We start from the raw sequence: 55,554 nt of genomic DNA on the forward strand, positions 1-55,554 counted from the left end.
GCGGGGTCGGCGTCGGAGGCCAGGGCCTGGGTGGCGAGGCGCACGGCCCCGGCGAGGTCGAGCCCGGCCGTGAAGTGCTGGGTGACGTGCTCGTCGACCTGGTCGCTCTGGCCGCCCATCACGGCGTGGCCCTGGACGTCGGCCACGGAGCCGTCGTACATGAGCCGGTAGATGGTGTCGGTCTCGACCGAGTCGCCCACCTCGGCGACGAAGATCTCCACCTCGTAGGGCTTCTCGCCGCCGGAGGAGAAGATGGTGCCGAGGGTCTGGGCGTAGGCGTTGGCCAGGCCACGGCCGGTGACGTCGCGGCGGTCGTAGGCGTAGCCGCGCATGTCGGCGAGACGGACCCCCGCGATGCGCAGGTTCTCGAACTCGTTGTACCGCCCGACCGCGGCGAATCCGATCCGGTCGTAGATCTCGCTGATCTTGTGCAGCGCGCGCGACGGGTTCTCGGCCACGAGCAGGATGCCGTCGGCGTACTGCAGGACGACCACGCTGCGGCCCCGGGCGATGCCCTTGCGCGCGAAGTCGGCCCGATCCTTCATCAGCTGCTCGGGCGAGACGTAGAACGGTGCGGTCATGCTGCTCCTCCGGAGGGGCGTTCAGGTGAGGGGGGCCGAGGGCCCGTCGGGGCGCGTCATGCGGCCCCCGATGACCGCGTCGGCCACGGCGGCGGTCTCGGTCTCGTCCCAGGCGCGGTAGCCGTCGGCGGTGATCACGCTGACCAGCGGGAAGATCCGCCGGGTCAGGTCGGGCCCGCCCGTGGCGGTGTCGTCGTCCGCGGCGTCGTAGAGCGCCTGGATGACGGCGGTGACCGCGGAGCGCTCGTCCATGTCGGGCGAGTACAGCTTCTTGAGCGAGCCGCGGGCGAACGTCGAGCCCGAGCCGACCGAGTGGAAGGTGCGCTCCTCGTTCTTGTTGCCCGTCACGTCGAAGGCGAAGATGCGGCCGCACTGCTGCACCAGGTCGAAGGCGGCGAAGAGCGGCACGACCGCCAGACCCTGCATCGCCATGCCGAGGTTGCCGCGGATGAGGGCGGCGAGCCGGTTGGCCTTGCCGTCGGTGGAGAGCGTGGCGCCCTCGATCTTCTCGTAGTGCTCGAGCTCGACCTGGAACAGGCGGGTCATCTCGATGGCGATGCCCGCCGTGCCCGCGATGCCGACGCACGAGAACTCGTCGGTGGGGAAGACCTTCTGGATGTCGCGCTGCGCGATGACGTTGCCCATCGTCGCGCGGCGGTCGCCGGCCATGACCACACCGCCCGCGAACGTGGCGGCCACGATCGTGGTGCCGTGCGCGACGCCGGCGAGCTCACCGGAGGCGGCGCCGGCCGCACCGGGGAGCATCTCGGGCGACTGCGAGGCCAGGAGGTCGGCGAACGAGGTGCCTCCCACGGACCGGTAGCCGTCGGGAAGCATCACGGGGCCGCTCACTGGCCGCCCTTCTGGACGAAGCTCCGCACGAACTCCTCGGCGTTCTCCTCCAGGACGTCGTCGATGTCGCCGAGGATCGAGTCGACGTCGTCGTCGAGCTTCTCCTTGCGCTCGGTGTCCTGGGCTGCGTCGACGTGCGACGTCTCGACCTGCTCCTCGTCGTCGGAGGACTTCCGCGTGTTCCTGTGCTGCTGCTCGGCCATGCCGTCAGCCTATCCCCCTGCGACCCACACGCCGCTCGAGTTCGGGCCTGTCGCTGGCGGGTGCTTTTCGCGGCCGGACCGATGCGTCGCCTGCGGGCGCGGGACTCAGCGGCCGGTGATCGCCCGGAACAGCGCCGTGGCATCGGCGCTGGACTCGAAGAGCGCACCCACGTGGTCGGCGGTGCCGCGGAGGGGCTCCATGGTCGGGATCCGCTGGAGGGACTCGTAGCCCGGCAGGTCCAGGATCACCGAGTCCCAGGAGGCTGCGGCGACCTCGGAGGCGAAGGTGCTCAGGCAGCGGCCGCGGAAGAAGGCGCGGGTGTCGTGCGGCGGCTCCTCGACGGCGCGCACCACCTCGGCGTCGCTGACGATCCGGTCGATCCGTCCGGAGTGCACGAGCCGGTGGTAGATGCCGCGCTCGGCACGGACGTCGTGGTACTGCAGGTCGACGAGGTGGAGCTTGGCGTGGTCCCAGTCGAGGCCGTCGCGGTCCCGGTAGGACTCCAGCAGCGACAGCTTGGCCACCCAGTCGAGCTCGCGGACGCACTCCATCGGGTCGCGGGCGAGCCGGGTGAGCACGCTCTCCCAGCGCTGCAGCACGTCGTCGGTCTGCTCGTCGGACCCCTCGCGGGCCACGAAGGCCCGTGCCTGCTCCAGGTAGTGCCACTGCAGGTCCAGGGCGGTCGCGGTGGTGCCGTCCTGCAGCTCCACGAGCGTGGTGAGGGTCGTGTCGTGGGAGATGTCGTGCAGGGCCTTGACCGGCTGCGCCAGGGCGGGAGGCGGGGTCAGGAACCCCGCCTCGAGCATGGCGAGGACGATCGAGGTGGTGCCGTGCTTGAGGTAGATCGACGTCTCGGCCAGGTTCGCGTCACCGATGATCACGTGCAGACGTCGGTACTTCTTCGGGTCGGCGTGCGGCTCGTCGCGCGTGTTGACGATCGGTCGCTTGAGCGTGGTCTCCAGACCCACGCCGACCTCCATGTAGTCGGCGCGCTGCGAGAGCTGGTAGGCGTGCACGCTGCCGTCCTGGCGCTGCCCGACCCGGCCGGCGCCGCAGACGACGGGGCGCGAGACGAAGAACGGCGTCAGCTGCGCGACGATCGCGTCGAACGGGACCGCCCGGTCCACGAGGTAGTTCTCGTGCGAGCCGTAGGACGCGCCCTTGTTGTCGATGTTGTTCTTGTAGAGCACGATCGAGCCCGCGCCGGGCACCTGGGCGGCGAGCTCGGCGCCGCGCCGCATCACGAGCTCGCCGGCCTTCTCCCAGACGACGACGTCGCGGGGCGACGTGACCTCCGGCGAGGAGTACTCGGGGTGCGCGTGGTCGACGTACAGGCGGGCGCCGTTGGTCAGGATGATGTTGGCCAGGCCCAGGTCCTCGTCGGTGAGCTGGGTCGGGTCGGCGACCTCCCGGCTCAGGTCGAACCCGCGCGCGTCGCGCAGCGGGCTCTCCTCCTCGAAGTCCCAGCGGGCGCGCCGGGTGAGCCCGTGGGCGGCGGCGTAGCTGTTCACGACGTGCGTCGACGCCACCATCGGGTTGGCGTTCGGCTGTCCCTGGACGGCGATGCCGTACTCGACCTCGCTGCCTTGCACGCGTCTCACCGTCATGGCCCCAGCGTAGGCGTCCCCGCCCCACTCCCCCGACGTCCGGCGCCCGGTGGGTACGACGACCGGACCGTGCGCACGCTCGTCGCCCACCCTTCAACCGTCGGCCACCTCGCGGTGACCGTGGCGTCGTCGGCGCCCGCGAGGCTCGCGGCATGAGGATCGTGATCGTCGCAGAGTCCTTCCTCCCCCAGACCAACGGCGTCGTGCACTCGGTGCTCCGCGTCCTGGACCACCTCGCGGCCCGCGGGGACGACGTGCTGGTCGTCGCACCCGACGCCGGACCGGACGTGCCCGCCACCGTGGCCGGGGCCCGCGTGGTGACCGTGCCGGCCTGGTCGTTCCCGGGGTACGCCGACGTGCGGGTCGCCACCGGACGGGTCTCCCCGCTCACCGCGATCCTGCGGGACTTCGGCCCCGACGTGGTGCACCTCGCGTCGCCGTTCGCCCTGGGCTGGCGAGCGGCCCTGGCCGCAGCGGCGCTGGACCTGCCCGTGGTCGCCGTCTACCAGACCGACGTGCCGACCTACGCCGGTCGCTACGGGGTGCGGGGCGTGGAGACCCTGCTGTGGAAGCGGGTCCGCGACCTGCACGGTCGGGCCGACCTCACCCTCGCCCCGTCGACGGCCACGATCCGGACCCTGGAGGAGCGCGGGGTCGACCGGCTCCGGCTGTGGCGCCGCGGGGTCGACACCGACCGGTTCTCCCCCACCCGGCGGGACGAGACGTGGCGACGGGAGCTCGCTCCCGCGGGCGAACGTCTCGTGGGCTACGTCGGCCGGCTCGCGCCCGAGAAGCAGGTCCAGGACCTGGCTGCCCTGCAGCACCAGGCCGGGATCCGGCTGGTGGTGGTGGGCGACGGACCGGAGCGCACCCGCCTCGAGCGGCTGCTGCCCGGGGCCCACTTCACCGGCATGCTCCACGGCTCGGCGTTGGCCACCGCGGTGGCGAGCCTGGACGTGCTGGTCAGCACGAGCGAGACCGAGACGTTCTGCCAGGTGGTCCAGGAAGGCCTCGCCTCCGGTGTCCCGGTCGTGGCCGCCGGTGTCGGAGGGCCGGTCGACCTCGTCGACCACAGCCGTACCGGCTGGCTCTACGAGCCGGGCGACCTCGCCGACCTCGCCGAGCGGGTGCGTGACCTGACCGGCGACGACGCCAAGCGAGCGGCGTTCGGGAGGGCGGCGCGCCGCTCCGTGGAGGGGAGGAGCTGGCAGGCGGTGTGCTCCGAGCTCGTCGGCCACTACGCCGCAGCGATCGAGCAGCACCGCGGCACCGGACCGCACGACATCGGACGTCTGCACTGGACGACCCGACGCATGGTCAGGAGCTGAGCACCTTCGCCAGGTGGACGCTGTCGTCGTAGGCCGCGTAGAAGCCGAACGCCGGCTCGTCGACGTACCCGGCCGACCGGTACAGGGCGATCGCCTCGGGCTGCTGCGTGCCGGTCTCCAGCACGAGCCGGCGTAGCCCCGCCTCGGCCGCAGTGCGCTCCAGCTCGGTCAGCACCACACGCGCCAGACCCCGCCGGCGGAACGCCTCGCGCACGAACATCCGCTTGATCTCCGCGTCGGACTCCCCCTGCGGTCCGCCGCGACGCCAGCCGCCCATCGCGGCCGCCGCGCCGTCGACCTCCAGCACCAGGAAGAGCCCGTGCGGGGGCAGGAAGTGCTCGTCCTCGATCGGCGAGATGTCGCCGCTGCCGCCGTACAGCCGGCCGTACTCGGCCTGGACCTCGGTGGTCATCGCGACGACGTCGGGGTCGGCGTACCGGGCACGACGCAGCAGCGGCCGGTCCGAGGGACCGGCCGCGCTGCGCTCCCCGGGTCGTGCGCTCAGAGGTACTGCCCCGTGTTCGCGACCGTGTCGATCGAGCGACCCGGCTCGCTGCCACCCTTGCCCGTGATGAGGGTGCGGATGAAGACGATGCGCTCGCCCTTCTTGCCCGAGATGCGTGCCCAGTCGTCGGGGTTCGTCGTGTTCGGGAGGTCCTCGTTCTCCTTGAACTCGTCGAGGCAGGCCTGCAGCATGTGCTGGACGCGCAGGCCCTTCTGGCCGGTCTCGAGCAGGTCCTTGATCGCCATCTTCTTGGCGCGGTCCACGATGTTCTGGATCATCGCCCCTGAGTTGAAGTCCTTGAAGTACAGGACCTCCTTGTCGCCGTTGGCGTACGTGACCTCGAGGAACTGGTTGTCCTCGGACTCGGTGTACATGGCCTCGACGGTGCGCTGGATCATGCCCTGCGTCGTGGCCGTGCGGTCACCGCCCCACTCGGCCAGGTCGTCGGGGTGCAGCGGCAGCGTGGGCGTCAGGTACTTGCTGAAGATGTCGCGGGCGGACTCGGCGTCGGGTCGCTCGATCTTGATCTTCACGTCGAGGCGTCCCGGGCGCAGGATGGCCGGGTCGATCATGTCCTCGCGGTTGGAGGCGCCGATCACGAGCACGTTCTCGAGGCCCTCGACACCGTCGATCTCGCTGAGCAGCTGCGGGACGATCGTGTTCTCGACGTCGGAGGACACGCCCGAGCCGCGGGTGCGGAACAACGAGTCCATCTCGTCGAAGAAGACGATGACCGGCGTGCCCTCGCTGGCCTTCTCGCGGGCACGCTGGAAGACGAGCCGGATGTGCCGCTCGGTCTCGCCGACGTACTTGTTGAGCAGCTCGGGGCCCTTGATGTTGAGGAAGAAGGAACGTCCTTCCTCGCCGGTGCGCTCGGAGACCTTCTTGGCCAGGCTCGCCGCGACCGCCTTGGCGATCATGGTCTTGCCGCAGCCGGGCGGCCCGTACAGCAGCACGCCCTTCGGCGGCTTGAGCTCGTGCTCGATGAAGACCTCGGGGTGCAGGTACGGGAGCTCGACGGCGTCGCGGATCGACTCGATCTGGCTGCGCAGGCCTCCGATCGACTCGTAGTCGATGTCGGGGACCTCCTCGAGGACGAGCTCCTCGACCTCGCTCTTGGGGATCCGCTCGTACACGTACCCGGCGCGGCCGTCGAGCAGCAACGAGTCGCCCGCACGCAGCTTCATCCCCAGCAGCGAGTCGGCGAGCCGGACGATCTTCTCCTCGTCGGCGTTGCCGAGGACCAGGGCGCGCTCGCCGTCGGCCAGGATCTCCTTGAGCATGACGACCTCGCCGGTCGTCTCGAAGTCCAGCGCCGCGACCACGTTCATGGCCTCGTTGAGGATGACCTCCTGGCCCTTGCGGAGCTCGTCCCTGTCCACGGCAGGGCTCACGGTGACGCGCAGCTTGCGGCCACCGGTGAACACGTCGACCGTCTCGTCGGCGTTGAGCTGCAGGAACGTGCCGAAGCCGGTCGGCGGCTGGGCGAGCCGGTCGACCTCCTCCTTGAGCGTGACGATCTGGTCACGTGCCTCGCGCAGCGTGGACGTGAGCCGCTCGTTCTGCGCGTTGGTCGAGGACAGTCGGGCCTCGAGGTCGGACAGCCTGGAGTCGAGGGAACCCTCCGAGCCCAACCGGCGCCGGAGGTGCTCGACCTCCGCGCGCAGGTACGCCAGCTCGTGTTCCGATCCACCGGGGTTCTCGTTCACGATCGCCACCTCCTGCTCGTCGAGTTCGACCCTAGCCGAGATCAGGTTGCACCAAGGGTCGACCGAGCGCGCGCCGGATGACGATCCGGTTTCGCCGTGCCTGCGGTGCCCGAGGTGATCAGTCGGACATGCCCGCCGGTCGGGGCCCGTCGTAGTCGGGTCCGTAGGCCCCCGGGGCGGGGCGACGGGTCTTCTCCAGCGCCGGGTGTCCGGGTGCCATGCGCCGCGCGGTGACCAGGAAGGCGGTGTGCCCGACCATGCGGTGGTCGGGGCGCACGGCGAGTCCCTCGAGGTGCCAGCCGCGCTGCATCGTCTCCCACGCCGTCGGCTCCGTGAAGCCACCGTCGGCACGCAGGGTCTCCACGAAGCGCGACAGCTGCGTGGTGGTGGCCACGTAGGCGCACACGAGACCACCGGGGACCAGGCGCTCGGCCGCGAGCGGGACGCACGACCACGGGTCCACCATGTCGAGCACGAGCCGGTCGATCTCCGGCTCGGCCATGACCTCGCGCACGTCACCGACGGTGAGCGTCCACTGCGGAAGGTCCGGCCCGACGATCTGCTCGACGTTCTGGCGGGCCGTCTCGGCGAACTCCTCACGGATCTCGTACGAGCCCAGGTGCCCGTCGGGTCCGATCGCCCTCAGGAGGTAGGCGGTCAGGCTGCCGGAGCCGGCTCCGGCCTCCACGACCCGCGCGCCCGGGAAGATGTCGGCCATCGTGACGATGTGGGCGGCGTCCTTGGGGTAGATGATCGCGGCGCCGCGGGGCATCGAGACCACGTACTCCGACAGCAGCGGACGGAACACCTGGTACTGCCCGTCGAGCGTGGACGTGACGACGATGCCCTCGGGCTCGCCGATGATGTCGTCGTGGCGGAGCTGGCCCTTCTTGGTCGAGAACTCACGCCCGACCTCGAGCCGGATGTTGTGCTTGCGCCCCTTCGCGTCGGAGAGTCGTACCCACTCCCCCTCGACGAACGGTCCACTGCGCATCCAGGTGGTCATGATTCCCTTCGGTAGGCCGTGTCGACGTCCGCCGCCAGCAGGATCCCCACCGGGCGGTCGTCGTCGTCGACGAGCAGGTACACGTCGGCGGGGTGGGCGGTCATCGCCCGCAGCAGCGTGGTGCCCCGGGCCCGCACGCTGAGGCGCGGCCACTCCGGCGACACGTCGTCGCCCAAGGGGCGGCCGAGCTCGTCGGCGCGCAGCGCGTTCATGCGTGCCCCGCGGTCGGCACCGCGCAGCGCGGCCGTGGCTCCCGTCCAGAGGAAGAAGGCGACGAAGCCGACGAGCAGCACGTCGATCCACCAGCGGGCGCCCCAGGCGGCGCCCTGGACGGCCCGCACGACCACGAGGACGCCCAGGGCGAGGGCCGCCAGACGTCCGATCCACGCGGTCACCACGACACCCCGACGTTCGGACCCGGTGAGCTGCCAGATGATCGCGCGCAGGACCCGGCCACCGTCGAGCGGGAGACCCGGGAGCATGTTGAAGGCGGCGACCAGCAGGTTGACCCAGCCGATCGACCACCACAGGTCACGGGCGACGCCGGTGGAGCCGTCCGCGATCCCGTGGGCGAGCAGACCGATCGCGAGCGAGGCGAGGGGACCGACGACCGACGTGACCAGCTCCTGCCACGGCGTGCGGCTCTCGCCCTCGATGGCGGTCTCGCCGCCGAGGAGGTGCAGCGTGACCGTCGGGACCCGCATGCCGAACGACCGGGCGACGGCGAGGTGCGCGAGCTCGTGCACGAGGACCGAGACGTAGAGCGCCAGGACGAACGACGCGGCGACCACGTAGGCGTTCGTGCTGGCCTCGACGGCGAAGCGGGGCGCGAACAGCACGACGAGCACCACGCCCATGAGCAGCAGCGAGGGCCGGGCGAGCAGGTCAGCACCCGCCAGCCGGCCGAACCGGACGGTGCCTGCAGGACGCGGGCTGGACGGGACGCTCACGACGCCAACCTAGCGGGCGGTCCAGGCGTCACGCGGTGGCCCAGAGCTCCCTCAGCATCGAGACGTCGAGGCCGGCCAGGCTGGGCCGCACCAGGCGGCGCGGACCGTCCGGCACCGTGACCATGTGCGGCACGACGAGGACGACGCAGCCGGCGGCGTCCGCCGAGGCGGCTCCGGTCGCGGAGTCCTCGACGGCCAGGCAGTCGGCCGGGTCCACCCCCAGCATCCGGGCGGCCGCCAGGTAGGGCTCGGGGTGCGGCTTGCCGCGGCTGACCTCGTCGCCGGTGACGACGGCGTCGAAGGGCAGCGCCTCGACGACCGGTGCGGCGATCGAGCGGTACGACATCGTCACGAGGGCCTGGGGAACACCGGCCTCGGCGAGGGCCCGCACCAGCTCGGGAGCGCCCGGACGCCAGGGCTGGTCTCGCCGCATCGCCTCGCCGAGCTCGTTCACGAGGTGGTCGACGATCTGCTCGGGGTGGAGCCCGGAGCCGATGCGGGCCTCGATCCGGTGCGCGGCCTCGAGCAGGTCGCTTCCCACGAGGGCGAGGCCGTCCTCCTCGGTCCAGATGGCCCCGTGCCGGGCCGCCAGGGCGGTCTCGGCGGCCATCCAGAGCGGCTCGGTGTCGACGATGGTGCCGTCGAGGTCCCACAGGACGGCGGCGGGGAAGGTCACCGCACGAGCCTAGAAGACGCTCCGTCGGACTCCACGCCTAGGTTGGACCCGTCATGACCGAGCTCACGCCCCGCCCGCCCGCCCACGGGGCCGACGCCGTGCGCACCTGGGCCCGCGGACCGCTGCGCCCGTTCCGCCATCCGCAGTACCGACCGCTGATCGGTGCGGCGGCCTTCGAGCTGCTCGGCGAGGGCGTCTGGGTCATCGCGGTCGTGTGGCAGGTCATCGCGCTCGGGGGCGGCCCCGGTGCCCTGTCGCTCGCCATCACGGGCTACTCCCTCGGCATGGTGGCCACCGTGCTGGTCGGCGGCGTCGTCGCCGACCGCGTGCCGCAGCGTCGCATCCTCATGGCCACCGCCACGACCCGCATGGTCGTGCTCCTGGGCGTCGCGGCCCTGGCGCTCGGGGGCGGGCTCGAGATCTGGCACCTCACGGTCGGGGGCACCGTGCTGGGCATGGCTGTCGGCTTCTACTTCCCGGCCTACAGCGCCCTGCTCCCCTCGATCGTCGAGTCCGACGACCTGCTCGCCGCCAACGGCGTGGAGGGGTTCCTGCGGCCCACGCTCCAGCACGCGGGCGGCCCCGCGCTCGGCAGCGTCGTGGTCGCGTTCGCCTCGCCGGCGTGGGCCCTGCTGCTCGTGGCCGTCTGCCAGCTCGGCTGCCTGCTCACCCTGCTGCTGCTCCGCCCGGTCCCGCTGCGCCGCGACCCGGCCAGCCTCGGTGGCCATCCCGTGCGGGGTGCTCTCGCCGACCTGCGGATCGGGCTGCGCTACATGGTCACCACGCCGTGGTTCCTGGCCACGCTGCTGTTCGCGTGCCTCATGCTCCTGCTGGTCATCGGACCGATGGACGTCCTCATCCCGTTCGTGGTCAAGGAGGGCGGAGGCGACGCCACGGGGCACGCGTGGATCCTCGCGGCCTACGGCGCCGGCAGCGCGCTCGCGTCGCTCGGCATGAGCATGCTGCGCATGCCGCGTCGCTACCTCACGGTCATGAACCTCATGTGGGGCGTCGGGTGCCTGCCGCTCGTGGTCGTCGGCTTCACGTCGTCGGTGCCGCTCATCGCCGTCGCCCTGTTCGTCGTCGGGGTGCTCATCTCCGCGCCGATGGTGATCTGGGGCACGTTGCTGCAGCGTCGCGTGCCGCCCGAGCTGCTCGGCCGGGCCTCCAGCCTCGACTTCTTCGTCTCGCTGCTGCTGGTGCCCGCATCGGTCGCGATCGCCGGTCCCACGGCGGAGGCGGTGGGTCTGCGCGAGGTGTTCCTGGTCGCCGCCGCCGTGCCGCTCGTCGTGGCCGCGGTCGCGATCGTGTGGGCCCGGATGCCCGCCGACGAGATCGCCCACCCGCTCTGACCGTGACCTCCCACGGACCCTTGCGTTCTCGTGGGAGGATGGGAGCGAATCTCCGCGAAGGTCCACGCGAGCCCGCCGCCGGCTGGGGATTCCCACATCAACCCCGACGAGCCCGAGTCCGTGCCGCGGCGCGGGCGTCTCGCAGTGTCGATCGTGGAGGACAGAGCCGACCGTGGAGCAGCGTGTGACCCGACCCCAGGCGTGGCGCCCCGACGCCACCGCGGACCTGACCGCTCGACTGAGCGAGCGCATCCTGGTGCTCGACGGCGCCATGGGCACCGCGATCCAGCGCGACCGTCCCGACGAGGCCGGGTACCGCGGTGAGCGCTTCAAGGACTGGCCGAGCGACGTGGTCGGCAACAACGACCTCCTGACGCTCACCCAGCCCGACATCGTCGCCGGCATCCACCGCGAGTACCTCGAGGCCGGCGCGGACATCATCGAGACCAACACGTTCAACGCCAACGCGATCTCGTTGCGTGACTACGACATGGTCGAGCTCGCCTACGAGCTCAACTACGAGGCCGCCGCGCTCGCGCGTCGCGAGGCCGACGCCGTCGCCGAGGCCACGGGTCGGCCCCGCTACGTCGCCGGCGCCCTCGGGCCGACCACGCGGACCGCGTCCATCTCGCCCGACGTCAACGACCCCGGCGCCCGCAACGTCTCCTACGCCGAGCTGGTCGACGCCTACGCCGAGGCGACCCGCGCCCTGCTCGACGGCGGCAGCGACCTCGTCTTCATCGAGACCATCTTCGACACGTTGAACGCACGTGCCGCGATCTTCGCGGTCGAGACCGTGTTCGAGGAGTACGACCGCCGGTGGCCCATCGTCATCTCCGGCACCATCACCGATGCCTCGGGACGCACGCTGTCCGGGCAGACCACGGAGGCCTTCTGGTACTCCGTCCGGCACGCGAAGCCGCTCCTGGTCGGCCTCAACTGTGCCCTCGGCGCCGAGGAGATGCGCCCCTACGTGGCCGAGCTCTCGCGCCTGGCCGACTGCTTCGTCTCCTGCTACCCGAACGCCGGGCTGCCCAACGCCTTCGGCGAGTACGACGAGACGCCGGACCAGACGGCCGCCGTCCTGCGCGAGTTCGCCGAGGCCGGTCTCTACAACCTCGTGGGTGGGTGCTGCGGCACGACGCCCGACCACATCGCGCACATCGCGGCGACGGTCGAGGGCCTGCCCCCGCGGGTGCCCACGACGGTCGATCCCGCGCTGCGGCTCTCCGGGCTCGAGCCGCTCGTCGTGACCCCGGAGTCGCTGTTCGTCAACGTCGGCGAGCGCACCAACATCACGGGGTCGGCCCGCTTCCGCAACCTGATCCGCGACGGTGACTACGACACGGCGCTGGCAGTCGCCCTCCAGCAGGTGGAGAACGGCGCGCAGGTCATCGACGTCAACATGGACGAGGGCATGATCGACGGGGTCGCGGCCATGGACCGCTTCCTCAAGCTGGTGGCCGCCGAGCCCGACATCTGTCGCGTCCCGGTCATGGTCGACTCCTCCAAGTGGGAGGTCATCGAGGCCGGGCTGCGGGTCCTGCAGGGCAAGTCGATCGTGAACTCGATCTCGCTCAAGGAGGGCGAGGAACCTTTCCGCGAGCACGCGCGGCTGTGCCGCAAGTACGGCGCGGCCGTGGTCGTGATGGCCTTCGACGAGGACGGTCAGGCCGACAACCTCGAGCGCCGCAAGCAGATCTGCGAGCGGGCGTACCGGATCCTCGTCGACGAGGTCGGCTTCCCGGCCGAGGACATCATCTTCGACCCGAACGTCTTCGCGGTCGCCACGGGCATCGAGGAGCACGCCGAGTACGGGATCGACTTCATCGAGGGCACCCGCTGGATCAAGCAGAACCTGCCCGGGGCCCTGGTCTCCGGTGGCGTGTCCAACGTGTCGTTCTCGTTCCGCGGCAACAACGCGGTGCGCGAGGCCATCCACGCCGTGTTCCTGTTCCACGCCATCCAGGCGGGCATGGACATGGGCATCGTCAACGCCGGTGCCCTGGTGGTCTACGACCAGGTGGACGAGAAGCTCCGCGAGCGGATCGAGGACGTGATCCTCAACCGACGCGACGACGCCACCGAGCGTCTGCTCGAGATCGCGCAGGACTTCGCCGGCACCGGCGAGAAGGCCGAGGCCGCCAGCGAGGAGTGGCGCTCCCTGCCCATCGGCGAGCGGATCACCCACGCCCTCGTCAAGGGCATCGACGCGCACGTCGAGGCCGACACCGAGGAGCTGCGCGCCCTCATCGAGGAGCGCGGCGGCAAGCCCATCGAGGTCATCGAGGGGCCGCTGATGTCCGGCATGAACGTCGTCGGCGACCTGTTCGGGGCCGGCAAGATGTTCCTGCCCCAGGTGGTCAAGTCGGCCCGGGTCATGAAGAAGGCCGTCGCCTACCTGATCCCCTACATCGAGGCGACCAAGGACGCCGCGGACCAGGGTCGCAGCAACGGCACCGTCATCATGGCCACGGTCAAGGGCGACGTCCACGACATCGGCAAGAACATCGTCGGCGTGGTCCTGCAGTGCAACAACTACGACGTGATCGACCTCGGGGTCATGGTGCCCGTCCAGAAGATCCTCGACGCCGCGCGCGAGCACGACGCCGACGCGATCGGCCTGTCCGGCCTCATCACGCCGTCCCTCGACGAGATGGTCACCGTGGCCGGCGAGATGGAGCGGCAGGGCTTCGACGTGCCGTTGCTGATCGGGGGTGCCACGACCTCGCGTGCGCACACCGCCGTCAAGGTCGACGAGCGGTACCACGGCCCGGTCGTGTGGGTGAAGGATGCGTCCCGCTCGGTGCCGGTCGTCGCGTCGCTGCTCTCCGACGAGCAGCGCCCGCCGTTCCTCGAGGCGCTCAAGGACGACTACGACGGCCTGCGCGAGCGCCACGCCGCCCGTCAGGACACCCGCAAGCTCCTGTCGATCGCCGACGCCCGCGCCGCCCGCACGGTCGTCGACTGGTCGGAGTACTCCCCCGCCGAGCCGCAGTGGGAGGTGGGCGTCCCGCACGTGCTCGACGACTACCCGCTCGCGGAGCTGCGCGAGTACATCGACTGGCAGCCGTTCTTCAACGCCTGGGAGATGAAGGGACGCTTCCCCGACATCCTGCACAACCCGGCCACGGGCGAGGTGGCCTCCAAGCTGTACGCGGACGCCCAGGAGATGCTCGACCGGATCATCGAGGAGCGCTGGATCACCGCCCGCGGAGTCGTCGGGATCTTCCCGGCGAACGGGTCGGGCGACGACACCGTCGTGTACGCCGACGAGCAGCGTGAGGAGGTCGCCGCGACCCTGCACCACCTGCGCCAGCAGACCGAGCACCGCGCCGGCGTCTCGCACAAGAGCCTGGCCGACTTCGTGGCACCGGTGGAGACCGGTCTCCCCGACCACGTCGGCGCCTTCGCGGTGACGGCCGGCCACGGGATCGGCGACAAGATCACCGAGTTCAAGGAGGCGCTCGACGACTACAGCGCCATCCTGCTCGAGGCGCTCGCCGACCGGCTCGCGGAGGCCTTCGCCGAGCGCCTGCACGAGCGGGTGCGTCGCGAGATCTGGGGCTACCAGCCGCAGGAGTCGCTCGACAGCGACGCCCTCATCGCCGAGAAGTACGTCGGCATCCGCCCGGCGCCCGGCTACCCGGCCTGCCCCGAGCACACCGAGAAGAGCACCCTGTGGGACCTGCTCGAGGTCGAGAAGCACACCGGCATCGAGCTCACCGAGAGCATGGCCATGTGGCCGGGCGCCTCGGTGAGCGGCTGGTACTTCGCGCACCCGCAGTCGCAGTACTTCGTGGTCGGGCGACTGGGGCGCGACCAGGTGGCCGACTACGCCGAGCGCAAGGGCTGGACCGTCGAGGAGGCCGAGCGCTGGCTCTCACCGAACCTCGGCTACCGCCCCGACAGCGAGTAGGGCACGTGGCGGCCCGGCACCCCCGCCGGTGCTGTTCGCCGCCCCGGGCCCGGCACCCCCGCCGGGCCCGTAGGGTGGTGACGTGCAGTCGATCCCCCCTCTGAACGATCCCTGGATGGTGGCGGCGTTCGAGGGTTGGAACGACGCCGGTGACGCCGCGTCGTCCGTCGTCGACCACCTCGTCGACGAGTGGGACGCGCAGGTCCTGGCCGAGCTCGACCCGGAGGACTACTACGACTTCCAGGTCTCGCGCCCGATCGTCCACCCCGACGAGGACGGCGCCCGGGTGCTGCACTGGCCCACGCCGACGCTGTTCCATGCCCGCCCCCGGTCGTCCGATCGTGACGTCCTGCTCTTCAAGGCGCCCGAGCCGAACTTCCGCTGGAAGGGCTTCTGCTCGACCGTGCTCGGCCTGGCGAGGCTGGCCGGCGTCACCGAGGTGGTCACGCTCGGTGCCCTGCTGGCCGACACCCCGCACACGCGGCCGGTGCCGGTGAGCGGCTCCACCATCGACCCGGTCCTCGCCGAGCGTCTCTCGCTCCGCCCGTCCAGCTACGTCGGACCGGTCGGCATCAACGCGGTCCTGGGCGACGTGGCCTCGGCCGAGGGCCTCCCCGCCATCTCCTTGTGGGCGGCCGTGCCGCACTACGTGGCCGACCCTCCCTGCCCCAAGGCCACCCTGGCCCTGCTCGGCGCCCTGGAGGACGCGGTGGGTGTCGCGCTCCCCCAGGGGTCGCTGGAGGAGATGGCGCAGGCGTGGCAGCACGGCGCCGACGACCTCATGGGCCAGGATCCCGAGATCGCCGAGTACGTCGCGGAGCTGGAGAGCGAGCACACCACCGACGAGCTGCCCGAGGCCAGCGGCGACGCGATCGCGCGCGAGTTCGAGCGGTACCTGCGTCGGCGCAACGTCGACGGCGGGCCATGAGCGGGCCTCGCCTGAGGGTCGTCGAGGCGTGAGCGAGGACGCCAAGCTCCGCAAGATCCGTCAGCTGCTGGTGCTGGCCGAGGACCCCGGGGCGACGCCGGCCGAGGCGCAGACGTGCCGCGACAAGGCCGAGCGGCTCATGGCGCAGTACGGCATCGACGCCGCGCTGCTGGCCAAGGACGGGCATCGCGCCGTCGGGATCGTCGACGCCTTCGTCCGTCTCGACGCGCCGTACGTGCGCGACAAGGCCACCCTCGCCGTGCACGTGGCCCACGCGATGCGCTGCCAGTCGGTGCTGGTGGGTGCCGAGCCCTGCATCTCGGTGCACGTGTTCGGGCTCGAGGCCGACGTCCGGTGCACCGAGATCCTGGTCACCAGCCTGCTGCTCCAGGCCGCCCACGAGCTCGCACGGGTCGAGATCCCGCGCGGCGAGCACGTCGCCGCGTTCAAGCGGTCCTGGTGGCAGGGGTTCTCCCAGGCGGTCTACGTGCGGCTGCGGACCGTCGAGGACGACGCACGAGCGCAGGCACAGGCCGGGCGCGACGACGGCGAGCCGTCGGTCGAGATGGTGCTCGCCGACCGCAGCCACGAGGTCGAGCAGGTCATGCACGACCGTTACGGATCGTTGCGCCGGGCACCCCGACGTCGCCTGAGCGGCACCGGCATCGACCACGGCTACGCCAGCGGTGAGCGGGCCGACCTGGGCCGCGGCACGTCGCTCACCCCCTGACGACGGCCGACTCGATGCGGAGGAACGCGCCGGTGCTCGTGGCGGACCACCAGCCGGGACGTGCCCGCCCCGGCGCACGAGGGTGCTCGGGACGTATCGACCCGATGTCGAGCAGTGCGGTCGGCACGACCGAGCACGGGCTGGTCTCTCCGCCCGCGTCCAGCGCAGCGACCACCCAGGTTCCGGTGCGCAGGGCCGGTCCACCGCCGGCGTGCCGATGGCGGAGCTCGACCTCGGCGGCGACGTCCCTGCCCACCCAGATCTCCTTGACCTCGACGGAGAGGAGCGCGGGATCGCCCGACCCACCTGGCCGGAGATGGCTGACGACCGCGAGGACGAGCGAGGTCGGTCGCTGCTCGGCGAGCCCGATGCAGGAGAGGGCACCCGCAGGCGCAGGTCCGCCCAGCGGTGCGAGCAGCCCCAGCGTCGAGCCGAGGACGACCACACGTCGAGAGGGGCTCACACCCCCTTCTGTCCCGAGCCGGCGGTTCGTCTCGTCGTGAGTGCTAGAGCGCCACGCCGAGCAGGGCGTCGACCGCGGCCCGGACCTCTTGCGACGCCTCGGCGTCGGTGCCGTCGAGTGCGGTCCACGCGTCGACGGCCTCGAGGGCACGGGGCGCGTCGAGGTCGTCCGACAGCGCTGCTGCCAGGTCGGCGACGAGCGCGCCGGCCGGAGCCCCGGTCGGACGCTCGACGGCCGTGCGCCAGCGGCGCAGCCGCTCCTCGGCCTGCGTGAGGTCGGTGTCGAACCACTCCCAGTCGCTGCGGTAGTGGTGGGCCAGCAGGGCGAGCCGGACGGCCATGGGGTCGGTGCCGGCTTCGCGCAGGGCCGAGACGAGCACCAGGTTGCCCTTGCTCTTGGACATCTTCTCGCCGTCGAGGCCGACCATGCCGGCGTGCACGAACGCGCGGGCGAACTCCTCGCCCGTGGCCACGCGAGCCTCCGAGGCCGACATCTCGTGGTGCGGGAAGGCGAGGTCAGAGCCACCGCCCTGCACGTCGAAGTCCGTCCCGAGGTGCTGCAGGGCGATGGCGGCGCACTCGATGTGCCAGCCCGGACGCCCCGGCCCGAGGGGGGACTCCCACGACGGCTCCCCCGGGCGGGGGGCCTGCCACACGAGGCAGTCGAGGGGGTCACGCTTGCCGACGCGGTCGGGGTCTCCCCCGCGCTCGCCGAAGACGGCCCGCATGGACTCCTCGTCGAGGTTCGAGACCGATCCGAAGGCGGCGTCGGCGTGCACGTCGAAGTAGAGGTCGTCGTCGACCCGGTAGACGGACTCGCCGAGGCGGGCGACCAGGTCGGTGACGAGGTCGATGGACTCGACCGCGCCCACGTAGTGCTGCGGGGCCCGCATGCGCAGGGCGGTCATGTCGGTGCGGAACAGCTCGGTCTCCCGCTCGGCCAGCGCCTGCCAGTCCTCGCCGGTTGCCTCGGCCCGCTCGAGCAGCGGGTCGTCGACGTCCGTGACGTTCTGCGTGTAGACGACGTCGAGCCCACGGGCCAGCCACTGGCGCTGCAGCAGGTCGAACGTCAGGTAGGTGGCGGCGTGCCCGAGGTGGGTGGCGTCGTACGGCGTGATGCCGCAGACGTACAGCCGGGCCGTGGCCTCGGGAGCGGAGTCCACGAGCGAGCCCGACCGGGTGTCGTGAAGACGCAGGGTGGGCATCTGGTCCCGGGCCGCTGGATCGATCGTGGGGATCTCGGGACCGGTCCAGGCACGCATGGGTCGAGCGTATCCGTCGGGGCACGACGCTCGCCCGTCGCGTCCTCGAGCGGGACGTCCCCGTTCGAGTTGCCGTCGAGTGTGAGCCTCGTCACCCTGGAGGAACCCGCTTCGAAGGAGCCCCCGATGACCAGCACACCGTCCTCGCCCCGCGACCTCAGTGGCCAGACGTCCGGCCCCCAGCCCGTCACCGACTGGACCGACCTCGGGCGGGAGATGTGGGAGTACCTGACCGGGCGCGGCGCCGCCGTGAGCTACGAGCTCAAGGACCTCGAGGTCGAGGTGCCGCGCGACACCGGCCCGGACGCCCCGCGCGCCCTCTGGAAGTTCAACGGCACCGTCAGGGTGACCACGAGCGACGACGAGATGCCCGGCGCGGACCCGGCGCGGGGCTGACGTGAGCGGCCTGCGCGCTCTCGTCGACGTCGAGGTCGCCACGCCCGGGGGCACGCCGGTGACGGCCCAGGTCACGGCCGTGGGCCGACGCGTCTCGTTCCGCACCGCCGACCTGGGTGCCTTCGCCGCCGGGCGGACCGGAGGTGACTTCCGGACGGTCGCACGTCGCCTGGCCGAGTCCGACGTCGTCCTGGAGATCGCCGACGAGGTCGGCCCGATCCTGCGTCTCGGCGCCGTCCGCGAGCGCTTCTGGCACAGGCTGGCCACCGGCACCTCCCACGTGCAGATCGTGCGCTGGCGCGCCGCGGCCCGGCTCAAGGCACGCGCGGTCACCGGCGCCGGCGACGCTCTCGCGCTCCCGCCCCCGATCGCGTGGCCCGACCTGCCGACGGCGCCGTGGGCGCGGCGACGCGTCACGACCACCCACGACCCGTACGGCGGCGGACACCCTCGTCTGTACCTGTCCGACACCCGCGTCCCGGCCACGGGCCGCGAGGTGCGAGTCCACCACCTGGCCCTGGGCGAGACGACGGTCGGGTCGACCGCGGACGCCGACCTGTGCCTGGACGGTGTCAGCGACCTGCAGGCCGTCATCACGCGCACCGACACCGACGAGTACGTGATCGGTGCCCGCGGACGCCAGACTCCGACCTTCGTCAACGGTCGCGAGCTCCCCGTGCAGACGCTGCGGACGGGGTGTCGCATCGAGATGGGCCCGTGGCGCCTGACCTACGTGCGCGACGAGTTCGCCGACCACGGTCGCCCCTTCGGCGGACGCATCGGCGGGGAGCTCGGTCACCAGCGTCCGCAGGACCCGCCTCGTTACCAGCGCTGAACCCTCCCCGAGGTGATCCGCGGCGGGCCGTGCGGCACGTCGCGAAGCGGATCGGCCTCGTGGGGCCAGAATGAGCACGTGATCGTCGACTGCGCCACCTACCGCGACGGTGCCCGTCAGGACACCTCCCACGACGCGGACGCCCTGCGCGAGACCCTCGCGACCCTCGGTGCGGGCGAGTTCATCTGGATCGGCATGGCCAATCCCCGTGCCGACGAGCTGAGCCGGGTCGCCAGCGCCCTCGACCTGCACCCGCTCGCCGTGGAGGATGCCCTCGAGGCGCACCAGCGCCCGAAGGTCGAGCGGTACTCCGACCACCTGTTCGCGTCGCTGCGCAGCGTCACCTACAGCGACGACGACATCCGTACGCACGAGGTGAACCTGTTCCTCGGCGGGCACTTCCTGCTGACCGTCCGCCACGGTGGCGAGTCGCTGCGCGAGGCGCGCAAGCGTGCCGAGGCCGTCAGCGACGCGATGTCCCACGGGCCGACAGCAGCCTTCCACGCCGTCATCGACACCATCGTCGACCACTACGAGGACGTCGCCCGCGAGCTCGAGCAGGACGTGGAGGAGGTCGAGAGCTCGGTCTTCTCCACCGAGCGGACGAGCGACTCGACGCGCATCTACCGGCTCAAGCGCGAGACGCTCGAGTTCCGTCGCGCGGTGCTGCCGCTGCGCGAGCCGGTGCAGCGGTTCGCGAGCGTGGCCGTCCCGGAGGATGCCCGCCCCTACTTCCGCGACATCGCCGACCACCTCGCGAGGGCGGCCGAGGCGATCGACGCGATCGACCACCTGCTCGACAACGCGCTCAACGCCCACCTGGCGCAGCTCTCGGTCCAGCAGAACGAGGACATGCGCAAGCTCACCGCGGGCGCCACGATCTTCGCCGTCCCCACCGCGATCGCCGGGATCTACGGCATGAACTTCGAGCACATGCCCGAGCTCACGTGGACCTACGGCTATCCGCTCTGCCTCGCCCTCATCGGCGGCCTCTGCCTCTACATCTACCGCCGGTTCAAGAAGTCGGGCTGGCTGTAGCGCTCAGGGACCCTTCGGGTCGAGCGTGGGACGGATCGAGACGGTCTCGAACTGGGCCTCGGGCGGTGCGTCGACGGCGGTGCGGACCGCGGCCGCGATCGTCTCGGGAGCGATCATCCGCTCGGGGCGACCGCCCTCACGACGTTCGAGGACGGCACGACCCATCTGCGTGTCGACGATGCCGGGGTGGATCGACACCACCCGCACGCCGTTCTCCCGCTCCTCCTCGCGCAGGCAGTCGCCGAACGTGCGCAGCGCGAACTTCGAGGCCGAGTACACGCTGTTCCCGGGGGTGGAGAACAGGCCGGCACCGGAGTTGACCAGCACGACCGTGCCGCTCGCGCCACGGAGTGCTGGGAGGGCGCGAGCCGTGAGGTGCGCCACGCCGAAGACGTTGGTCTCGAACACGTGGCGCCAGTCGCCGCGCGAGACCTCCTCGACCGTGCCGTGCTCCGAGATGCCGGCCGCGTGCACGAGGACGTCCAGACGGTCCGGCAGGACGGCGGAGTCCACCGCGTGCTCGTCCGCGACGTCGAGGACGAGGACGGCGGCACCGGCGAGGCGGTCCGCGACCGCGTGCAGGCCGTCGGCGCCGCGGCCGACAAGCACGACGTCGTGCGTGCGGGCGAGGTCCTCGGCGACGGCGAGACCGATGCCGCGGGAGGCGCCGGTGACGAGGGCGGTGGGGCGGCTCACGTCGACCACCTCAGGCCGACGTCGAGACGCCGGCACCGATGACGCCGAAGGCCAGCAGGGCGAGCACGAGGGTGCCGAGCGCGATCCGGTAGACGACGAACGGGGCGTAGGAGTGCTTGCTCACGTACTGCAGCAGCCAGTGGATGACGGCCAGCCCCACCACGAACGAGACGACCGTGCCCACGAGTGTCGGGCCCCACCCGTAGGCGTTCTCGCCGCCGGGCACGTCCTTCAGCTTGTAGACGCCGGCGCCCACGACGGCCGGGATGGCCAGCAGGAAGGCGTAGCGCGTGGCCGCGGCCCGCTCGTAGCCGAGGACCAGGCCCATGCTGATGGTCGCGCCCGAGCGGGAGACCCCGGGGACCACCGCGGCGGCCTGCGCCAGGCCGAGGGCGATGGCGTGGGTCAGGGTCAGGGACTCGATGGGCCGGGTGCGTCGTCCGACCCGTTCGGCGATGCCGAGCACGATGCCGAGGGCGACGAGCATGGTCGCGATGACCCAGAGGTTGCGGAAGTCGCGGTCGATGAGGTCCTCGAGGGCGAGACCGACGAGCACGATCGGCAGGGACCCGATGATGACGAACCAGCCCATGCGCCACTCCGGCAGCGCCCGGGCGTCGGCCGAGACGAGACCCTTGAGCCAGCCCGTGCCGATCGTCCAGATGTCGCGCCAGAAGTAGAGGACCACCGCCAGCTCGGTGCCGATCTGCACGACCGCGGTGTAGGCGGCCCCGGGATCCTCCCACCCGAGGAACCGCGGGATGATCGCCAGGTGGGCACTGCTCGAGATGGGCAGGAACTCCGTCAGCCCCTGGACGAGGCCGAGCACGACAGATCGCAGGACATCCACCCTGCGAGCCTAGACGCCGGGCGCCAGGGGCCCGACTAGGGTGCTGCCATGCAGGAGCGTCACGTCGGCCACTCCGGTCTGCAGGTCTCGCGACTGGGCCTGGGGACCATGACCTTCGGGTCGCAGGTCGACGAGCTCGAGGCCGAGGACCAGCTCACCGCGTTCCTCGAGGCCGGTGGGACCTTCGTCGACACCGCTCCGGTCTACGGCGAGGGTCGGGCCGAGGCGCTCGTGGGCGACCTGCTCGCCAAGCGTGGGGTGCGCGACGACGTGGTGCTCGCCAGCAAGGCCGTCGTGGGCCTGCGCCGCGGCCAGGTCGTCTCGGACGCCTCGCACGGCCACGTGCTCGCCCAGCTCGACGCCTCCCTGCGTGCGCTGCGGACCGACCACCTCGACCTGTGGCAGCTGCACGCCTGGGACCCGCTCACGCCGTGGGAGGAGACCCTCGCGGCACTGGAGCACGCCGTCTCGAGCGGTCGCGTGCGGTACGTCGGCGTGTCGAACTTCTCCGGGTGGCAGGTCGGCGTGGCCCGGACCTCGGCCACGCGTGCGCTCGGTCCGCTGCTCGTCTCACACCAGGTCGAGTACTCGTTGCTCAACCGCACGATCGAGGACGAGGTCGTCCCCGCCGCACAGCACCTCGGGCTCGGCACGATCGCCTGGTCCCCGTTGGCCCGCGGGGTGCTGACCGGCAAGTACCGCTCCGGCGTCCCCTCGGACTCCCGCGCCGCGGTCCCGCAGTGGGAGCACTTCATGGCGCCGTACCTGTCGCCCGAGTGCGCCCCCGTCGTCGAGTCCGTCGTCAGGGCCGCCGAGGGACTCGACGTCTCCCCCGCCCACGTGGCCCTGGCCTGGGTGCGGGAACGGCCGACGGTCGCCACCACGCTGCTCGGCGCCCGGACGACGGCCCAGCTGCGGACGCTGCTCGCGTCCGAGACCCTCGACCTGCCCGCGGAGATCGTCTCGGCCCTCGACGACGTCTCCGCACCCCACGCCTGGGAGGACTGACGTGGCCCTGCGCAACGCGACGGTGGAGTACGAGTTCTGGGACTTCGCGCTGCCGCGGACGCAGTCGCGCTCGGCGGTCTGTCGGCTGCTCACCGACGCGGCCGAGTTCCAGGGCTGGGAGCTCGACCGGCTCCGCAAGGACCCCTCGGGGCGGCGCACCATCAGGCTGCGGCGCAAGATCATCCGCGTGCGCGCCACCATCTAATTGATTTATTGTTGATATTCCAAGATCAGCACATTCTTTTCGTGCTCCGGGAGCGCGTCAGACCAGGTCGAGAAAGCGATCGAAGACCCGGGAGCCGAATTCCAGCGCGTCGACCGGAACTCTTTCGTCGACGCCGTGGAACAAGGCCGTGAAGTCCAGGTCACCCGGCAGGCGAAGCGGCGTGAAGCCGTACGACGTGATGCCGATCTTGTCCCACGCCTTCGCGTCGGTGCCGCCGGACATCAGGTAGGGCGCGATGTGTGCGTCGGGGTCCTCGGCGTGCAGCGCGACCGTCATGGCGTCGACCAGGTCGCCGTGGAACGGGTACTCCAGGGCGCGGTCGAGGATGTAGGGCTCCACGCTGACCCGGTCGCCGACGATCTCCTGCACGGCGGGCATGAAGGACTCCGCGTGGCCGGGCAGGTACCGGCCGTCCACGTAGGCGACAGCCTCCCCCGGGACCACGTTGTGCTTGTAGCCGGCCTGCAGCATCGAGGCGTTGGTGGAGTTGCGCAGCCCGGCGCCCAGCATGCGGATCGCCGGACCGACGTGCGCCAGGAGCGCGTCGGGGTCGTTCGCGTCGTCTCCGGTGAGCTCGGCGATCTTCGCCAGGAGCAGCTCCATGGACGGTCCGGGAGTCGCCGGCCACGCGTGCTCCCCGATGGCCACGAGCGCGTGGGCGAGGTGGGTGATCGCGTTGTCGGGCTGGCGCATGGACCCGTGCCCGGCCGTGCCCCTGGCCGTCAGGCGCATCCAGCTGATGCCCTTCTCCCCGGACTCGATCAGGTAGAGGCGCTGGCCGCCGACCTCGATCGAGAAGCCGCCGACCTCGCCGATGGCCTCGGTGCACCCCTCGAACAGGTCGGGGCGGTGCTCCACGAGCCAGTGGGCCCCTTCGCGCCCGCCCGCCTCCTCGTCGGAGGTGAACACGAGCGTGATGGGACGGTCCGGGACGGCGCCCGCACGCTGACGTGCCCGCACCACCGACAGCAGCATGGCGTCGAAGTCCTTCATGTCGACGGCGCCGCGTCCCCACAGGTAGCCGTCCTTGACCTCTCCGGCGAAGGGATCGACCGACCAGTCGTCGGCCTGCGCGGGCACGACGTCGAGGTGCCCGTGCACGAGGAGTCCGTCGCGGCTCGACGTCTGGTCGCCCCACCGGGCCACGAGGCTGGCGCGACCGGGCGCGGCCTCGATGATCTCGGACTCGATGCCCACCTCGGCGAGCAGCGCGGCGACGTGCTCGGCGGCCTTGCGCTCCCCGGGGCCCTTCCCGTCGCCGTAGTTCGACGTGTCGAGCCGGATCAGGTCGCGGCAGATGTCGAGCACCTCGGTGTCGACGGCGTACGGCGCTTCAGGAGTCCCCATGCGTCGATCCTAGGTGCGCAGCAGATGGTCGACCACGCGGCCGAACAGCGCACGACCGGCGGCCTCCTCGACGCCGGCGGCGAACCGCGGGACGCCGAGCCAGTGCGCCTCCTCGCGCCACCGGACACGCGATCCCGACGTCGTCGGCTCGACCGACAGCTCGGCCCAGCCCTTGACCACCCGGCCACGCTTCTCGATGCGGCAGAAGGTCGGCGGCTCCCACGTCACGATGTCCATGACGTCGTCGAAGCCGACCGGTCCCACGGCCGTGCGCGCCACGAACCCCGTGTCGCTCGGCCTGATCCGTGTGAGCGGGACGACCTCGCCATGACGTTCCCAGTCGGTGAGCCGCGCGAACACGTCGGGCGGTGCCATCGGTACCTCGCGGACGACCTCGAAAGCTCCCACGGCACGATGGTAGGCACCAATGCCGGAAGGGGCACGATGGCCACCACGAACTTCAGCTCGGTCCAGGACGTCACCGAACGTCTGGCCGAGGTCGGCTACCTCGCCTCGGACGCGGTGTCCACGACCGTCTACCTCGCGTCGGTGCTCGGCAAGCCACTGCTGGTCGAGGGTCCGGCGGGCGTCGGGAAGACCGACCTGGCGCGCGCCGTGGCCGAGTCGCAGGGCGCGGAGCTGGTGCGCCTGCAGTGCTACGAGGGCGTCGACGAGGCGCGTGCCCTCTACGAGTGGAACCACGCCAAGCAGCTGCTGCGCATCACGGCCGGGCGCGACGAGTCGTGGGACGAGGCGCGCACGGACGTCTTCAGCGAGGAGTTCCTCCTCCCCCGGCCGCTGCTCACGGCGATCCGACGGACGGAGCCCACGGTCCTGCTCGTGGACGAGACCGACAAGGCCGACGTCGAGATCGAGGGTCTGCTCCTCGAGGTCCTGGGTGACTTCCAGGTCACCGTGCCGGAGCTCGGGACGATCCGTGCCACGCGACGACCGTTCGTGGTGCTCACGTCCAACGCGACCCGGGAGCTGTCCGAGGCGCTGCGCCGACGCTGCCTGTTCCTGCACGTGGACTTCCCCGACGCCGCGCTCGAGCGGCGCATCGTCGCGCTCAAGGCGCCCGGCCTCGACGACGCCGTCTCGGAGTCCCTCGTGCGGGTCGTCATCGCCCTGCGCGCGCTGCCGCTGCGCAAGGCGCCGTCGGTCTCGGAGACGATCGACTGGGCGCAGACGCTGCTGGCGCTCGGTGGCCGGCTCGACGACGAGGCGGTCGACCAGACCCTCGGCGTGGTGCTCAAGCATCGCGAGGACATCGACAAGGCGCGCGACGCGCTCGACGTGCGCGCGGTCCTCGAGGCCTGAGCGGGCCCGGGACAGCCGTGTCGAACGACGAGTCGGGAGCGACCGCCGGTCCGGCCGCCGGGGAGGACCTGGCCGCCCGCCTGGTGGCCTTCGCCGGCGCCCTGCGGTCGAAGGGGCTGCGCATCGGGACCAGCGAGGTGGTGGATGCCGGCCAGGTGGCCACGGTGCTGGGGCTGCAGGACCGGACGCTCCTGCGGGAGGGGCTCGCCGCGGCCCTGATGCGGCGCAGCGGCCAGCGCGAGGTGTTCGACATGACCTTCGACCTGTACTTCCCCGCCGGGGTGGGTGTCTCGGCCGCCGTCGAGGAGCACGAGGGTCCCGTGGACGCCCAGGACCTGCGCGACCTCCTGGCCATGGCCCTGGCCGACGGCGACCTGCGGACGCTGGAGCAGGTGGCCGAGCTGGCGGTGGACGCCCTCGGCGTCGTGGGCAGCGCCGGCACACGGACCGAGGGATGGTCGGCGTTCCAGACCCTCGACCGGCTGGCACCGCAGACGACGATCGCCGCGGCGCTCGGGCTCCGCGGGTCCGGGGGGCCGGGGAGCGGGTCCGCACGTGGGTCCGGGACCGGTCAGGGCTCGGCGGCGCCGCCCCAGGCGCCGGCCGAGGCGCCGTTCACCGACCGGCTCGAGCGCGACGAGGTGCGCCGACTGGTCGAGGCGTTCCGCCAGATGGTGGCCGCGGAGGCACGGCGACGCACGGCCGAGTCGCGGGGGCGTGACGTCGTGACCCGGCACGCGGTGCGCGCCACGAGCGACCACATCGACTTCCTGAGTGCCAACCGTCAGCAGCTGGAGGACCTGCGCTCGGCCGTCGGCCCCCTGGCTCGGCGGCTCGCCACCCGGCTGTCCGCTCGTCGCCGAGCCGCGCGCCGAGGTCGGATCGACGTCCGGCGCACCATGCGGCGCGCCATGGGCACCGGTGGCGTGCCGATCGTCCCCGTGCACGCGCGGCCCCACCCGGGTCGTCCGGAGTTGGTGCTGCTGTGCGACGTCTCCGGGTCGGTGGCCGGATTCTCCGCCTTCACGATGCTGCTGGTCCGCGCACTGAGCGACCAGTTCAGCAAGATCAGGGTGTTCGCCTTCGTGAACGCCACGGCGGAGGTCACCGACATCGTCAAGGACGGCGGAGACCTTGCCGATCGCATCGCGCAGGAGGCACGCGTGACCTCGTGGCACACCTCCAGCGACTACGGCGAGGCGTTCGCCGACTTCGCCACGACCCACCTCGAAGCCGTCGGACCACGGACGAGCGTGCTCATCCTGGGAGACGCCCGCAACAACAACCAGCCCTTGGGACTTCCGGCCCTGGCCGCCGTGGTGGACCGCGCGCGACGCACCTTCTGGCTCAACCCCGAGCACCCGTCCCGCTGGGGCCTCGGCGACTCCGTGGCGCCCGAGTACGCCGAGGTCGTGCCGATGCACGCCTGCAGCACGATCGAGCAGCTCGAGTCCTTCATCGGCCGACTTCTTCCGGCCTGAGTTCTCGACCTCGAGAAACTCGCCCGGGTTTATCCGGGTCCTTTTCCGATCAATTCTGAACTTTGTCGGGACTAAAGTCCCGAAGTGTGGTTGAGTCGGCGCAGCGTGGTGGGCGGATGGGAGACCGCAGCACCGCGTCTGGGAGAGAACAACAACACACACGAGGTGGCATGCCATGGGAGAACGCACCGTCACCGGGATGTCCGCAGCACGACGGGGATGCGTCGTGCTGATCTCGGGGATCGTCACCGTGGGGGTGCTCGGCACCCCCGCGGTGGGCGGTCAGACCAGCGAGGCGCCGACGTCGGCGACCGTCTGGACCCCCACGACGGCGGACGTCGTCCGCAACCACGACTTCCGGCAGGGCCGCGCGTACTGGTACCCCAACGCGGGGGCTCGTCTGAGCGTGGGCTCGTCGGGGTCGGCCAGGTCGCTCGCGGTCACCAACACCTCGCGCCGCACGAAGTCGATCAACGTGCGCAGCGGCGTGAGCCCCACGACCTTCGCCGCCGGCACCCGGGTCACGGTCTCGGCCCAGGTGCGCGCCAGCAGCAGCGCCGGCCGGATCGCCCTCCGCGCCCAGGAGCACGCCGCCGTCGCATCGGCCCCTCGCTGGCGGACCAGCCCGCTCGTGAAGAGCTCGGTGCGCTACCGGACCCTGACGACCACCCTCACGATCGGGCGTGACGACAGCCGCATCACGGTGCGGGCGTTCAATCTGAAGGCCAAGGGCCGCCAGCACCTCTTCGTCCGCTCCCTGAGGGTGACCGTGGTCGAGCCGCCCGCGAAGCCGGGCGAGTGGATCCCCAACCCGGGCTGCACGTCCGGCGCCACGGGGTGGACCCCGTCGGTCAATGCCAGCGTCACCGCGCTCTCAGGCGCCGAGCCCGCGTGCCAGGTGCAGACCCGGTCGTCCGGTGACGACGTGACGGCGACGTCGCGGACCTCGACCGAGTCGGTCAGGTCGGCGGGCTCGCTGGTGCACGTGGCGAGCCAGGTCGACGTCGCCGGGTCCGTGAGACCGGTGCGGATGACGCTGCAGGAGGTCGCCCCGGACGGCTCGATCCTCCAGTCGTTCGCCGGTGTCCGCGACTCCGCCGGTGCGTGGGTGTGGCTCGGCGCGCAGCTGCGCACCGAGCGCGCCGGCAGCCGCATCCGCGTCGTGTACCGGGGCGACGGCCTCGCGGCCGGCGAGGCCCTGCGCTTCCGGCGCGCCACGGTGACGGTCACCGATCCGGCAACGACGCCCACGCCCACCCCGACGCCGTCACCCACCCCGACGCCGTCACCCACCCCGACGCCGTCACCCACCCCGACGCCGTCACCCACYCCGACGCCGACGCCCACTCCGACGCCGTCACCCACTCCGACGCCGTCACCCACTCCGACGCCGACGCCCACCCCGACCCCGACACCCACCCCGACGCCGTCACCCACCCCGACGCCGTCACCCACCCCGACGCCGACGCCCACCCCGACGCCCACCCCGACACCTGAGCCGACGCCTCCGCCGAGCACCTCGACGCAGACGTGCAACGACCTCAACGTCCCGAGCAAGCGGACGCTCGCGTTCTCCGACGAGTTCACCGGCACGAGTCTCGATCCCGGCAAGTGGCGGGTGCGGGACAAGACCCACCTGTCCTTCGACGCCGCGTACCTGACGAAGGACGCGATCGACGTCTCGGACGGCACGATGACGATCGAGGGCCGACGTCGCAGCAGCGCCGCGACGGTGAGCACCGGCATCAGGGAACGCTGGTACGACACCGGCTACATCGACACGATCGGCAAGTTCTCGCAGAAGTACGGCCGCTGGGAGATGCGCGCGAAGCTGCCGACCGCCCACACGATGACGCGCGGTGTCTGGCCGGCCTTCTGGCTCCGCGGTGACAGGACCAACGGAGAGATCGACATCATGGAGGCGTACGGAGGCGAGTCCATCCAGCGCTGGAACCCCGCGGGCTCGTACACGACGACCCTGTGGGAGGACACCAACCTCGGCAAGCAGCGGGGCGAGTGGTACTCCTGGGCCCACACGAACTGGGCGTCGAAGTCGCCCGGCGTGTACTCGGACTTCCACACCTACGGCTTCAACTGGACGCCCGACTGCATGCAGTTCACGTACGACGGCCAGGTGCTGTCGACCATCCCGGTCGAGGAGGTGCCCTGGGCCGAGAGCGCGTTCGACAGCCCGTTCAACATCCGTCTGAACATGCAGGTCGGCTCGTCCTACTGGGGCATGCCCGACCAGCAGTACACCAAGGACACCTTCGACTACGTGGTCGACAGCGTGAAGGTGTACCGCATGAACCCCTGAGCGGCCTCGGCAGCCCAGGTCCCGCCGCCCGGCGGCGTGCGTCGACCCTCTCGGTCCGGGAGGGTCGACGCGCCGCGTCCGGAGCGGACGACGCGCGCCGTGTGGAGCGACCACGCACGATGTCGATGGGCCCGTCCGCCTCCGCGTCGGGTCCTCCCCCACCGAAGGATCTCCGTGACCACTGACGCTCCCGCCCGCCGTGCCCTCGTCGTCGGTGCCTCCGGCATCGTCGGCCAGACCCTCGCCGCGACGCTGGCGGCCGATGGCTGGCAAACCTTCGGCCTCTCGCGCAGTGGCCGTGCGCCCGACGGCGTCACGCCGGTGGCTGCCGACCTCGGCGACCCCGACGGCCTGGTGCGAGCGCTGGAGGGCGTCGACCCGCAGCTCGTCGCCATCACGGCGTGGACGCGACAGGACACCGAGGAGGAGAACATCCGGGTGAACGCGGGTGCCGTGCGACACCTGCTGGCTGCCCTCGCGCCGTCCGGCTCCGTGCAGCACGTGGCCCTCATGACGGGGCTCAAGCACTACCTCGGCCCGTTCGAGGCCTACGGGACGGGCGAGGTCCCGGACACCCCCTTCCGCGAGGAGGAGCCGCGCCTGGACCACCCCAACTTCTACTACGCCCAGGAGGACGAGCTCTTCGCGGCGGCCGAGCGCGACGGCTTCACGTGGAGCGTCCACCGCTCGCACACCGTCCTCGGCTTCGCCACCGGCAACGCCATGAACCTCACGCTCACGGTCGCGGCCTACGCCGCCTTGTGCCGCGAGCTGGGGCTGACCTTCGTCTTCCCCGGGTCGCAGCAGCAGTGGGACGGTCTCACCGACGTGACCGACGCGGACCTGCTCGCGGAGCAGATCGTCTGGGCGGCGACCCACGACGCGGGTCGGGACCAGGCGTTCAACATCGCCAACGGTGACGTCTTCCGGTGGCGGACCCTGTGGCCGCGCATCGCGGAGCACTTCGGCGTCCCGTGGGAGGGCTTCGAGGTCGAGCCGCGCCCGCTGGAGGTGGCCATGGCCGGCATGGAGGACGCATGGCGCGACCTCGCGGAGAAGCACGGCCTGGCGGAGCCCGACCTCGGCCGTGTGGCCTCCTGGTGGCACACCGACGGCGACCTGGGACGCTCGATCGAGTGCGTGACCGACATGAACAAGAGCCGCGCGGCCGGCTTCCTGGGGTTCCGTGACACCCGTGAGAGCTTCTTCCACCACCTCGAGCGCTACCGCGAGGCCCGGATCATCCCCTGAGCCCGTCCCGGCGGCCCTGAGTGCGAGGTCACACGTGAAGGACTGCATGGTTCGGGGCGGGGTGGGCACGTCGTCCCCATGACCCACGACAAGGACGACACAGCAGCCGAGGCCCGCGAGGGCCTGCTGGACAACATCGCCGGCAAGGCCAAGGAGGTCGTCGGTGCGGTGACGGGCCGTGACGACCTCGCCGAGGAGGGCCAGCTCCAGCAGGCCGAGGCCGCCCACCGCAAGGACGCCGTGGCCGAGAAGGCCGTCGCCGACGCCAAGCGCGAGGAGGCCGCTCGCGAGCTCCGGGAGACGAACCACGAGGCTGCGGCGCACCAGGAGGCCGCGAACGACCAGGCCGACGCCGCCCAGCGTGCCGTCGACCGTGAGCGCCAGGAGCAGCACGTCGCCGCCGAGCACGAGGCGGCGCAGCAGGAGGCGGTCGGGCGTCAGGCCGCCGAGCAGCGCGCCGAGGACCTGGCCGAGACGGCCGTGGGCGACGCCGAGGCGCTGGCCGCCGACGCCGCCACCACCGAGCGTCAGGCCGCCGAGGACCGAGCGCGTCTCGAGCGCGAGGCCGACGCCGCCGCACGACAGGCCGCGCAGCTGCGCGACCAGGACCCGAGCCAAGGATGACCATGATCAGCACCCTCATCGCCCTGCCCTACGCAGCAGCACGACTGCCCCTCACCGTGATCGACCGGGGACTGACGTCGCGCCTGCCGGAGTCGTCGGCCGTTCGCCTGACGGTGGACCGCACGATCGGCACCGCTGACCGCGCGGCCGGGACGCTCCTGCACCACGACGCCCTCGCCGCACGCGGGACCGCCCGCATCGAGCGGGTCGACGCCCTCGTCCAGGCCGCCCGCCTCCAGAAGCAGGCCGACGAGCGTCGCGCGGCTGCCGAGCGCGTCGCCGCCGACGGTCGCCGCGAGGCCGAGCGGAAGCGTCAGGCGGCCGCCGAGCGCGTCGCCTCCGGCGCCACCGAGGCGACGAGGGCGGAGGAGCAGGGCAAGCAGCAGGCCGCACGAAAGGCCCAGGCCAAGGCGTCGGAGAAGAAGGTCGCCGCCGACGAGGTCGCCGCGCGCCGCACCGAGACCGTCGAGCAGCGCAAGAAGCGTGTCGCCACCGCCGCAGAGGCCAAGAAGAAGGCGGCTCGCACGAAGGCCAAGGCCGGCCTGGACGAGGCGAAGAAGGCCAAGGAGGCCGCCACCGAGGCGCACGCCGACGCCGAGGTGCTGGACGACCTCGTCGAGGCCAAGAAGGACGAGCGCACGCAGGACTGAGCGCGAGCGCGGCCGCCCCTGACGACCACGGTCGTCAGGGGCGCTCGTTCGTGCGGCGCGCAGCGACGTGCAGGATCTGCTCCGAGCCGTAGGCTCGGAGGCTCGCGCCCGATCGGACGCGCCGCATCCGCGGCGACATCTCGCCGGAGCCGATCACCAGTGAGGGACGCCCATGTGCCGAGTTCTCGCCTACATCGGGCCGGAGGTCCCCGTCGAGAGCCTGCTGCTCACGCCGGAGAACAGCCTGGTCAACCAGTCGCTCGACCCGGAGCGTCACCCGCAGCTCCAGCTGGCCGGCTGGGGGTTCGGCATCTGGAGCGAGCACCTGCTGAAGCCCGACGAGCCCCTGCTCTACCACCGGCCGATGGCGGCGTTCTACGACGACAACGCGCCCGGCATCGTCCCCAGCCTGCAGGCCAGCACGCTGCTGGCCCACGTGCGGGCCGCCGACTACGACGCGAGCTGCGTGCTGGCCGACGAGAACTGCCATCCCTTCTCGTTCCGCGGCGCCCCGTGGATCATCGCCCAGAACGGCGACCTGCCCGGCTGGCAGCTCCTGCAGCGTGAGCTGCTGCAGCACTGCAAGGACGAGTTCCTCAGCCAGATGCGCGGGACCACCGACACGGAGTTCCTGTACGTGCTCCTGCTGTCCCTGCTCGGTGACGACAGCGACGACGGCGTGCAGCTCGCGGTGGAGGAGCTGCTGCGGCTCGTGGCCAAGGCGATGGAGACGCTCGACCTCCCGGCTCTGACGAAGCTGAAGATGGCGCTCGTCGCGCCCGGACGCATCATCGGCGTCAACGCCGGTCTCGGGCACCAGGGCGAGACCGCGCCCGAGGGCGACTGGCGCGAGCTGCGCAAGGCCGGACCGGGTACCGACGACTTCGCCCTGTCGATGCTGCTGGAGCCGATGTACCTGTCGGCGGGACGCGACTTCGAGCACGACGCCGGGACCTACGGGTTCGGGCAGTACTCGCCCGAGGAGGCGACGTCGGCCATCTTCGCCTCCGAGCCCTTGACCGACGAGGAGGACGACTGGTCCCACCTCGAGTTCGGCCACGTCGTGTTCCTGCGCACCACCGACGAGGGGATCAGCCAGGACGTCCGCGCGCTGTCGGTGTAGGCGACGAGGCTCCTGCGATCGGCACCGTGAGTTCCGGTCCTCACCGGGTACGTGCCCGGTGGTGCCCGCGCTCGTGGGCGCCCTCCAGGCGCCGGGCCCGGTGCCCTGGACCCAGCCAGCGGAGGTCGACACCATGGAACTCCAGCAGCTCTTCTCCACGATGGCGGTGGAGCTGAGTCCGCAGACCGACACGGAGGCTCTCGAGAGCATCGGGCAGTACGCCTGTCGGGCCGTGGACGCCGACGACTCGGGCATCCTGCTCCTGCGAGCGCGCGGACGGATCGAGACTCCGGTCAGCACCTCACGCGTCGTGAACGAGGCGCACGCCCGACAGGCCGAGCTGGACGAGGGACCGTGCCTCGACGTGGTGCGCACCGACACCTCCGTCCTCTTCACCGGCGACGCGGCCCACGACCCCCGGTGGCCGCAGTGGGGTGTCTACGCCGAGGACCGCGGCTACTCCAGCTCCCTGAGCGTGCGCCTGGCCGTCGGCGACCGGCGCTACGGCTCCTTGAACGTGTACGCCCGGCGCCGCGACGCCTTCAGCACCAGCGACGTGGACGCCCTCAGCGTCCTCGGGGCCCACGCGTCCGTCGCCCTCGCCGCGGCGCAGGAGCGCGCCCACCTCATGCGCGCCGTCGACAACCGCACCACCATCGGACAGGCCCAGGGAGTCCTGATGACGGTCTTCGACATCGACGCCGAGTCCGCGTTCGCCTACCTCACGCGTCTCTCCCAGGGCCGCAACGTCAAGCTCAGCGAGGTGGCCGCCGAGATCGTCGATCGGCGCAGCGAGATCCGCTCCCGGTCCGAGGGCTGAGCCCGGACCCGCGGCGCCGACGCGACGGTACCGGAGCTCAGCGACCTCGGTGTCCGTTCGAGAACGCGTCGAGGACGGCGCGCTGCTCCTCGACCGGCAGCGGATGCATGAGCAGTCCCTCGACGGCGAAGACCCCCAGACGCGTCATCGCGGGCACTTGGGTCTCGGGAACGCCTGCGTGCCGCAACCCGTCGGCGAGGATGGCGTCCGTCAGCTCGTGGAAAGCGGAGTGCCACGCCTCGACCCTCGGGGACGAGGTGGCCAGCGAGTGCACGGTCGTCACCAGCCGACTCTGCCTGGTGAGGCGCTCGACGACCCACAGGAGCCGATCGGTCAAAGGCTGCTCGACGTGCTCCTCCGCGCCCTGGAGCGCCTGCCCCAGGAGATGGTCGAGGACCGCCACCAGGAGGGCGTCCTTGTCCTCGAAGTACCAGTAGATGGTCGTGGTGGTGACCCCGGCGGCACGGGCGACCTTGGCCATCGACGTGTTCTCGAACCCGTCGTCGGCGAACAGCGTCGCTGCTGCCACGACGATCTCGGTGGACTTCTCCTCGCGATCACGGGGGCGGCGGTTCCGAGGCATGCGTCACTGTATCTTGCACGCCGTTCAAGAACCAAGTACGGTCTTGATCGTTGTTCAAGACACACCGCCGCAGACGAGGAGCCCACCATGGTCGCGTCCAGCGACGCCTTCACGACGTCGGAGGAATGGTTCGACTCCTCTGGCACCCGCTGTGCCGCTCGGGTGTACCGACCGTCCGGCGCGACGCAGGAGCGTCCCGTCGTGGTGATGGCCCACGGGTTCGGGTCGGTGCGTGCGCTCCGGCTCTACGCCTACGCCGAGCGCTTCGTCGCAGCCGGGTACGTCGTCGTGGTCTTCGACTACCGCGGCTTCGGTGAGAGCGACGGCGAGCCACGACAGGTGCTGGACATCGCCATGCAGCACCAGGACTGGCGGGCGGCCCTCGGGCACGCCAGGTCCCTCGACGGAGTCGATCGCAGTCGCATCGTGGCGTGGGGCACCTCCTTCGCCGGTGGCCACGTCATCACCATCGCCGGGCAGGGAGAGCCTCTGGCGGCGATCATCGCCCAGGTCCCCCACGTCAGTGGCCCCGCCGCTGTCAGGTCGACCGGGCTGCGCGCCGCCCTACGTGCCGTCGTGCCGGGCGTCCGCGACGTCGTCGGTGCTCGACTGGGCCGCGACCCCGTCTACATCGCGAGCGTCGACGTCCCGGGCCGCACCGCGATGATGACCTCCCCCGACGCCTACGCCGGGATGCTCCGGCTCGTGCACGAGTCCGGCCTGTCGGAGGACGCCTATCCCCGAACGGTCGCGGCACGCATCGCTTTGAGCATCGGCGCGTACTCACCTCGCCGCTGGGCGGCCGGCATCGAGTGCCCGGCGCTCGTCCAGATCGTCTCGCAGGACGCGATCACTCCCCGACGTGTCGCGGAGCGGGCCGCGGCCACGATCCGACGGTCCACCGTCCACGTCTACGACGGCGGCCACTTCGATCCCTACGTCGAGCCCCTGTTCGAGACGGTCGTCTCGGACCAGCTCGCCTTCCTCCTGCGACACGTACCCCCGACGCCGACCCGCTCGAAGGAGACCTCATGACCGTTCCCACCCGTACCGCACTCGTCACCGGAGCATCCGCCGGCATCGGTGCCACCTTCGCCCGCACCCTCGCGGCCGAGGGTCTGGACCTCGTCCTCGTCGCCCGACGCAAGGACAGGCTCGACGAGCTCGCCCAGGAGCTCACCGACGCCCACGGCGTGCGCTGCGAGGTCCTCGCCGCGGACCTGAGCGACTCGGGCGCTCCAAGGGCGATCATGGCGTTCGTCGAGGACCGGGGACTCGTCGTCGACGTCCTCGTCAACAACGCCGGCATGTCGGGCAGCACCGCCTTCGCCGAGACCCCGTGGGACTCGCTGGCTGCCGAGCTCCAGGTGATGGTGACCGCCGTGACCGAGCTGACGCACCTCGTCGTCCCGGGCATGAAGCAGCGGCGCTGGGGTCGGATCGTCAACCTGTCCTCCCTCGCGGCCTTCGCCCCGCCCGGCGAGAGCCTGCTCTACACCGGCATCAAGAGCTACGTCCTCGACATGTCCCAGGCGCTGGACATGGAGCTCAAGCCCTTCGGCGTCCACGTCACGGCGCTCTGCCCCGGGTTCACCCACAGCGAGTTCCACCAGACGATGGGAAGCGCGGAGGCCGCCTCCGCGCTTCCGTCCGTCCTCTGGCAGGAGCCCGAGGCGGTCGTGCGCGCCGGGTGGGCGTCGGTCAACGCAGGCAAGCCCGTGTGCGTGCCCGGCCTTGTCAACAAGGTCCTCTCCCACGGCATGCGGCCGGTGCCGTTCCGCCTCCAGTACGTCCTGGGCAGGACGTTCAACCCGTTCAAGCACTGAGGTCGTCGTCTGCGCCGGGCGGATGCGGAACGACGAAGGGACCGGCCCAGTGGGCCGGTCCCTTCAACGTGTCCGAGGGGGGACTTGAACCCCCACAGCCCTATCGGGCCACTAGCACCTCAAGCTAGCGCGTCTACCAATTCCGCCACCCGGACGTGGACCCTGAGGATCCGTGGTGCAGTCAGGAACTGTACCAGCCGGTCCGTGAGCGCCCAGCACCCCCACCCCCGCTCAGACGAGGTGGGAGACCGTGTGGATGACCAGGCCCGCGAGACCGCCGACGACGGTGCCGTTGATCCGGATGAACTGCAGGTCGCGACCCACGTGCAGCTCGACCTTGCGGGCCGTCTCGTCACCGTCCCAGCGGTCGACGGTGGCGGAGATGATCGTCGCGACCTCGCCTCCGTAGTGGTCGACCATGTAGGCGACGGCCTCGGAGACGACCCGGTCGCCGCGTGCCTGGAGGGCCTCGTCCTCCTGGAGGCGGACGGCGAGGTTCTGCAGCTCCTGCAGAGCGCGGCGCCGCAGCATCCCCTCCTCGTCCTGCAGCGTGTCGATGAGGGCGCGACGCAGGGCGTCCCACACGGCGACGCCCGTGCGGGTGACCTGCGGCTGGTTGAGCATGCGGGTCTTGAGCCGCTCGAACTTCTGCTGGGTCTCGGCGTCGTCCTCCAGGTCGTCGGCGAGGCGGCCGAGCCAGCCGTCCAACGCGCGGCGGGCGCGGTGGTCGGGCTGGCTGCGGATCTCGCTCACCCAGGAGACGGCCTCGAGGTGCAGGCGGGCGCCCACGCGCTCGTCGACCCACTGCGGGGTCCACCACGGTGCCCGCTCCCCCACGAGCGCGCTCACCTCGTCGGCGTTGTCGAGCAGCCACGCGTGCAGCTCGTCGAGGACGAGGTCGACCATGCCCACGTGGGCGCGCTCGGCCAGGACGTCACCCAGCAGCTTGCCGGCGACCGGCGCGAGCGGCTCCTCGACGAGACGCGGGATGATCGCCTCCTCCACGAGCGCGGCCACGTCCTCCGGTCGCACGCGGGTGAGGGCGTGGGCCGTGATCTTCGACCCCTCGCGCACGAGCCGGGCCGCGTGGTCGCCGTCGGCCAGCCAGACACCCGTGCGTCGGGTCAGCTCGGCGGACTCGAGTCGTTCCTTGACGACCTCCGGGCGCAGGAAGTTCTCCGTGACGAACTCCTGCAGGCTGGCCCCGAGCGACGCCTTGCGTCGCGGGATGATCGCCGTGTGCGGGATCGGCAGCCCCAACGGGTGACGGAACAGCGCCGTGACGGCGAACCAGTCGGCGATCGCGCCGACCATGGCCGCCTCGGACGCGGCGTTCACGTAGCCCCACGCGCCGTCGCGCTCCCGCGTCAGCAGGAACACGATCGCGGCGACCACGAGCAGCGACGTCGCGACGACCCGCATCCGGCGCAGGCCACGACGGCGCTCCTCGTCGGCAGCGGGGTCCGACGACAACGCAGGTCCGGTGGGGTCGGTCAGGGAGGTGCTCACGGGCCGAGCGTAGGTGAGCGCGAGGGCGTCGGCCGGTCGAGAGCGCCGAGTCGCTGATGACGCTGCGTAGACTTCTGCCATGAGCTTCAACGAGGGCGCTCGCCTCGACACCAGCCAGGTCACCGGGGGCCGGGCCCGCGGCGGGGCCGTCATCGGCGGGGGTGTCGGCGGCATCGTCGTCCTGCTCATCGGTCTCTTCTTCGGCGTCGACCTGAGCAGCGTCACGGGAGGGTCGAGCAACCCGTTCGACACCAGCCAGGTCGCCGCCCAGGGCGAGGAGTCCACCGAGGACTTCAGCCAGTGCCGGACCGGCGCCGACGCCAACCGCGACGACACCTGCCGGATCATCGGCACCGTCAACAGCGTCCAGGACTACTGGAACGACGCCCTCCCCGCCGACGTCGGCCGTCAGTACCGAGCGGCGCAGACGGTCATCTACTCCGGGAGCACGCAGTCCGCGTGCGGCACCGCCTCGAACCAGACGGGGCCGTTCTACTGCCCGTCCGACGAGCGCGTCTACATGGACGCGACCTTCTTCGAGCTGCTCTCGAGCCGCTTCGGGGCCGACGACGGCGCGCTGGCGCAGGAGTACGTGGTGGCGCACGAGTACGGCCACCACGTGCAGCACGTCCTCGGCCTGCTCGGACGCGCGCAGGAGGGCAGCGGAGCGACCGGTGGCGGGGTGCGGGTCGAGCTCATGGCCGACTGCCTCGCCGGGGTGTGGGCCCACCACGCCGCGACCACCGAGGACGCGGACGGCAACACCCTGCTGAAGCCACTCACGCAGGCCGACGTCCGGTCGGCGCTGTCGGCCGCTGCCGCCGTCGGTGACGACCACATCCAGCAGTCCTCGGGCGCCACGGTGAACCCCGACTCCTGGACGCACGGCTCGAGCGAGCAGCGCCAGCGCTGGTTCCTGCGGGGCTACGAGGGCGGTACCGCCAACCAGTGCGACACCTTCGCCACCGACGACCTGTGACCGCGGCGCACACCCCGGGCCGCTCGCGCATCCGGGCCGAGGTCTGGCTGGTCCTGGGGCTGTCCCTCGGACAGTCCGCGGTGTACGCGGTGCTCAGCCTGGTGGCCGCCCTGACCCGCGGGCCGCTGCGCGACGCGACCGCCACCCTCAACTCCTCGCGCAGCGACCGCGAGTGGCTGGACGTGACCTACCAGCTGCTCGGGATCGGCTTCGCGCTCGTCCCCGTCGCGCTCGCCCTCTTCCTGCTCGCCGGTGACGGCCCGGGCGTGCTGCGCAGGCTGGGGCTCACCGGCAGCAGCCGACGTCGCGTGGTGGCCGAGGGCATCGGCCTGACGGCCGTCATCGGGCTCCCCGGCATCGGGCTCTACCTGGCAGGACGTGCGCTGGGCGTGACCGCCGAGGTGCTCACCGTCCCCGAGAACGTGTACTGGTGGACGGCGATCGTGCTCGTCCTGGCCGCCTTCCAGAACGGCGTGCTGGAGGAGGTCGTCATGGTCGGCTACCTCTTCACCCGGCTCCGCCAGCTCGGCTGGGGGCCCTGGGCCGTCATCTGGACGAGCGCCGTGATCCGCGGCAGCTACCACCTCTACCAGGGCTTCGGCCAGGGCCTCGGCAACCTCGTCATGGGTCTGGTGTTCGGCTACTGGTACCACCGGACCCGCCGCCTCGCGCCCCTCGTGGTCGCCCACACGCTGCTCGACGTGTTCGCCTTCGTCGGTGTCCTGCTGCTCGGCGACCGGCTGGGACTCCGTTGATGGGCGGGGGGATGAAGATCGAGGTCGCTCCCGGCCTGCCGATCGCGGACCGGGCCGACGACATCGCCCAGGCCCTGCGTGACCACCAGGTCGTGGTCGTCGCCGGGGAGACCGGGTCGGGCAAGACCACGCAGCTGCCGAAGATCGCGCGGCTCCTCGGCCGCGAACGCATCGTGCACACGCAGCCCCGACGGATCGCGGCCCGCTCGGTGGCGGCCCGCATCGCGCAGGAGTGCGAGGTCGAGCTGGGCCAGGAGGTTGGCTACGCCGTCCGGTTCGACGACCGCACGAGCGGCGAGACGCAGATCCGGCTGGTCACGGACGGCCTGCTGCTGAGCGAGATCCACCACGACCGTGACCTGCGCCGCTACGACACCGTCATCGTCGACGAGGCCCACGAGCGCAGCCTCGCCATCGACTTCCTGCTGGGATACCTCAAGCAGCTGCTCCCCCGTCGTCCCGACCTGAAGGTCGTGGTCACCTCGGCGACGATCGACGTCGGTCGGTTCTCGGCGATGTTCGACGACGCACCGGTCGTCGAGGTCAGTGGCCGCACGTACCCGGTGGAGGTGCGGTACCGCCCCCTCACCGATCCCGACGACGGCATGCTCGACGGGATCACCGCGGCCATCTCCGAGCTCCCCCGCGAGGGCGACGTGCTGGTCTTCCTGTCCGGGGAGCGCGAGATCCGCGACGCCGCGGCGCACCTCGAGGGTCTGCGCTGGCGCCAGACGGAGATCCTGCCGCTCTACGGGCGGCTGGCGGCCCAGGGCCAGGCCAAGATCTTCGCCTCGCACCCGGGGCGTCGCATCGTGCTGGCGACGAACGTCGCGGAGACGTCGCTGACGGTGCCGGGCATCCGCTACGTGGTCGACACCGGCTACGCCCGCATCTCCCGCTACAGCCAGCGGCTGAAGGTCCAGCGGCTGCCGATCGAGCCGGTATCGCGGGCCAGCGCGGCCCAGCGCGCCGGACGGTGCGGTCGTGTGGCGGACGGCATCTGCATCCGGCTCTACGCCGAGGACGACCACGACGGGCGGCCCGAGTACACCGACCCGGAGATCCTGCGCACCAACCTCGCATCCGTCCTGCTGCAGATGGCCGCCCTCGACCTCGGCGACGTCGAGGACTTCCCGTTCCTCGACCCGCCGGACCGCCGTGCCGTCGGCGACGGACGCGCGCTGCTGGCCGAGCTCGGCGCGCTGCAGGAGGGCCGGGACGGACGCCCGCGCCTGTCACGGCTCGGGCGGACGATGTCGCGCCTGCCGACCGACCCTCGCATGGCACGCATGCTCCTGGCCGCGGACCGCCAGGGCTGCCTCGCCGACGTGCTGGTGATCGTCGCCGGACTGTCCATCCAGGACCCGCGCGAGCGACCGGCCGAGCACCAGGCACGGGCCGACCAGCTGCACGCCCGCTTCCGCAGCCCCGACTCGGACTTCCTGTCCTGGCTCGTGCTCTGGGAGTACGTGCGCGAGCGACGTGACGAGCTCAGCAGCAGCGCGTTCCGGCGCCTGTGCCGCGACGAGCTGCTGCACTACCTGCGGATCCGCGAGTGGCAGGACGTGCACGCCCAGCTGCGCCGCACCGTCCGCGACCTCGGGATGAAGCCCGGGAAGGTGGGCGCCGACCCCGCCGACGTGCACCGTGCCCTGCTCACCGGCCTGCTGTCCCACGTGGGCGTGCGTCAGGAGGACTCCAAGGAGTTCCTCGGCGCACGCGGCGCACGCTTCATGGTGTTCCCAGGCTCTGCGCTCGCGCGCAAGCCTCCGCGCTGGGTGGTGGCCGGCGAGCTGGTCGAGACCGGACGTCTGTGGGGGCGCACCGTGGCCCGCGTCGAGCCGGAGTGGGTGGAGAAGGCCGCACCGCACCTGGTCAAGCGCCAGTACGCGGAGCCGCACTGGTCGGCACGCCGCGGTGCGGCCATGGCCAAGGAGCGGGTCACTCTCTACGGGATCCCGCTCGTCGTCGATCGGCTGGTCCCCCTCGGTCGCCACGACCCGGTCCTGGCGCGCGAGCTGTTCGTCCGGCACGCGCTGGTGCAGGGCGAGTGGCGCACGCATCACGGGTTCGTGAAGCGCAACGCCGAGCGCATCGAGGCCGCGGAGGCCGTCGAGGACCGCGTGCGGCGACGTGGGCTGCGGGTCGACGACGAGACCCTCTTCGCGTTCTACGACGAACGGGTCCCGGCCGACGTCGTCTCGGTGCGGCACTTCGACGCGTGGTGGAAGAAGACCTCGCGCGAGACCCCGGACCTGCTCGACCTCGACCCGGACTCGCTCCTGGCCGACGTCGGCGACCTGGAGCGGGACTTCCCCACCACGTGGACGTCGCAGTCGGCCGAGTACCAGGTGTCCTACGCCTTCGAGCCCGGCAGCGACACCGACGGCGTGATCGTCGACGTCCCGGTCGACGCGCTGCTGTCGGTGGACCCGGCCGAGTTCCTGTGGAACGTGCCCGGACACCGCGACGAGCTGGTGGTCGCGCTCGTCCGCTCGTTGCCGAAGCGTCTGCGCCGCGAGCTCGTGCCGGTCCCGGACCACGCCGCTGCGCTGGTCGAGGTGCTGGACCCCTCGGGTGGCCCGCTCCTGGAGCAGCTGGTGCGCGGCATCCGGCAGCGCACGGGCACCCTCGTCACGCCCGACGACTTCGACCTCTCAGCCGTCCCCGAGCACCTGCTTGTCACGTTCCGCGTGGTCGACGACGGCGCCGAGATCGCGCGGGGTCGTGACCTGGAGGCGCTGCGGGCCGAGCTGAGCGACGTCGTGCGTCGCGACCTCGAGCAGGTGGCCGCCGCGGCCGAGCGCACGGGCATCACGTCGTGGGACGTCGGCACGATCGAGCGCACCGTTCCCGCGGGCCAGGTGACTGGCTACCCCGCGCTGGTCGACGCCGGTGCCTCGGTGACGCTCACGGTGCTCGACACCGAGGCAGAGCAGCACGTGGCCATGGTGCGCGCCCAGGCACGGCTGCTGGCCCTGGGCACACCCACGACCACGCCGTCGCTCGGTCGCACCCTCGACCTTCGCCAGAAGCTGTTGCTCGCCTCCTCCCCGTACCGGGACGCCGCGGCCGTGCTCGACGACTGCCGCCTCGCGGCACTCGACGACCTGGTGACCCGGCACGGTGGCCCGGTGTGGGACGAGGCCGCGTTCGCGGCGCTGCGCGAGAAGGCCCGGTCCGAGGTGCACGACGCGACCGCCGCGGTGCTCCGCGACGTGCTGCGCGCCCTCGAGAAGCTCGCCCAGGTGCAGCCCCAGGGTCCGGGCGAGGCCGCGGAGGACGTGCGGGTGCAGCTCAGCTGGCTCGTCCACCCGGGGTTCGTCCGCGAGCTCGGGGTCGGCCAGGTGCGGCGTCTGCACGTCTACCTCGAGGCAGCACGGCGTCGGCTGGCCACTCCTGCGAACGAGCAGCTGCTGCGCGTGCAGGAGCTCGAGGCCGAGTTCCACGACCGGACCGACGGGCTCGGCGACCTGCGTCGGCACGCTGCCGACGTCGAGGAGGTGCGCTGGGCGCTCGAGGAGCTGCGCGTGAGCGTCGTGGCGCAGAACCTCGGGACGTCCCGGCCGGTCTCGGTCAAGCGGCTGCGGCGCATGCTCGACGACCTCGCCGTCTGACGACGACGCCCCGCGACCGAGGTGGTCGCGGGGCGTCGTGGTGGATCGGGTGGGGACGGGCGGTCAGCCGACGCCCATCAGGTCGATGACGAACACGAGGGTCTTGCCCGACAGGCGGTGGCCGCCACCGGCGGGACCGTAGGCGAGCTCGGGCGGGCACACGAGCTGGCGGCGTCCGCCGACCTTCATGCCGGGGATGCCCTGCTGCCAGGCGCCGATGAGGCTCGTGAGCGGGAAGCGCGCGGACTGGCCGCGGTCCCAGGAGGCGTCGAACTGCTCACCGGTGTCGAACTCGACGCCGACGTAGTGCACGTCGACGACGCCGCCGGGCGTCGCCTCCGCGCCGTCGCCGACGACGATGTCCTTGATCTGCAGCTCTGTGGGCGCGGGGCCCTCGATGAAGTCCACTTCAGGCTTGGAGGTCATGCCGTCGATCCTCGCACACCGTGCCAGCGCCGCTGCGCGCCCGCCCGCCGGTCCCGTGGGACGGTCAGTCCTCCACGCCGAGGGCGTCGTTGAGCCGGCCCAGGAGCTGTGCGAAGGTGCGCAGCTCGGTGGGCTCCCAGTGCTCCAAAGCGGCCGCGAGGCGGGCGTGGCTGTTCTCGCGGTAGGCGTCGACGCGGCGCGTGGCCTCCGGCGTCGCCTTCAGCACGTGGGCGCGCCCGTCCTCGGGGTGCGGCGTGCGGTCGACCAGCTGCATCGTCTCCAGCAGTCGGACCGCGCGGCTCACCGTCGACTTGTGCACGTGCAGCGAGTCCGCGAGCTCGGAGGCTCGCACCCCCTCGCCCTCGCCCGTGCCGGCGTCGACGACGGCGAGCAGCAGCACGAAGGTGCTGTAGTCGAGCTCCTCGTGGATCGAGGCCAGGTTGCGCAGCGAGCGCGCACGGACCTGCCGTACCAGCCGTGTCAGCTGGTAGTCGACGTCGAAGTCCGGCGGCAGCTCCCGATCCATGCGCACATCCTAGGTGGGGGTCCTACCGCGGCCTCTCCCGCACACGCCGAGGCCCCGTCACCGCGGTGACGGGGCCTCGGACCCGGGGAAGTCGGGTCTCAGCGCAGCTGGGACGACGTGAGGTTCAGCAGTCGTCGAGCGACGATGAGCTGCTGGATCTGCTGCGTGCCCTCGAAGATGTCGAGGATCTTGGAGTCGCGCGACCACTTCTCGAGCAGCTCGGTCTCGCCGTAGCCCAGGGTGCCGGCGAGCTCGACGCAGCGCAGCGTGATCTCGTTGCCGACCCGACCGGCCTTGGCCTTGGACATGGAGGCCTCCATGGAGTTCGGCTTGCGGTTGTCCGCCAGCCAGGCCGCCTCGAGGGTCAGGAGCAGCGCCGCCTCGTAGTCGGCCTCCATCTGCAGGAAGGTCGCCGCCGCGTAGGACTGCGACGTCGCGGGACGGTCGTAGTCGACGACCACGCCCGCATCCTCGAGGAGCTCGCGGGTGAGCTCCAACGCGGCCCGCGTGACGCCGACGGCCATCCCGGCCACGAGCGGCCGGGTGTTGTCGAAGGTCGCCATCGCACCGGCGAAGCCCTGCTTGGTGTCGATCTCCTCGTTGCCGAGGATGTTCGCGGCCGGCACACGGCAGTTGTCGAGCACGATGACGGCCGTGTCGGACGCCCGGATGCCGAGCTTGTGCTCGAGACGCTCGACCCGGATGCCGGGCAGGGTCTTCGGCACCACGAAGCTCTTGATCGCCGCGCGACCGAGCTTGGGGTCGAGCGTGGCCCACACGACCACGGAGTCGGCCCGTTCGCCGGAGGTCACGTAGATCTTCTCGCCGTTGAGGACGTACTCGTCGCCGTCCTTGATCGCCGTGGTGCGGATGGCCGCGGAGTCCGATCCGCAGCCCGGCTCGGTGATCGCCATGGCCGCCCACGTGCCCTTGAACTTCTCGAGCTGCTCGTCGGTCGCGACGGAGGCGATGGCGGAGTTGCCCAGGCCCTGGCGCGGCATCGACAGCAGGAGTCCGACGTCGCCCCAGCACATCTCGATGACGGAGAGGACCGACGAGAGGTTGGTGCCGTTCTTGACGGCGTTCTTGCCCTTGCCCTTGATCTCCTCGTCCTCGGTGCGGCGGACGCCGGCCGCACCGGCGCCCTGGCCCTGGCCGGAGTCGCCCATGCCGTCGATCAGCGAGGCGAGCAGGTCGAGCTCCTTGGGGTAGGAGTGCTCGGCGAGGTCGTACTTGCGGGAGTTGGCGCGCAGGAAGTTGTCGGCGACCTCGTGGGCCTGCTGGACGAACCCGCGGAACTTCTTGGGGGTGTCGAGATTGATCATGATGTGGTCCGCCCTCAGACGAGGACTGCTCCTTCCAGGACTGCGACGGCCCGCAGGTCGCGGTACCACCGCTCCACCGGGTGCTCCTTGACGAAGCCGTGCCCACCGAGCAGCTGGACGCCGTCGGTGCCGATCTTCATGCCGTACTCGCTCGCCAGGCGGCGGGCGAGGGCGATCTCGCGGGAGGCGTCGCGACCCTGCTCGGCGCGCGAGGCGGCCTTCAGCGTCACGAGGCGCATGCCCTCGAGCTCGATCGCGATGTTCGCCACCATGAAGGCGACGGCCTGACGGTGGGCGATCGGCTCGCCGAACGCCTCGCGGGTCTTCACGTACTCCTTGACGTAGTCGAGCACCGCGCGTCCGGTGCCGACGGCCAGGGCCGCCCACGCGAGGCGGGAGAGCCGGACGCACTCGCGGTAGTCGTCGGTCGAGCCGAGCAGCGCCGTCTCGGGGACGACGACGCCGTCGAGGCGCAGGCGGGTGAGCCCGGCCGCACGCAGACCCATGGAGGGGTCCGCGGCCAGCGAGATCCCGCTGGTGCCGGACTCCACGACGAACAGCCGCGGACTGCCGTCGAGGACGGCCCCCACGACGAACAGCTCGGCCTCGGTGCCGCGCACCACGCCGGACTTGATGCCGTCGAGGCGGTAGCCGCCGTCGGTCGCGGTCGCCGTCGTCTGCAGCTCGAACGGGTCGAACAGCGTGCGCGCCTCGGCGATCGCGAGGGCGGCCGCCGGGACGTCGTCGCCGGTGAAGGCCGGCAGGTACGTCTGCTGCTGCTCATCCGTGCCCCACAGGGAGATGGCCGTGGCGACGGAGGCGGGCGCGAGGCACGCGACGGCCTGGCCCATGTCGCCGTAGGCGAGCGCCTCGTTGACGAGCACGCCCGTGACGGCCGAGCGCTCTTCGGAGAGCCCGCCGAGGGACTCGGGGACGTTCAGCAGCGTGAGGCCGAACTCGGTGGTCTGGTCGAGCACCTCCTTCGGGGTGTCGTCGGCGTTCTCGGCGGCCTCGGCACCGGGGCGCAGGACCTCGGACGCGAACTCGCCGATGACGTCGACCATCATCTGCTGGTCCTCGGTGGGCGTCAGGTCGAACAGACCGCTGTCGCTCGTGGCGTCGAGGCGCTTCGGCTTGCCCGAGCCCTTGACCCGCTTGAACGTGCGGTTGGCGTTGGCCGCGACCTGGAAGCCGGACTTGGCGCCCTGGTAGACGGCGCGCTCGGTGGCCTTGCGCAGGCCGAGCTTGTCGATGGCCGGTGAGCTCGCGATGCGGTTGAGCACCGCAAGACCGATGCCCATGGGGTCTGGTCGGTTCGCCACGGGGTCTCCTTGACAGGGACGAAGGGTGGATCGGGTCGAGAGGGTTTCCCGCCCAGGACGGCTGGGGATGGTGCTGGTGGGGGTCGTGCCGGTGGTGCTGCGTCCGACCGTACTGTAACTGTGAGTTGCAGTACGACGTAGTGATCGTATCCGACGTCACAGGTCGGAGTCCACGCATCGGCGCCAGTGGGTCCGCGATACGTTGTGACGCGTGGCATCGCACCCCTCTTCCCGTCCACTTCCCGACGGCGGCACCGTCCTGCCGATCACCCGGTGGGGCACGCCGGTCATGCACCACGAGCTGAAGGACGTCACCGAGTTCGACGACGCCCTCGCCACGCTCGTGCGCGACATGACCGCGACCATGCACGCCGCGAACGGCGTCGGTCTCGCCGCCAACCAGGTGGGCGTCGACCTCAAGGTGTTCGTCTTCGACTGTCCGGACGACGACGACGTGCGCGTCACGGGCGTCGTGGTGAACCCGGTGCTCACGCTGCCCGCCACGGCGGACCGCAACCTCGACACCGCGGACGAGGGGTGTCTCTCGCTCCCGGGAGCCTTCACGGAGTGCTCGCGTCCCGACGTCGCGAGCGTGACCGGGTTCGACGAGACCGGCCGGCCGGTGGAGTTCCACGGCACCGGGCTGCTCGCCCGCTGCCTGCAGCACGAGACCGACCACCTGTTCGGCACGGTCTTCGGCGACCGTGTGCCGGCCAAGGCGCGCAAGAAGCTCCACAAGCGGCACGACGAGCTCGCCGAGGCCTACCCCGACGACTGGCCGGTCACCCCGGCGTCGATCGAGGAGGACTGACCGCTCCCCCGTCGGTCCGTCACCGACCGCGCAGGTGCCAGCACGCCACGGCCACGGACGTCGCCACGTTCAGGCTGTCGATGCCGGCCGCCATCGGGATCGTCACGCGCACGTCGCTGCTGCGCTGCCAGTGCGCCGTCAGCCCCGGGCCCTCGGAGCCCACGACGAGCGCGAGCCGTTCGGGCACCTCGTGCACGTCCTCGAGCGAGACCGCGTCGTCGGCGAGCGTCATGGCGTAGGTCGTGAAGCCGTGCTCGGCGAGCAGGGCCGGCGTGGCGTACCAGTCGTCCGCACGGGCGTGGGGCACCGAGAACACCGCACCCATGGCCACCTTCACGGCGCGTCGGTAGAACGGGTCCGCGCACCGCGGCGAGAGCAGCACGGCGTCGAAGCCGAGAGCGGCCGCGACCCGGAAGACCGCTCCGACGTTGGTGTGGTCGACGAGGTCCTCCAGCACCACGACGCGGTGGGCGGCGGCCAGCACGACCTCGGGCGAGAGGGGTGCGGGTCGACGGATCGCGGCCAGGGCCCCGCGGTGCACGTGGAATCCCGTGACCTGCTCGATCCGCTTCTCGTCCATGACGAAGCACGGCGCGTCACTCGCGTCGAGCACGTCGGCGAGACCGTCGAGCCAGCGTGGTGCCATGAGGAACGACGCGGCCTCGTGCCCGGCCTCGTGGGCTCGGCGCACGACCTTCTCCCCCTCCGCGAGGTAGATGCCGTGCTCGCTCTCGTGCGCCAGCCGCATCTGCACGTCCCGCAGGTCCAGGTAGTCGCCGAGACGGGGGTCGTCGAGGTCCTCGACGTGCTCGATCCTGGCCACCGCACCACCCTAGGCCGTGCGCCCCGCCCCGATCGCCCCGCACGACCGCCCTGCACGACCGGGGGGTCGTCGCTAGCGTGGAGGCATGAGCCTCGAACGCCCCGTCACCCCCGACCCCTACCCGCTGCTCCCGGCCGCCGCGCCCTTCACCGTCACCAGCGACGACGTGACCGACGGCGCCCCGCTGAAGGACGACCAGGTCAACGCGCACGGCGACACCTCGCCCCAGCTCTCGTGGAGCGGTGCGCCCGAGGGCACGCAGTCCTTCGTCGTCACGTGCTTCGACCCCGACGCGCCGATCGTCTCGGGCTTCTGGCACTGGACGGTCGTCGACGTCCCCGCCGACGTCACGTCGCTGCCTGCCGGCGCCGGCGCCGACGACGCCTCGCTCCCGGAGGGCGCCTTCCACGTGCGCAACGACGGCGGGACCAAGGCCTTCATGGGTGCGGCCCCGCCCGAGGGTGACCAGCCGCACCGCTACTACTTCGTGGTGCACGCGGTGGGTGAGCCGACTCTGGGCGTCGACGGCGACGCCTCCCCCGCCGTCGTCGGCTTCAACCTGGCCTTCAAGACGCTTGGTCGCGCCATCCTGCACGGCACGTACCAGCACTGACACCGACGACGACGGCCCCGGAGCGAGGTGCTCCGGGGCCGTCGTCGTGCTGCGTGTCCGTCAGGACGTCGGGGTGGGGGGATCCGCCGGGGGCTCGTCGCCACCGAACGTCGGGACGTCGGGCTCCTTGGACGGGCTGACGCCGGGCTTCTCGGCCGCCCGTGCGGCCTCGAGTGCCGCCTGGACGGCCGCCTCGGTGCCCGAGGACGAGGTCCCCGTCTCGATCGGCTCGTCGAGGTCGACCCGCTTCTTGCTGCCGCCGCCGTCAACGGGCACGGTGCCGACCGTCCCGCCGAGGGTGCCGAGCGCCTTGGTGAGCTCGGCCGGGATGATCCAGGTGGAGGCGTTCTCGCCACTCGCGATCTTCGGCAGGGTCTGCAGGTACTGGTACGAGAGCAGCTTCTGGTCGGGGTTGCCGTCGTGGATCGCCTGGAAGACGGTCTCGATGGCCCGGCCCTCGCCCTGCGCGGTGAGGATGGCCGCCTGCTTCTCGCCCTCGGCCGAGAGGATCGAGGCCTGCTTCTGGCCCTCGGCCGTGAGGATGGCGGCCTGCTTCTGGCCCTCGGCCGACAGGATCCGGCTCTGGCGGTCACCCTCGGCGGTCAGGATCGCGGCGCGCTTGTCACGCTCGGCGCGCATCTGCTTCTCCATGGCGTCGATGATCGACGGCGGCGGGTCGATGCCCTTGAGCTCCACGCGGTTCACGCGGATGCCCCACTTGCCGGTGGCGCCGTCGAGCTCGCCGCGCAGGCCGGAGTTGATCTGGTCGCGGCTCGTCAGGGCGTGCTCCAGGCTCATGCCACCGATGATGTTGCGCAGCGTGGTCATGGTCAGCTGCTCGATGGCCTGGATGTAGTGGGCGATCTCGTAGGTCGCGGCCACCGGGTCGGTGACCTGGAAGTAGATGACGGTGTCGATCGAGACCGTCAGGTTGTCCTCGGTGATGACCGGCTGCGGCGGGAACGACACGACCTGCTCACGCAGGTCGATCATGTAGCGCACCTTGTCGATGAAGGGCATGACGATGTTGAGGCCGGCCGTCAGGGTGGTGCGGTACTTGCCGAACCGCTCCACGATGCCGGCTCGGGCCTGCGGGACGATCTTGACCGTCATCGACACGACGACGACGGCGAGGATCGCCAGCAGGACCAGGAAGATGGTCAAGGCGGTCATGCGGTGGGCTCCTTCGAGGTGATGACGGCGGTGGCACCGTCGATGCTGGTCACGACGACCTCGGCGCCCGGCTCGAGCTCCCGGTCGTCGGTGGTGCGGGCCGACCACACCTCGCTGGCGAGGGTGATGCGACCGCCGAACGGGCCGACCGGCTCGAGCACGACGCCGGTGCGGCCCACGAGGGCGTGATGGCCCGTGGTCAGGGTGGGCCCGGCGTGCAGACGTGCGACGATCGGCGGCCGGGCCAGGAAGAGCAGCCCGACGGACACGACACCGAACAGCAGCATGGCCACCCAGAAGGGCGCCCCCACCGCTGCGGCGACGGCTGCGGCCAGCGCGCCGAGGGCGAACATCAGCAGGACGAGGTCGAGGCTGAGCAGCTCGGCCACGGCGAGCAGCACCGCGATCCCGACCCAGGTCACCCAGGCGTTGTCCGTCATCCACTCGATCATCGGTGCCCTCCTGTCGTCGGGGCGGCCCGTCGATCCTGGACCTGGCCCCCCACCGGGTGCGTCACGCTACCAGTCGGATCGCCGTGCAATCACCGCAACGCACGGCGCCCGTACTGGGCGCGACGCGCGGCGTACCGGCCGTCGACGTGGTCGAGCTCGAGGCGCATGCCGAAGGTGTGTCCGAGGGACTCGGCGGTGAGGACCTGCTCGAGCGGGCCGGCGTCGACGATCCTGCCGTCGCGCAGCAGCAGCACGTGCGTGAAGCCCTGCGGGATCTCCTCCACGTGGTGGGACACCATGACGAGCACGGGCGCGCCCTCGGTCGAGGAGAGCAGGTCCAGGCTCGCCAGCAGGTCCTCGCGCGCTCCGAGGTCCAGGCCCGCGCCCGGCTCGTCGAGCAGGAGCAGCTCGGGGTCGGTCATGAGCGCGCGGGCGATCATCGTGCGCTTGCGCTCACCCTCCGACAACGTGCCGAAGGTGCGGTCGGCGAGCCGGGTGATGCCGAGCTCGCCCATGATCTGGTGCGCGCGGGTCAGGTCGTCCTCGTCGTAGGACTCGTTCCACCGGCCGGTGACCGCGTGCGCGGCGGACACCACGACGTCCTCGACGCGCTCGGCGGGAGGAATGCGGTCGGCGATCGCCGTGGCGCTGTGCCCGATGCGGGTCCGCAGGTCGAACACGTCGGTCTGGCCGAGACGCTGCCCGAGGATCTCCGCGGTGCCGGAGGTGGGGTGCAGGTGGGCGCCGACGACCTGCAGGAGCGTGCTCTTGCCCGCCCCGTTGGGGCCCAGGACGACCCAGCGCTCGTCCTCGCCCACCGTCCAGGACACGTCGTCGAGCAGGACCTTGCCAGGCCTCACCACGCTCACCGAGTCGAGCTGGAACGCGGTGGCCATGAGTGGGTCTCCTGCACTGTTCTCGCCGGCGGTCGGCCGCGGCCGTTCGTCCTCGGCCGCGATGCGTCCAACCTATCGCGACGTCCCATGCGCCGAGGCGGCGGCCGGACGATAGCCTCGTGCTCGATGACGCCCCATGTGCCAGCCGTGCACCTGACCTCGCCGACCTTGCTCGTGACGCTCACCGGCCCCGACCGCAGCGGCGTCTCGACCCGGCTCTTCGCGTGCCTGGAGCCGTTCGACGTCGAGGTCGTCGACGTCGAGCAGCTGGTCGTGCGAGGACGCCTGGTGCTGAGCGTCCTCGTCTCGTTGGCGAGCGAGGCGGCAGGGAACGAGCCAGTGGAGCAGGACCCCGCACCCATGGAGCGGTCCTTGCGTGAGGTGGCCGCCGAGCTCGGCATGGACGTCGAGCTCGAGCACGGGGTGGGTGACAACCGCCCGCGCCGCGTCGGGCGAAGCCAGGTGACGGTGCTCGGCCACCCGCTGCGGCCGGCTGCCATGACGGCCCTGACCAGCCGGATCAAGGCCGCCGACGGGAACATCGACCGCATCCTGCGCCTCGCCCGCTACCCGGTGACCGCCCTGCGGCTCGAGGTCTCGGGCGCCGACCCCGACGTGCTGCAGGCCGACCTGGCGGCCGCTGCGTACGAGCACGGCGTCGACATCGCGGTCGAGGAGCGCGGGATCCTGCGCCATGCCCAACGGCTGGTCGTCATGGACGTGGACTCCACGCTGATCCAGGGCGAGGTCATCGAGATGCTGGCCGAGCACGCGGGGTGCGCCGACGAGGTCGCCGCCGTCACCGAGTCGGCCATGCGCGGCGAGATCGACTTCGAGGAGTCGCTGCGTCAGCGCGTCGCGCGTCTGGAGGGCGTGCCCGCCTCGGCTCTCGAGGAGGTCCACGCCGCGCTCACCTACACGCCGGGCGCGCGCACGATGATCCGGAGCCTCAAGCGACTGGGCTACCGCTTCGCCCTCGTGAGCGGCGGCTTCACGCAGATCATCGAGTGGATCGCCGCGGACCTCGGCATCGACTACGTGGCGGCCAACGAGCTCGAGATCGTCGACGGGCGCCTCACCGGCCGGGTCGTCGGCCGGGTGGTCGACCGCGCCGGGAAGGCCGAGGCACTGCGACGCTTCGCCGCGGAGGCGCGGATCGGCATCAAGAACACCGTCGCCGTGGGCGACGGCGCCAACGACCTCGACATGCTGGCGGCCGCGGGCCTCGGCATCGCGTTCAACGCCAAGCCCGTCGTGCGTGACCAGGCACGCACGTCGGTCAACTCGCCGTACCTCGACTCCATCGTCTACCTGCTCGGCATCACGCGCGAGGAGGTCGAGGCCGCCGACGCGGACGAGGACCACGCCGACGGCTCCTGAAGGGTCTCGGACCTTACTCGTCGTCCTCGAGCCGGAACCCGATCTTCATCGTCACCTGGTAGTGGGAGACGGACGTGTCGGTGATCTGGCCGCGGATGCCCTCGACCTCGAACCAGTCGAGGTGGCGCAGCGTCCTTCCGGCCCGCTCGATGCCGTTCTCGATGGCTTCGGTGACGCCGTCCGGGGAGGTGCCGACGATCTCGGTCACGCGGTAGGTGCGGTTGCTCATGGGGACATCATGCCTGCCCGGCGGGACGACCGGGACCGACGTACGCTGGAGGAGTGAACCAGACACCGTCGGACTCCTCGTCAGCAGGCCCAGGACAGCGCCGCGGTGATGCTGCCCAGCGCCGCGACGAGGCGGCCGAGCGCCGCGGTGAGCAGGTCTACTCCATCACGTCGGCGAGCACGGGCCACAGCGACGAGCTCGGCGCACGCGAGCTGCGGTACGCGCTGAGCATGGGCTTCCGCACGCTGTGCTTCATCGGCGGCGTCCTGGTCTGGAACCACGTGCTGTGGCTCGGCGTCCTATTGTTCGTCGGTGCGGTCTTCCTGCCGTACACCTCGGTCATCCTCGCCAACGCCGGCGTGCGCAGCAAGGCCGACGGGAGCGACCTGATGAAGCCGTCCCCGTTCGGCGAGATCGGCGACGGCGCCCCGCGTGAGTGAGGAGCTGATCTGCTCGTCCAAGGGATGCACGGCCGCAGCGGTGCACCGGATCGAGTGGAACAACCCGAAGATCCACACGCCGGACCGGCGCAAGACCTGGTTGGCGTGCGACGAGCACGAGCCGACGCTGAGGTCGTTCCTGTCGGCGCGCGACTTCTACCGCGACACGCTGCCGCTGCAGGACGACGTCACCCCCGGGTGACCCGCTGCACGTCGCCTAGGGTCGGAGCATGCGTCCGCTCCCCCACCGTGCCGCGGCCCTGCTGCTGATCGCCGCCCTCGCCGCCGGGTGCGGCGGCGACGACGATCCCGCAGCCGCGCCGACGTCGCCTGTCACGTCGTCCGCCGCTCCGTCGCAGACCTCGAGCCCCGGAGCGGGAGAGCCGCTGGGCTCCCCGGTCGTTCCCGAGGGGCAGGACCCGCAGGACTTCCGCGCCGAGGTCGCACTGGACGACGGCGCGCGGGTGGCCGCCTACCTGGTCGCCGGGACCGGTCTGGTGGTCCAGGTGCGGCCCGCCGGCCAGGACGACTGGAGCGCACCGGCCACGCTCGTCGAGTCGTCCGAGGACCCGTGCCAGGGCGTCGAGCTGCAGCAGGCCGGCGGCACGGTGGCCCTGACCGCCGGGATCGGCCTCTACTGCTACGACGGCGAGCCCCCGCAGCAGGTCGTGGCCGCGGCGCTCGCGGGCGTCACCGACGTGTGGGACGTGCGCACGATCGACGACGTCGACGACTTCGAGTCGGTGACGGTGGCCGGCGACGGCAGCCGCGTCGACTTCGACGGGTCGGGCGGCACGATCACCTGGACGAAGGGCCGCGGCTTCGACTGAGTCGTCCGATCCCTGGTCGCTCGTGCTGCTTCAGCCGCCGATCGACGACATCGGTCGCGTCGGCTGCAGGAAGGTCGGGTCGTCGATCCCGTGCCCGGGCCGCTTGCCCCACATGGCCTCCGACCACCGCCGCGCCAGCTCCTCGTCGTCGGCGCCGTCGCGCAGCGGGCCCCGCAGGTCCGACTCCTCGCGGGCGAACAGACAGGTGCGCACCTGGCCGTCGGCCGTGAGCCGCACGCGGTTGCACTCCGAGCAGAACGGGCGGGTGACCGAGCCGATGATGCCGACCGTGTGAGGGCCGCCGTCGACGAGGAAGCGCTCCGCCGGAGCGCTCCCGCGTCCGTCGAGCGGCGTGAGCGTGACGTGCTCGGACAGTCGTGTGAGGATCTCGTCGGCCGTGATCATCCGGCTGCGGTCCCAGCCGTGCTGGGCGTCCAGCGGCATCTGCTCGATGAAGCGCAGGTGGTAGTCCCGCTCCATGGCCCAGCGGAGCAGCTCGGGACCCTCGTCCTCGTTGAGGCCCCGCAGCAGCACGGCGTTGATCTTGACCGGTGCGAGACCGGCCTCGGCCGCGGCCTCCAGGCCGGCCACCACGTCGCGGAACCGGTCGCGCAGGGTGATCTTCGAGAACATCTCGGGGTCGGTGGTGTCGAGGCTGACGTTGACCCGGTCGAGCCCGGCGGCGGCAAGGGCCTTCGCCGTGCGGGTCAGGCCGAGGGCGTTCGTCGTGATCGCGGTGCGCGGCGAGCCGGGCATGGCCTTGGTGGCGGCGATGATCGAGGCGAGGCCGCGTCGCAGCAGCGGCTCGCCGCCGGTGAAGCGCACGTCGGTGACGCCGAGCCTGGTCACCGCGACGTGGATGAGGCGCACGACCTCGTCGTCGGTGAGCACCTCCGCGGTGGGCATCCAGTCGAGCCCCTCGGCCGGCATGCAGTACTGGCAGCGCAGGTTGCACCGGTCGGTGAGCGAGACGCGCAGGTCCGTGG

56 protein-coding genes and 1 tRNA gene (2 of these 57 cut by a window edge) are annotated in these 55,554 nt (G+C 71.5%); 29 read left to right on the plus strand and 28 right to left on the minus strand.

The window, feature by feature from the left end; all coding sequences use genetic code 11:
* The 4 genes from prcA to dop all read right to left on the minus strand — a co-directional run.
* Positions 1–581 carry the 5' portion of a proteasome subunit alpha gene (gene prcA, locus ASF37_RS00595; protein WP_056578531.1) on the minus strand. Its footprint begins 115 nt before the window's first position, so only the first 581 of its 696 coding nucleotides appear in the window; it begins with the start codon at positions 579–581; its stop codon lies beyond the left edge, outside the window.
* A gap of 21 nt (positions 582–602) precedes the next feature.
* Positions 603–1,418, minus strand: a complete 816-nt coding sequence (gene prcB, locus ASF37_RS00600) for a proteasome subunit beta (protein ID WP_055968610.1) — start codon at positions 1,416–1,418, stop codon at positions 603–605.
* A gap of 11 nt (positions 1,419–1,429) precedes the next feature.
* A complete protein-coding gene (locus ASF37_RS00605; RefSeq protein ID WP_055968231.1) occupies positions 1,430–1,636 on the minus strand; it encodes a ubiquitin-like protein Pup in 207 nt (68 codons plus the stop codon).
* 105 nt (positions 1,637–1,741) lie between these two features.
* Complete coding sequence (gene dop / locus ASF37_RS00610) at positions 1,742–3,244, minus strand: depupylase/deamidase Dop (protein ID WP_056577370.1); 1,503 nt, start codon at positions 3,242–3,244, stop codon at positions 1,742–1,744.
* A 152-nt stretch (positions 3,245–3,396) separates the two neighbouring features.
* Between dop and ASF37_RS00615 the strand changes: the two genes are divergently transcribed.
* Entirely contained in the window at positions 3,397–4,572 is a 1,176-nt protein-coding gene (locus tag ASF37_RS00615; protein WP_056577367.1) for a glycosyltransferase family 1 protein, read from the plus strand.
* Here ASF37_RS00615 and ASF37_RS00620 read toward each other — a convergent pair.
* The 5 genes from ASF37_RS00620 to ASF37_RS00640 all read right to left on the minus strand — a co-directional run bounded on the left by ASF37_RS00620 (position 4,562) and on the right by ASF37_RS00640 (position 9,418).
* On the minus strand, positions 4,562–4,984 hold the full coding sequence (locus tag ASF37_RS00620) for a GNAT family N-acetyltransferase (RefSeq protein WP_056577363.1): 423 nt from the start codon (positions 4,982–4,984) through the stop codon (positions 4,562–4,564). The two genes, ASF37_RS00615 and ASF37_RS00620, sit on opposite strands and share 11 nt — an antisense overlap.
* Before the next feature lie 89 nt (positions 4,985–5,073).
* Positions 5,074–6,795: a proteasome ATPase gene (gene arc / locus ASF37_RS00625; protein WP_056578535.1), complete on the minus strand. Its 1,722-nt coding sequence runs from the start codon at positions 6,793–6,795 to the stop codon at positions 5,074–5,076.
* 109 nt (positions 6,796–6,904) lie between these two features.
* Positions 6,905–7,792, minus strand: coding sequence for a tRNA (adenine-N1)-methyltransferase (locus ASF37_RS00630; protein ID WP_055968217.1), 888 nt, complete (start codon positions 7,790–7,792; stop codon positions 6,905–6,907).
* Entirely contained in the window at positions 7,789–8,742 is a 954-nt protein-coding gene (locus ASF37_RS00635) for a site-2 protease family protein (protein ID WP_055968214.1), read from the minus strand. The genes ASF37_RS00630 and ASF37_RS00635 overlap by 4 nt, the downstream gene beginning before the upstream one ends.
* 28 nt (positions 8,743–8,770) lie before the next feature.
* Positions 8,771–9,418: an HAD family phosphatase gene (locus tag ASF37_RS00640; RefSeq protein ID WP_056577358.1), complete on the minus strand. Its 648-nt coding sequence runs from the start codon at positions 9,416–9,418 to the stop codon at positions 8,771–8,773.
* 53 nt (positions 9,419–9,471) lie between these two features.
* Here ASF37_RS00640 and ASF37_RS00645 point away from each other — a divergent pair, with 53 nt between their 5' ends.
* The 4 genes from ASF37_RS00645 to ASF37_RS00660 all read left to right on the plus strand — a co-directional run bounded on the left by ASF37_RS00645 (position 9,472) and on the right by ASF37_RS00660 (position 16,347).
* The gene (locus ASF37_RS00645) at positions 9,472–10,770 is read left to right on the plus strand and encodes an MFS transporter (RefSeq protein WP_082480827.1); all 1,299 of its coding nucleotides are present in this window, start codon (positions 9,472–9,474) and stop codon (positions 10,768–10,770) included.
* A 271-nt stretch (positions 10,771–11,041) separates the two neighbouring features.
* Positions 11,042–14,689, plus strand: a complete 3,648-nt coding sequence (metH, locus tag ASF37_RS00650; protein WP_235497772.1) for a methionine synthase — start codon at positions 11,042–11,044, stop codon at positions 14,687–14,689.
* An 82-nt stretch (positions 14,690–14,771) separates the two neighbouring features.
* Positions 14,772–15,617 (plus strand): PAC2 family protein, encoded by an 846-nt coding sequence (locus ASF37_RS00655; protein ID WP_235492966.1) that lies wholly within the window; start codon positions 14,772–14,774, stop codon positions 15,615–15,617.
* A gap of 28 nt (positions 15,618–15,645) precedes the next feature.
* Positions 15,646–16,347, plus strand: coding sequence for a DUF2786 domain-containing protein (locus ASF37_RS00660; protein ID WP_056577355.1), 702 nt, complete (start codon positions 15,646–15,648; stop codon positions 16,345–16,347).
* Here ASF37_RS00660 and ASF37_RS00665 read toward each other — a convergent pair.
* Positions 16,337–16,810, minus strand: coding sequence for a hypothetical protein (locus ASF37_RS00665; RefSeq protein WP_156366959.1), 474 nt, complete (start codon positions 16,808–16,810; stop codon positions 16,337–16,339). The genes ASF37_RS00660 and ASF37_RS00665 overlap by 11 nt on opposite strands.
* Positions 16,811–16,853: 43 nt before the next feature.
* Positions 16,854–18,071: a cysteine--1-D-myo-inosityl 2-amino-2-deoxy-alpha-D-glucopyranoside ligase gene (mshC, locus tag ASF37_RS00670; RefSeq protein WP_056577350.1), complete on the minus strand. Its 1,218-nt coding sequence runs from the start codon at positions 18,069–18,071 to the stop codon at positions 16,854–16,856.
* A gap of 126 nt (positions 18,072–18,197) precedes the next feature.
* On the opposite strand from mshC, the gene ASF37_RS00675 reads away from it, so the two are divergent.
* The 3 genes from ASF37_RS00675 to corA all read left to right on the plus strand — a co-directional run bounded on the left by ASF37_RS00675 (position 18,198) and on the right by corA (position 20,340).
* Positions 18,198–18,467: a hypothetical protein gene (locus ASF37_RS00675; protein ID WP_055968192.1), complete on the plus strand. Its 270-nt coding sequence runs from the start codon at positions 18,198–18,200 to the stop codon at positions 18,465–18,467.
* 1 nt (position 18,468) lies between these two features.
* A complete protein-coding gene (locus tag ASF37_RS00680; protein ID WP_055968189.1) occupies positions 18,469–19,302 on the plus strand; it encodes an FHA domain-containing protein in 834 nt (277 codons plus the stop codon).
* Positions 19,303–19,380: 78 nt separating this feature from the next.
* Positions 19,381–20,340: a magnesium/cobalt transporter CorA gene (gene corA, locus ASF37_RS00685; protein WP_055968186.1), complete on the plus strand. Its 960-nt coding sequence runs from the start codon at positions 19,381–19,383 to the stop codon at positions 20,338–20,340.
* 3 nt (positions 20,341–20,343) lie between these two features.
* Here corA and ASF37_RS00690 read toward each other — a convergent pair whose 3' ends face one another.
* Together ASF37_RS00690 and ASF37_RS00695 are read right to left on the minus strand one after the other, a co-directional pair.
* Positions 20,344–21,036 (minus strand): SDR family oxidoreductase, encoded by a 693-nt coding sequence (locus ASF37_RS00690; RefSeq protein ID WP_235497767.1) that lies wholly within the window; start codon positions 21,034–21,036, stop codon positions 20,344–20,346.
* A gap of 10 nt (positions 21,037–21,046) precedes the next feature.
* The gene (locus ASF37_RS00695; RefSeq protein ID WP_056577345.1) at positions 21,047–21,886 is read right to left on the minus strand and encodes an undecaprenyl-diphosphate phosphatase; all 840 of its coding nucleotides are present in this window, start codon (positions 21,884–21,886) and stop codon (positions 21,047–21,049) included.
* Between the two features lie 48 nt (positions 21,887–21,934).
* On the opposite strand from ASF37_RS00695, the gene ASF37_RS00700 reads away from it, so the two are divergent.
* Both ASF37_RS00700 and ASF37_RS00705 read left to right on the plus strand, forming a co-directional pair.
* Positions 21,935–22,894: an aldo/keto reductase gene (locus tag ASF37_RS00700; protein ID WP_056554606.1), complete on the plus strand. Its 960-nt coding sequence runs from the start codon at positions 21,935–21,937 to the stop codon at positions 22,892–22,894.
* Position 22,895: 1 nt separating this feature from the next.
* Positions 22,896–23,099 (plus strand): DUF5703 family protein, encoded by a 204-nt coding sequence (locus tag ASF37_RS00705; protein ID WP_369797013.1) that lies wholly within the window; start codon positions 22,896–22,898, stop codon positions 23,097–23,099.
* Between the two features lie 57 nt (positions 23,100–23,156).
* Here ASF37_RS00705 and ASF37_RS00710 read toward each other — a convergent pair whose 3' ends face one another.
* Together ASF37_RS00710 and ASF37_RS00715 are read right to left on the minus strand one after the other, a co-directional pair.
* A complete protein-coding gene (locus tag ASF37_RS00710; protein WP_056577342.1) occupies positions 23,157–24,467 on the minus strand; it encodes a M20/M25/M40 family metallo-hydrolase in 1,311 nt (436 codons plus the stop codon).
* Between the two features lie 9 nt (positions 24,468–24,476).
* Positions 24,477–24,875 carry an SRPBCC family protein gene (locus ASF37_RS00715; RefSeq protein WP_156364791.1) on the minus strand — a complete coding sequence of 133 codons (399 nt, stop codon included), beginning with the start codon at positions 24,873–24,875 and terminating at the stop codon, positions 24,477–24,479.
* A gap of 36 nt (positions 24,876–24,911) precedes the next feature.
* Here ASF37_RS00715 and ASF37_RS00720 point away from each other — a divergent pair, with 36 nt between their 5' ends.
* From ASF37_RS00720 to ASF37_RS00755, 8 genes are all read left to right on the plus strand, one after another.
* Positions 24,912–25,787 (plus strand): MoxR family ATPase, encoded by an 876-nt coding sequence (locus ASF37_RS00720; protein WP_056578538.1) that lies wholly within the window; start codon positions 24,912–24,914, stop codon positions 25,785–25,787.
* 17 nt (positions 25,788–25,804) lie between these two features.
* Positions 25,805–27,268: a VWA domain-containing protein gene (locus tag ASF37_RS00725; RefSeq protein WP_082480826.1), complete on the plus strand. Its 1,464-nt coding sequence runs from the start codon at positions 25,805–25,807 to the stop codon at positions 27,266–27,268.
* Positions 27,269–27,443: 175 nt separating this feature from the next.
* The gene (locus ASF37_RS00730; protein WP_156368092.1) at positions 27,444–29,585 is read left to right on the plus strand and encodes a family 16 glycosylhydrolase; all 2,142 of its coding nucleotides are present in this window, start codon (positions 27,444–27,446) and stop codon (positions 29,583–29,585) included.
* Positions 29,586–29,759: 174 nt separating this feature from the next.
* Positions 29,760–30,836: an SDR family oxidoreductase gene (locus ASF37_RS00735; RefSeq protein WP_055968163.1), complete on the plus strand. Its 1,077-nt coding sequence runs from the start codon at positions 29,760–29,762 to the stop codon at positions 30,834–30,836.
* 78 nt (positions 30,837–30,914) lie between these two features.
* Positions 30,915–31,460, plus strand: a complete 546-nt coding sequence (locus ASF37_RS00740) for a hypothetical protein (RefSeq protein ID WP_055968160.1) — start codon at positions 30,915–30,917, stop codon at positions 31,458–31,460.
* Positions 31,461–31,462: 2 nt separating this feature from the next.
* The gene (locus ASF37_RS00745) at positions 31,463–32,110 is read left to right on the plus strand and encodes a hypothetical protein (RefSeq protein WP_056578544.1); all 648 of its coding nucleotides are present in this window, start codon (positions 31,463–31,465) and stop codon (positions 32,108–32,110) included.
* Between the two features lie 172 nt (positions 32,111–32,282).
* Positions 32,283–33,233, plus strand: a complete 951-nt coding sequence (locus ASF37_RS00750; protein WP_056578548.1) for a class II glutamine amidotransferase — start codon at positions 32,283–32,285, stop codon at positions 33,231–33,233.
* A 133-nt stretch (positions 33,234–33,366) separates the two neighbouring features.
* A complete protein-coding gene (locus ASF37_RS00755; protein WP_156364789.1) occupies positions 33,367–34,053 on the plus strand; it encodes a GAF and ANTAR domain-containing protein in 687 nt (228 codons plus the stop codon).
* A 37-nt stretch (positions 34,054–34,090) separates the two neighbouring features.
* Here ASF37_RS00755 and ASF37_RS00760 read toward each other — a convergent pair whose 3' ends face one another.
* On the minus strand, positions 34,091–34,636 hold the full coding sequence (locus tag ASF37_RS00760) for a TetR/AcrR family transcriptional regulator (protein ID WP_055968147.1): 546 nt from the start codon (positions 34,634–34,636) through the stop codon (positions 34,091–34,093).
* An 87-nt stretch (positions 34,637–34,723) separates the two neighbouring features.
* Here ASF37_RS00760 and ASF37_RS00765 point away from each other — a divergent pair, with 87 nt between their 5' ends.
* Complete coding sequence (locus tag ASF37_RS00765; protein ID WP_056578550.1) at positions 34,724–35,671, plus strand: alpha/beta hydrolase; 948 nt, start codon at positions 34,724–34,726, stop codon at positions 35,669–35,671.
* Positions 35,668–36,462, plus strand: coding sequence for an SDR family oxidoreductase (locus ASF37_RS00770; RefSeq protein WP_056578553.1), 795 nt, complete (start codon positions 35,668–35,670; stop codon positions 36,460–36,462). The genes ASF37_RS00765 and ASF37_RS00770 overlap by 4 nt, the downstream gene beginning before the upstream one ends.
* A gap of 69 nt (positions 36,463–36,531) precedes the next feature.
* On the opposite strand, the gene ASF37_RS00775 is transcribed toward ASF37_RS00770, so the two are convergent.
* Positions 36,532–36,617 (minus strand) — tRNA-Leu (locus ASF37_RS00775).
* Positions 36,618–36,693: 76 nt separating this feature from the next.
* Positions 36,694–37,971, minus strand: a complete 1,278-nt coding sequence (locus ASF37_RS00780) for a DUF445 domain-containing protein (protein WP_056554590.1) — start codon at positions 37,969–37,971, stop codon at positions 36,694–36,696.
* A gap of 79 nt (positions 37,972–38,050) precedes the next feature.
* Here ASF37_RS00780 and ASF37_RS00785 point away from each other — a divergent pair, with 79 nt between their 5' ends.
* The 3 genes from ASF37_RS00785 to hrpA are packed head-to-tail and all read left to right on the plus strand — an operon-like array spanning position 38,051 to position 43,322.
* A complete protein-coding gene (locus ASF37_RS00785) occupies positions 38,051–38,950 on the plus strand; it encodes a neutral zinc metallopeptidase (protein ID WP_055968133.1) in 900 nt (299 codons plus the stop codon).
* On the plus strand, positions 38,947–39,705 hold the full coding sequence (locus ASF37_RS00790) for a CPBP family intramembrane glutamic endopeptidase (protein WP_055968129.1): 759 nt from the start codon (positions 38,947–38,949) through the stop codon (positions 39,703–39,705). Before ASF37_RS00785 ends, ASF37_RS00790 begins: the two co-directional genes overlap by 4 nt.
* An 11-nt stretch (positions 39,706–39,716) precedes the next feature.
* A complete protein-coding gene (gene hrpA / locus ASF37_RS00795) occupies positions 39,717–43,322 on the plus strand; it encodes an ATP-dependent RNA helicase HrpA (protein ID WP_056578556.1) in 3,606 nt (1,201 codons plus the stop codon).
* A 63-nt stretch (positions 43,323–43,385) separates the two neighbouring features.
* Here hrpA and ASF37_RS00800 read toward each other — a convergent pair whose 3' ends face one another.
* From ASF37_RS00800 to ASF37_RS00815, 4 genes are all read right to left on the minus strand, one after another.
* The gene (locus ASF37_RS00800; protein WP_055968123.1) at positions 43,386–43,748 is read right to left on the minus strand and encodes an FKBP-type peptidyl-prolyl cis-trans isomerase; all 363 of its coding nucleotides are present in this window, start codon (positions 43,746–43,748) and stop codon (positions 43,386–43,388) included.
* Between the two features lie 64 nt (positions 43,749–43,812).
* A complete protein-coding gene (locus ASF37_RS00805) occupies positions 43,813–44,274 on the minus strand; it encodes a MarR family winged helix-turn-helix transcriptional regulator (RefSeq protein WP_055968120.1) in 462 nt (153 codons plus the stop codon).
* A 98-nt stretch (positions 44,275–44,372) separates the two neighbouring features.
* Entirely contained in the window at positions 44,373–45,599 is a 1,227-nt protein-coding gene (locus ASF37_RS00810) for an acyl-CoA dehydrogenase family protein (RefSeq protein WP_055968117.1), read from the minus strand.
* A 14-nt stretch (positions 45,600–45,613) separates the two neighbouring features.
* Positions 45,614–46,921, minus strand: coding sequence for an acyl-CoA dehydrogenase family protein (locus ASF37_RS00815; protein ID WP_235492964.1), 1,308 nt, complete (start codon positions 46,919–46,921; stop codon positions 45,614–45,616).
* 211 nt (positions 46,922–47,132) lie between these two features.
* On the opposite strand from ASF37_RS00815, the gene def reads away from it, so the two are divergent.
* The gene (gene def / locus ASF37_RS00820) at positions 47,133–47,732 is read left to right on the plus strand and encodes a peptide deformylase (RefSeq protein ID WP_055968109.1); all 600 of its coding nucleotides are present in this window, start codon (positions 47,133–47,135) and stop codon (positions 47,730–47,732) included.
* A 19-nt stretch (positions 47,733–47,751) separates the two neighbouring features.
* Here the strand turns inward: def and ASF37_RS00825 are convergent, their stop codons facing one another.
* Positions 47,752–48,555 (minus strand): RNA methyltransferase, encoded by an 804-nt coding sequence (locus ASF37_RS00825; protein WP_055968106.1) that lies wholly within the window; start codon positions 48,553–48,555, stop codon positions 47,752–47,754.
* 85 nt (positions 48,556–48,640) lie between these two features.
* On the opposite strand from ASF37_RS00825, the gene ASF37_RS00830 reads away from it, so the two are divergent.
* Positions 48,641–49,168 carry a YbhB/YbcL family Raf kinase inhibitor-like protein gene (locus ASF37_RS00830; protein WP_056554583.1) on the plus strand — a complete coding sequence of 176 codons (528 nt, stop codon included), beginning with the start codon at positions 48,641–48,643 and terminating at the stop codon, positions 49,166–49,168.
* Positions 49,169–49,228: 60 nt separating this feature from the next.
* Here ASF37_RS00830 and ASF37_RS00835 read toward each other — a convergent pair whose 3' ends face one another.
* The 3 genes from ASF37_RS00835 to ASF37_RS00845 all read right to left on the minus strand — a co-directional run bounded on the left by ASF37_RS00835 (position 49,229) and on the right by ASF37_RS00845 (position 51,689).
* Positions 49,229–50,341 (minus strand): SPFH domain-containing protein, encoded by a 1,113-nt coding sequence (locus ASF37_RS00835; RefSeq protein ID WP_055968102.1) that lies wholly within the window; start codon positions 50,339–50,341, stop codon positions 49,229–49,231.
* The gene (locus ASF37_RS00840; RefSeq protein WP_235492963.1) at positions 50,338–50,793 is read right to left on the minus strand and encodes an NfeD family protein; all 456 of its coding nucleotides are present in this window, start codon (positions 50,791–50,793) and stop codon (positions 50,338–50,340) included. Before ASF37_RS00840 ends, ASF37_RS00835 begins: the two co-directional genes overlap by 4 nt.
* Before the next feature lie 89 nt (positions 50,794–50,882).
* Complete coding sequence (locus ASF37_RS00845; protein ID WP_056578559.1) at positions 50,883–51,689, minus strand: ABC transporter ATP-binding protein; 807 nt, start codon at positions 51,687–51,689, stop codon at positions 50,883–50,885.
* A 126-nt stretch (positions 51,690–51,815) separates the two neighbouring features.
* Here ASF37_RS00845 and serB point away from each other — a divergent pair, with 126 nt between their 5' ends.
* Complete coding sequence (serB, locus tag ASF37_RS00850) at positions 51,816–53,069, plus strand: phosphoserine phosphatase SerB (RefSeq protein ID WP_055968095.1); 1,254 nt, start codon at positions 51,816–51,818, stop codon at positions 53,067–53,069.
* 13 nt (positions 53,070–53,082) lie between these two features.
* Here the strand turns inward: serB and ASF37_RS00855 are convergent, their stop codons facing one another.
* Positions 53,083–53,298 (minus strand): dodecin, encoded by a 216-nt coding sequence (locus tag ASF37_RS00855; RefSeq protein WP_055968093.1) that lies wholly within the window; start codon positions 53,296–53,298, stop codon positions 53,083–53,085.
* A gap of 53 nt (positions 53,299–53,351) precedes the next feature.
* Here ASF37_RS00855 and ASF37_RS00860 point away from each other — a divergent pair, with 53 nt between their 5' ends.
* Genes ASF37_RS00860 through ASF37_RS00870 form a run of 3 tightly spaced genes read left to right on the plus strand, consistent with a single transcriptional unit; the run spans position 53,352 to position 54,568 of the window.
* Positions 53,352–53,738 carry a DUF3099 domain-containing protein gene (locus ASF37_RS00860; RefSeq protein WP_055968090.1) on the plus strand — a complete coding sequence of 129 codons (387 nt, stop codon included), beginning with the start codon at positions 53,352–53,354 and terminating at the stop codon, positions 53,736–53,738.
* Positions 53,731–53,940: a hypothetical protein gene (locus ASF37_RS00865; RefSeq protein ID WP_055968088.1), complete on the plus strand. Its 210-nt coding sequence runs from the start codon at positions 53,731–53,733 to the stop codon at positions 53,938–53,940. Before ASF37_RS00860 ends, ASF37_RS00865 begins: the two co-directional genes overlap by 8 nt.
* Positions 53,941–53,968: 28 nt before the next feature.
* Positions 53,969–54,568, plus strand: a complete 600-nt coding sequence (locus ASF37_RS00870) for a hypothetical protein (RefSeq protein WP_056578563.1) — start codon at positions 53,969–53,971, stop codon at positions 54,566–54,568.
* 30 nt (positions 54,569–54,598) lie between these two features.
* Here ASF37_RS00870 and moaA read toward each other — a convergent pair whose 3' ends face one another.
* Positions 54,599–55,554: the 3' portion of a GTP 3',8-cyclase MoaA gene (gene moaA / locus ASF37_RS00875; RefSeq protein WP_055968082.1), read on the minus strand. The gene runs 31 nt beyond the window's last position; 956 of the gene's 987 nt are visible here — the last part of the coding sequence; its start codon lies off the right edge, out of view; the stop codon is at positions 54,599–54,601.

This window comes from Aeromicrobium sp. Leaf289, assembly GCF_001423335.1.
Lineage (GTDB): Bacteria > Actinomycetota > Actinomycetes > Propionibacteriales > Nocardioidaceae > Aeromicrobium.

What these genes read in the sequence shown, in the direction of transcription:
- prcB (WP_055968610.1), bottom strand. Translation starts at nt 1,418, where the DNA reads ATGCTTCCCGACGGCTACCGGTCCGTGGGAGGCACCTCGTTCGCCGAC.
- ASF37_RS00605 (WP_055968231.1), bottom strand. Translation starts at nt 1,636, where the DNA reads ATGGCCGAGCAGCAGCACAGGAACACGCGGAAGTCCTCCGACGACGAG.
- dop (WP_056577370.1), bottom strand. Translation starts at nt 3,244, where the DNA reads ATGACGGTGAGACGCGTGCAAGGCAGCGAGGTCGAGTACGGCATCGCC.
- ASF37_RS00615 (WP_056577367.1), top strand. Translation starts at nt 3,397, where the DNA reads ATGAGGATCGTGATCGTCGCAGAGTCCTTCCTCCCCCAGACCAACGGC.
- ASF37_RS00620 (WP_056577363.1), bottom strand. Translation starts at nt 4,984, where the DNA reads ATGACCACCGAGGTCCAGGCCGAGTACGGCCGGCTGTACGGCGGCAGC.
- ASF37_RS00630 (WP_055968217.1), bottom strand. Translation starts at nt 7,792, where the DNA reads ATGACCACCTGGATGCGCAGTGGACCGTTCGTCGAGGGGGAGTGGGTA.
- ASF37_RS00645 (WP_082480827.1), top strand. Translation starts at nt 9,472, where the DNA reads ATGACCGAGCTCACGCCCCGCCCGCCCGCCCACGGGGCCGACGCCGTG.
- metH (WP_235497772.1), top strand. Translation starts at nt 11,042, where the DNA reads ATGGGCACCGCGATCCAGCGCGACCGTCCCGACGAGGCCGGGTACCGC.
- mshC (WP_056577350.1), bottom strand. Translation starts at nt 18,071, where the DNA reads ATGCGTGCCTGGACCGGTCCCGAGATCCCCACGATCGATCCAGCGGCC.
- ASF37_RS00675 (WP_055968192.1), top strand. Translation starts at nt 18,198, where the DNA reads ATGACCAGCACACCGTCCTCGCCCCGCGACCTCAGTGGCCAGACGTCC.
- ASF37_RS00700 (WP_056554606.1), top strand. Translation starts at nt 21,935, where the DNA reads ATGCAGGAGCGTCACGTCGGCCACTCCGGTCTGCAGGTCTCGCGACTG.
- ASF37_RS00710 (WP_056577342.1), bottom strand. Translation starts at nt 24,467, where the DNA reads ATGGGGACTCCTGAAGCGCCGTACGCCGTCGACACCGAGGTGCTCGAC.
- ASF37_RS00720 (WP_056578538.1), top strand. Translation starts at nt 24,912, where the DNA reads ATGGCCACCACGAACTTCAGCTCGGTCCAGGACGTCACCGAACGTCTG.
- ASF37_RS00740 (WP_055968160.1), top strand. Translation starts at nt 30,915, where the DNA reads ATGACCCACGACAAGGACGACACAGCAGCCGAGGCCCGCGAGGGCCTG.
- ASF37_RS00745 (WP_056578544.1), top strand. Translation starts at nt 31,463, where the DNA reads ATGATCAGCACCCTCATCGCCCTGCCCTACGCAGCAGCACGACTGCCC.
- ASF37_RS00750 (WP_056578548.1), top strand. Translation starts at nt 32,283, where the DNA reads ATGTGCCGAGTTCTCGCCTACATCGGGCCGGAGGTCCCCGTCGAGAGC.
- ASF37_RS00755 (WP_156364789.1), top strand. Translation starts at nt 33,367, where the DNA reads ATGGAACTCCAGCAGCTCTTCTCCACGATGGCGGTGGAGCTGAGTCCG.
- ASF37_RS00760 (WP_055968147.1), bottom strand. Translation starts at nt 34,636, where the DNA reads ATGCCTCGGAACCGCCGCCCCCGTGATCGCGAGGAGAAGTCCACCGAG.
- ASF37_RS00765 (WP_056578550.1), top strand. Translation starts at nt 34,724, where the DNA reads ATGGTCGCGTCCAGCGACGCCTTCACGACGTCGGAGGAATGGTTCGAC.
- ASF37_RS00770 (WP_056578553.1), top strand. Translation starts at nt 35,668, where the DNA reads ATGACCGTTCCCACCCGTACCGCACTCGTCACCGGAGCATCCGCCGGC.
- ASF37_RS00785 (WP_055968133.1), top strand. Translation starts at nt 38,051, where the DNA reads ATGAGCTTCAACGAGGGCGCTCGCCTCGACACCAGCCAGGTCACCGGG.
- hrpA (WP_056578556.1), top strand. Translation starts at nt 39,717, where the DNA reads ATGAAGATCGAGGTCGCTCCCGGCCTGCCGATCGCGGACCGGGCCGAC.
- ASF37_RS00800 (WP_055968123.1), bottom strand. Translation starts at nt 43,748, where the DNA reads ATGACCTCCAAGCCTGAAGTGGACTTCATCGAGGGCCCCGCGCCCACA.
- ASF37_RS00805 (WP_055968120.1), bottom strand. Translation starts at nt 44,274, where the DNA reads ATGGATCGGGAGCTGCCGCCGGACTTCGACGTCGACTACCAGCTGACA.
- ASF37_RS00810 (WP_055968117.1), bottom strand. Translation starts at nt 45,599, where the DNA reads ATGATCAATCTCGACACCCCCAAGAAGTTCCGCGGGTTCGTCCAGCAG.
- ASF37_RS00830 (WP_056554583.1), top strand. Translation starts at nt 48,641, where the DNA reads ATGAGCCTCGAACGCCCCGTCACCCCCGACCCCTACCCGCTGCTCCCG.
- ASF37_RS00835 (WP_055968102.1), bottom strand. Translation starts at nt 50,341, where the DNA reads ATGACCGCCTTGACCATCTTCCTGGTCCTGCTGGCGATCCTCGCCGTC.
- ASF37_RS00840 (WP_235492963.1), bottom strand. Translation starts at nt 50,793, where the DNA reads ATGATCGAGTGGATGACGGACAACGCCTGGGTGACCTGGGTCGGGATC.
- ASF37_RS00845 (WP_056578559.1), bottom strand. Translation starts at nt 51,689, where the DNA reads ATGGCCACCGCGTTCCAGCTCGACTCGGTGAGCGTGGTGAGGCCTGGC.
- serB (WP_055968095.1), top strand. Translation starts at nt 51,816, where the DNA reads ATGACGCCCCATGTGCCAGCCGTGCACCTGACCTCGCCGACCTTGCTC.
- ASF37_RS00855 (WP_055968093.1), bottom strand. Translation starts at nt 53,298, where the DNA reads ATGAGCAACCGCACCTACCGCGTGACCGAGATCGTCGGCACCTCCCCG.
- ASF37_RS00870 (WP_056578563.1), top strand. Translation starts at nt 53,969, where the DNA reads ATGCGTCCGCTCCCCCACCGTGCCGCGGCCCTGCTGCTGATCGCCGCC.